Here is a 52342-nt window from a genome sequence, read left to right on the forward strand (position 1 = left end):
CTCCGCGCGTAGGTGCTCGGCATGGGCGAGGCGCGCGTCAGCGCCCTCGACACCGGCCTTCTGCTCGGCACGCTGGCGATCGATCCAGTCGCCGAGATAGGAGTAGATCAGCTTCTCCAGCGTGCGCCGGCCCTCGCCGCCGGGTGCTGTAAGACGATGGTAGTTGACGAGCGCGTGGAACCCGTCCCGCCGGCCATCCCACACGTGCCAGACGAAGGGGCGTTGATGGAATAGCGCGCAATGCTGCTCGAAGAAGCCGTCACGCAGCCAGTCGTCCAGTGTCTTGCCGGCGAAGCCAGCATCGGCCAAGAGGCTCGCAAGCTTGGCTGCTGACCACTCGGCGCCGAAGGCATCGGCGAGCAGAGTGGTCAGCCGCTCATGCGCTGGCGCTTCGCCTTTGGTGGCATTGAGGCATACGATGCCGTCGGAATCGGCATGTTTTTCAAGACCGTCAGATTCAACAGCAGGGCAGCCACTGAAGCTGGAACCAGTTTGGCGCGGCCACTGGTACCCAACAAGTCGTTCTACTGCGACTGATAATGGTGCGTCGGCTCCTTTAGGTTTACCGTCAAATAACCATTGTGTTGGGTCGAAAGAATGAGGTTTAGGAAGCCCATGTGGATATTTCTCGGCAGCTATGCGCTCCCATTTCCGAAGATCAAATGGAATCTTTACGAGTGTTCCATTAGCGACAATGACGTTGTGATCAAGTTCCCTGACAAGATCATGAAATTCTCGACTACTACACAATGCCCACAGGGCCGGTAAAATCTCTTCGGACTGTGGAACGATTGCAGCCAGTGCTTTTTCGTGTCGTTCACCAGTGTATATTGTGGCCTTCAGATCTCTCATCAGGCCAACAGCAATTCCCAATCGGCCCCAAGCCTGTTGGCCGCTTTGATCTTGGTTGTGGATTTGATCGCGCTCAGCCTGCGTCATACCCCGGACACGGTTGGTTCCATAATCCCAAGCAACCACATGTTCGCGACCACCCCAGAGTCTCGTTGACTCGACCGTTCCTTGCTGAAAGGCCCAACCAGACTCTTCCCTTGGGAACTCCCAAAAACATCTCCCATAATGTGGATAGTCTCCAGTTCCCAAACCTAGGTACGATGCGCAATACTTTGACAATCGAGCACCATCAGTCACTTGGTCGATCGAAATTCGATGATCGGGGCTAGCGATCTGGTCGCGCTGGTGAAGGATCGCTGGACGTGCGTTCTGGAGAAACAGCGATTTCTGTTCTGGTGAGCCGCCGTCGCTGGCGTTTGCTCCAAAGAATGCGTGCTCAGCCGTTGGCTTTGCTGATGTGACGATGATCATGGCAGTGAAGGCGCCAGCCGCCTGAGGGCTTTCAAACCCGTGCTCGCCAAGTCGCGCGACAGAATTCAATCTGATTTTGTTGAGGAGGCTTCTGCGAAGGCTCTTATACGTATTCAGGAAAAGCCAATTCTGAGGTGTAACAATTGAAACAGTTCCCTCCGATCCGGAAAGGAAGAGGCAACGCTCGACAAAACACGTTGCAACGTCGGCTTTCGCATTCGGAAAAGTAGACTCGCAATAGCTGCGAAGCAGATCATCCTGCTTGCCCCGGCCAAGATACGGGACGTTTGTGGAGACTAGGGTAAATTGGCGAGCAAGTATCTCCGCGGCCTTCGCCATACCCTGCGCCGCAACCACGATTTCACGCGCTTCGTCCGTGTCGGACGCAGCCAGGATCGACGCGAGAAGCGGCTCCAACTTATCGAAGCCTTCGCGGAAGATATCGGCGCTGGCCCGACGTGGGTCGATCAGGCTGCCAAGCCACGGTGCCTTGGCGAAGAGATCGTAGAGTGCCTCAAGGCCGTTCTTGACCCGCTCTTCCAGCCCGACTGTGAGAAGATTCGTTTCGACGCCGAGCAGGTCTCGTTTCGCCGCCGGGTCGGCTGCCGTCACAGCCTTCTCCGCGAGCCGCAGCCACTCGGCCTTCGTGACGCCGATGGCGAGGCCCGAACAGGCGAGGTTGAGCCTCGGCAGCGGTCGGTAGCCCACCATGCGCCAGGCGGCGAAGGCGAGATTGAAGGCCGCGATCTGCGTGCAGCGCTGGTCGATCTCCAGGCCGAACAGATTGTCGCGCAGCACCGCCTCGACCGCGGCCTCGCGGGTCAGCCCTTCCTGGGCCATGCGGAACGCGACCAGGATCGGCAGGGCGAAGACCAGGAAATGGCCCGAGCCCATGCAGGGGTCGAGCACGGTGATGTCCTTGACCGCCTTGGGCCAGCCGTCAAACGTTCCGGCTGCCGGCCGCCAGGGGCCGTCATCACCGCCATCATTCTTGTCGCGCACGAACCGCAGATAGGTCCATTCGACGTCGCCGACCCTGCAGGCCGCGCGCAGCTCGTCCTCGCTCTTTGCCGAACTGGCGAGATTGGGGTTATCCGCCAGCACCTTGCCGGCCCACCAGGAGCCCAGCGTGTTGTGCAGCAGGAAGAGGACCATGTAGTCCTCGGTGAAGAGCTGGGTGACCGCCGGCAGCTCGTCGGCACCGATCTTGGTCCCCGACTTGTTGACCTCGTCCTTCCGGTCCGCCTGCCAGAACTGGTAGACCCACCCCAGGCTATCGTCGGCGAGGAACACCTCCTGCGGCAGTGCCTTCAACAGGTCCTCGAGTTCCGAGCGCGTCTCCGCCGGCAGGGCTACAGCCAGCACCGGATCGTCCTTGCGGAAGATCTGCGGCAGCATCCGCTCGGCATAGTCGCTCGCCAGCTCCAGCCAGTCCGCGCCCTGTTCGCGCGCGAGCTCGCGGGCTTCGTCGAGGCTGATGGCGACCCCCGACTCCGGCTCGATCAGAAGGTCGGTTTCGGCCAGGAAGCGGGCGAACAGCATGCGGTGCCAGTGCTCGTAGGCGCATTCCTGCATGAGTCGGCCCATCGCCTGCGTCCCGCGCTTCGAATCGCGATGGTCGCCGAGCTGCCGACCATGGGCGCGCAGGCGATTGCGCAGCGCTCGCGCCTCTGGCGTCATCGCGCCCCACGGCTCGTGATGGTGCACGGCAAGCTGCTCCAGCACCTTCCTAGCGCCCGTCTCGGCGACGCGCCGCGCCTGACGGACAGTGCGTTCCAGCTCCCTGCGGAGGTCGCGCGCGAGCGAGGCCATGCTATATCCTCCTTAGTTCACCAGCACCGGGCCGTTCTCGATCGCCTCGATGAGGATCTTCTTCTGGCGCTCGATCCAGGCTTCAACCTCTGCCGCATCGCGCAAGGTGGCGCGTTCCAGGGAGATCGTCTGGACCTTGGGCAGCAGGAGTTTGGCGGCCTGCTCGATGGCCCGTGCAACACGACCGGGGATCGCGTCGATCTCAGCCTGCGCGTTTACCAGAGGCCTCTGGTCGAGATGGTTGGCCAGCGCTTCGTTGGTCGCGACTTCGGGTTTCGTCTGCGGCTTCAAGCCGACGGCAGCCTTGATCGCCTCCTGGTCAGCCGCCGGGACCTGCTTCCACACATCATTCCCATCGAGGGAACGCATCGCATTTTGGAACGCATCCTGGTGCGCAGCGAAGCTGTCCTGCACGGCTTTGCGCAGAAGGTCGCCCAACGCACCGCGGATGCCACTGGCCGGATCGGAGTTGTCGAGCAGAAGCCGCTGGCTCCGCACCGCCTCGATCTGGTCGAGATGCGGCTTGGCCGCCTCGATCGACGCGGCATGCCGCTCCAGCCGTTCGATCAACTGCCATTTGGGCAGCCGCTCGGCGATCAGGCTCTTCGTCGCCGACCATTGCTTGATCTTTTCTTCCCATTCGGGAGCCTTGTTTTTGATCGCGACCAGCTGCTCGTTGCCAATGAGCCGCTGGATATCCTCGATTTCGGTCACGGCCGGTGAAGTGGGAAAGGGGGCATCGCCACCCGCCGACCGCGCTAGCTCTATCAGCTTGGCCAAGAACTCGCCTGCGCGCGCACCCTCTTCACCGCCCTTGCAGGGCACCCCGAGCAACTGGAACAGCTTGCGCAGTACCAGGCGGTCCTGGACCGACAGGGTCGCCTGCTCGACGCGGAACTCGGCCTTGGAGATTTTGTTCTGGTCGAGCTGGCCGAGGGGAACGGCGGCTCCGTTCAGCGTTGCGGTGATGTGCTGCGAGCGGTGTAGGGCGATGAGTGCGGCATCTACGGCGTCGCGCGGCCAGCCAAAGGGCGTGCCACCGAGGACCTTGCGAATGTCCGCGCCTGTCTTACCCGCGCCGATGGTGGTGATGACCTGCTGACAGACTGGGTGCTTCTCGGTGGCGTCGGTGTGGCCTGTTGGTTGGAACGGGTGATCCGCGCCGTCGCGCGCCCGCTTGATGACGGCCGCCCACGCCGCACTGTCCGCCTCCTTGAACCGGGGAAACATGCGCACCAGGGCGTCGTCGGTCGCGGTCTTGATGCGGTCGTCCAGGGTGGAGAGCAGCACTTCGCTGCCCCCGCCTTGGTAGACCTTGGCGTTTGCGACGATCTCGCGAACAAGCCGATCGCGATCGCCGACGGCGCGGGCACGCCGGCTGTCCATGCTCTGTCTGGCTTCCTGTCCCTCGGGCGAGGTCGGATTGCCTTTCGCGTCGAGGGTCTGTTGCGCCGCATCGGCCTCGACAATCAGACGACGAAGGTCGTCGGCCGACTGGCGCGGGATGAAGAGGTAGAGCACGGGGCTGTCGGCTCCGGCAGCCCGGGCCGCATCAAGCACATCCTTCTCGGCTGCGCTCCAGCCATCTCGGATCCAGATCGGGATGCCGCCGCCATCGACTATCGGCGGCGTCGCCTCGCGATGCACTATGAACTGGCGCGGCTCCTTGGCGGCGCCCTGAACGATACGGAGGCCACGGATGATCTTGTCGATCTCCCCGTACAGCAATTGATCGCGCTTGAACTGGATCGCTGCGTCGTCGTTGTTGAGCTTGGTCTGGCGGTTGCGGAACTCGCGGTCCCATTCGCTGCCCTCGCGAGTCTGCAGGCGATACTCCTCGCCAACCGGCATGAGGACACCCTGGTCCGAGAGCTCCTTCAGCATCGCCTCGACGTCGCTGCGCAGTTTGCCGTTGTCGGCCGCTAGATCATCGATGAGGAGGTCGGCAATGTGCTCGCTGGTCGCGCGCACACCGATATCGGCACCGGCCTCGCGCTTCAGCTTGCCGATGAGGAAGACGAGGCCGCAAATCCGCTGCGCGAGCGCACCTTCCGTCCGGCCGACCTGGATGATGCGTTCGTTGATCTCGCGGAGTAGAACGCCCGTGTTGACCATTTCCGGCGCCAGCGCATCGAACAGCTCATCTCCGGGCACGACGGTGCCAAGCGAGCGATCCGACAGCTTGGCGATCGCGTCATGGATGATCCGCAGCTGCGAGCGCAGCTGGCTGTGGGTTCCGGCGGCGTCGATCTGGCGGAAGCAGTCCTCCCAGAAGCGACGACGCACCGGCAAGAGCGGGTAGTCGTCGACAATGACGCCCCGATCTTCAACCGTCTCGCCGATTCGCGTGCCCTGGAGCTGACGCGACACCTCGCCGGCATGCTTATCCAGCAATGAGCGCACGTCGCCGACCGCCGATGGCTTCTTCTGGAGCAGCACCTTCCGCGTGACCGTCTCCACCTCGGCGTCGGATAACGGCACGCGGATCGTGAAGCGATCCATCAACTTCTGGAGCAGAGGCACATCGGTGAGCGCGCTCTGTCCGGCGCCTACGATCATCACATGGCTGTCGAGCTGCTTTGAGACGGCTTCGGCGACCTCGGTCACGAGCACGGAGCGATCGTTGGACTCGCCGATGTACTGCTGTGCCTCGTCGAGGATGAGGAGCGTGCAGGGCAGGCGACCGTCCTTGCCGACCAGGCGGAGCGCATCCTTCGCGGTTCTCAGGAACTGGTCGGTCGTAATGTCAGACGTCTGGGGTGGAAATTGCGCTCTCAGCGCTTGCCGGGCCTCAGCTTCGTTCGTGGCGAAGTCGGGCTCGCAGGCGAGGACAGCACGGGCAATCGGCCCACTGACGTAGAGATTGTTGAGTTCGCGATCGAAGGACCTGCCGGCGGACTCGATCTCGACCTTGATCTTGTCAAAGTGCCCGAGTGAGTGAAGCCAGAGACAGAAGCATGCCTGCGGATATTGCTCTGGCAAGCCAGCGGCGCGCAGCAGGATCCCGAGAATGGTCAGACGGACATTGTCGGTCGTGCCACTTGGGAGTGCGCCGGCTGCCGCGATCAGACCACCAGCGCGCTTTCCGGCGGTGTCGAGTTCCCGCAAGAGGTCGTGCAAATCCTCAGGAATCGATGGAACAAGACTTCGCGCCGTCGACCCGTCCGGGAAGGCGGTGTCCTGCCAGAGATGGCATAGCATCTTCAGCAGATGCGACTTTCCGCTGCCAAAGAAGCCGCTCACCCAGGCTCCGCGCTGGCTGGTCCTCCCGAGATTGTCCAGAAACGAACGAATGATCTTCTGGATGCCGTCCGCGTACTGCCCTTCACACACAAAGGTCGACAACTCGCCGCGGAGCTCGGCAAGCGCGCGTTCGCTTTGACTGTCGGCAATCCTCGCCTGTCCCTGATTGACGAGCGGGTGTGCAGCTGGATCGCGCTGCAGGACCTCTTTGATCTTCATGCCCATCCTCCTTCGCCGTGCAGCGTGATCGGCACAGCGAGGTAATTCCAGCCATCGCGTGCATCGAGTAGGCGGTAATTGTTTCGCTCGTACTGGCCTGGGAAAAAGACCACGAGACGGCCGCGAATGTCGGCTTCAACGGCTTTTAGAATTTGTGAGATGCGGGCAAAGCCGAAAAGAGCGCCAACGCCGAACACTGCGACGACCGAGGTGTCGGTGACGTCCGGGTGGCACAACCGACTGCGCAGCCGTTCGGCAACGTAATTTGGAAACTCCGCTTCCAGCTTGAGATGGAGGTCGTCCGGCGAAGCGAAATACTCATCCCTGTAGTCGTCTGCCGCCATCCAGTCGGCAAACGCTGGCGCGAGGTCTATCTCATGCCACTCATGGCCGGCTTGCCTTGTCGCCGTCTCGAAGGCCAGCTTTCGTGCGCGCAGGGTTCGCTCCAGCTCCTTGTCGTAGACGACCATGACGACCCGCTGAGCACCGGCAACGGTGCGCTGCCAGGGCGTTGCGATGTGACGGCCGTACTTCTCCGCGAGGTCCTCGATGCGTGCCATGGCTAGACCCTCGTAGCGGCTGGATCGAGGCGAGCGACATTCAGCTCGACCACATCACCGGCCATTCTCAGATCGATGAGTCCGATCCGCTTCGCTTCCAGGGCCAGCTGGCGGGCCTGCCCCGGATCGCAGTCCAGCAGTTGAAGCCAGCCCGAGGAGAAAAGGTCGGCGCCACGGTAGCCCGCAGCGTAGGCAAGGTAGAGGGCGAAGGCGACAGCGACGGGGATTGCGCGCACCAGACGACGCTTTTTGAATGTGCGTCCTTCAAGGTGACCAGACTGGGTCCAGCTGCTGGCGGCGTTCCGGCAGACTTTTTCGAGGATGCTTTCGTTCAAGCGATCCTCGACCGAAGCCCGCAGGGCGGCTTTCATAGGCTCGCGCTGCAGCTCCGCGCCGGGGGGCAAGGGGATGACGGCCGTGCACGTGGCGGCAAGTAGGGGATCACGTGCTATCGCCGCCAGAAGTGCTAGCAGTGGTCGACTGTCGGGATCGAGAGACCAGAGCCGTCGGAGCACCCGAAACAGCGGCAGATCCCGGTCCAACCCATACAGCTCACCTAGTCGTTGATTCGAGAGGCGGCGCGTTGCCGCAGTCGCCTTGGACAGGCAATTCCCCTCAATAATCGCTGCGGCGTAGTCGGCCCGTTTTCCGGCCTCTGGCGCTGCGTCGAGCACCGCCTCCAACTCTGCCAACATCATGGTCCGGCTGGTGTGGGTTCCTATGGCGCCGAATCGAAAGCCGGCCTCCTCGGCGCGTGCTCGCGGCCCGTTGGAAGGAAAGAGGCGGAAATGAGATGTCTGAGGTTCGAGCATGTCCGTGCCGGCAAGTTTGCCGGCATAACCTCTCACAATCCAATATACCTGTCAACCGAGACGGCCCTCTCGCCGGCAAGTTTGCCGGCCATCGTGTCGGGCTCGGCGTGATCTCCAAGGTCGGTGGGGCTCAGGTATCCCTTCGATGGGCCCAAGCGTCAGGCGAGGGCAGAGTGGAATACGCAACAGAGCGATCCGTTTCGCAACAAAGAGGCAATTAAGGGAAACGAATTGGCGTTGACATGCAACGATATCGACTGTAAACGCATTCAGGGCGTGGCTCTCCGTGCCCTTCTCAGGAGTCAGTATGGAGCATTTCTCGATAATTCAGGCCCTGTGCCGAGCAGCAATGGCGGACGCCTCGCCCGCGTTGCGGAAGCAGGTGGAGCGGCTGAGGGACGCGCTCGCCAAGGAGGGGGAGACCAAACAAGCAGCGGCCCTGACCAGCCTCCTCACCACCGCCGAACGGACAAAGGAGATGGCACCGAGCCGGCTTGCGCGTTCGAGGGCGCAAATGCCTGGGGAAACGCTCAGTCGTAATACACCACTCCCTGTCGATCGCGAGACGTCTGCGCCGCTGGCCGAGATCCTGTTTCCAGCGGACATTCGCGCCGACCCGCCCTTGTTCAATTCGACGGTCACCGCGGCGATCGAGACGATCATCGAGGAATGGGCGAACTTTGAGGCGCTCTCCGCCATCGACCTTCAACCGCCAAAGACCTGCCTCATCTATGGTGCGCCTGGCGCCGGTAAGACCCGCCTCGCCCTGTGGATCGCCTATAAGCTCGATCTGCCGGTCGTGCTGGTGAGGCTGGACGGTTTGGTATCCTCGTTTCTCGGGACGACCGCGCGCAATATCGGCAATCTCTTCGCGTTCGCGAACCGCCATCGGTGTTTGTTGCTTCTGGACGAGTTCGACGCAATTGCGAAGCTCCGCGACGACCCGCAGGAGGTCGGTGAGATCAAGCGGGTGGTGAATGCCCTGTTGCAGAACCTGGATGCGCGTAAGGACCTCGGCTTCACCATCGGAATCACGAACCATGAGCGCCTGTTAGATCCCGCGGTCTGGCGGCGCTTCGAGGTGCAGCTTGAGATTCCGAAGCCGGACTTCCAGATGCGAATAGCGATCGCCCGGCATTTCATGCCGCCGATCGAAGCTCCCGAAAGCCATCTTCGACTGATCGCTTGGTTTACGGGGGGCTGCACGGGTGCAGAGATCGAGTCCCTGGTGCGTACCTACAAGAAGGCCACCACAGTAAAGGATCAGGATCGACGGGGTTTGTTGGACACGCTTCGGCAGTTCGCGACGCTCAATAGCGCACGCATCGACAGTACCCGGCGGGCGCTCCTGTTCAGCGATGCAGCGAACCTATTTCGCGCCATGAAAGATGATCCCGAACTCGGCTTTTCACTTACCGACATCGGCGAAGTCGCCGGCCGGGATAAATCCACAGTAAGCCGTCAACTCGGGAAGCTTGGAGATCGCCATCCTGAAACCGGCGGCGAGGTGAGCGCCGATGGCTAGCCCAATCCAGATCATTCTGAATCCCGAGAATTATGAGGAGGCTCGGGAAACCTCCGGCGGCGGTCCGAAGAAGGACTTCTTCGCAAACCGTGACCAGGAATTTCGACAACACAAGGCGCGCCTCATCGCGCAGCTCAGAACCATTGCGGACGGCTTGCAAGCTAATCCACAAACTGATCTGGGCTATGTGAAGGTGATCCTGCGCCGCTCGGCATGGGCCAAAAGCCATCGGCCACTGAAGGCGCTCTTCAAGCCGGATCGCACTCCGATCGTAGGCGGAGCGGATCTCGGCGTAATGCTTGTTGAAGCGCGGCCTCCGGTCTTGTTGCAGATCGCCGAGGAGATCGCCAGAGCTGAGGATCACACCACACTTCGTTTTGTCAAGGCCCAGGGAAAGGAAGTCCCGTACCCCTCAGCACGCCGCAGTGAAACCGGCGCCATTGAGCGAATTGAGATTTATGGAGAGAGCGACCGACGAGATTTTTCGCTCGAAGAGGCCGTGGCATGGCTATCAAACCCGATCACTGGCGGCAGCTACCAGGTTGAGCTCTTCGATGTACCTCCCCCGCGGGGCGATTGGGACGCGCTCGACGAAAGTCATCGCCGCCTGTTCCAGTCCTTTGTTACTGGCCTTACGGCGCTCGGCGAAGGACTGATGGTTCAGCGGCTTTCCAGTCGCGCCCGTGCCCAACCACTCCTGTCAGTCCGAGTGGCTCGCTCCACCGCCGCCCCAACATTGCGCCTGGGTCCACCCCCTCAGGCGGAACGCCGCCGTGAAGTCGCGCCTTTCGATCCGTCTCAGGAGCGGCACAGGCGCATCTTGGCCTTCTTGGACAGACATCCCCTTGTGCGCAAGGTATCGCTCCCGGGCGTTGTCGTGCGAACAACCACCTATCAAGGCCGTGTACGCCCCAGTGAGGCGGTGGTACCTGTGCGAGATACGGCTAGAACCCATCCGAAAATTGGTATCATCGACGGCGGACTGGGTGCCGCGCTATCGGATTGGATAATTGACCGATGGGACATTCTTGCCGACGAACACAAGGACCTCGCGCATGGGTCTTTCATTGGCGGTCTCGCCGTCCTGGGTGGGGCACTCAATGGCACCCAATGCTGTCCAGAGGTCGATGGCGCTGAAATCGTCGATCTCGCGGTGTTTCCGAGCGAAAATAGCGGCGCCATCGCGTCGTACTATCCCGAGGGCCTGCCCCAATTTTTCGATGAGGTCGAAACGGCTGTAGGCGACGTGCGATCGCGGCACGGCGTCCGCGTCTTTAACATGAGCCTAAACGTACTGCAGCCAGCGACCCTCGATCGATACGGTCCTCATGCGGCCCGTCTCGACCGCATCGCCGAAGATAACGATGCAATCGTCTTCGTGTCAGCAGGCAACCTCGAATCCCAAAATCTCCGCCCAGAATGGCCAAACGATGCGACACAGGCGCTCGCGGCCATAGCGGCGTCGATCAACGACGGACTGCTCACGCCGGCTGAGAGCGTTCGAAATGTTGCAGTTGCCGCCGTCAACCCGCCAGGACACCCGGTTTCCGTCCCTTTCGCGCCGTGCCGCTTCAGTCGGCGGGGACCAGGCTTGCGAGCCGGTGTGAAGCCAGATCTCGCTCATGTCGGTGGTTCCGGTTCTCCTCACCCTCCTCTTGACCACGCTCTCTTCTCGGTTACACCTGATGGCGCAATCATCAGCGGGTGTGGCACAAGCTATGCGACCCCGCTCGTTGCAAAGACGGCTGCTGCCCTCGACCACGCCATTGAGGGTGATGTCTCAAGAGAGACGCTCATCGGCCTCTTAGTTCATAATGCCCGGGTTCCGGAGCCGCTTCAGGCGAAGGCTTTAGCCCCGGTGGCTCGTCACCTGGTGGGTTTCGGTGTTCCGCCATCGACAGAGCATATTCTGGAGTCTGACGATCACGAGATCACGTTGGTCTTCGCCTCGCGGATCAGGCGTGATCAGCAGATGACCTTTCGGTTCTCCTGGCCTACTTCTCTTCTCGGTCCTGGGGGGAAGTGCCGCGGCGCCGCGCGTTTGACCCTCGTGTCCTCGCCACCGCTTGATCCGCGCTATGGCTCTGAGTTCGTGCGGATCAATCTCGAAGCGGCCCTTCAGCAAGAGCAGCCTGACGGCGGTTGGAAAGGCCGCCTGGATCCGCTCTATCTTCCGGGTCGAAGTGAGAATCCAGTTATCGAAGCCGAACTCATCGAGCACGGCCTGAAATGGAGTCCGGTCAAGGTCTTCGCTAAAACGATGCCGCGCGGAGTCGGTGCGTCATCGAACTGGCGGCTTGCCATCAACTACCTGACGCGTGCTGGTGAGGAGATACCCGATGATGGGGTGCCCTTCACCGCAATCCTGACGATCTCTGACCCGGAGGGAGCGCAGCCGGTTTTCAACGACCTGCGCCAGACACTCATGGCTCTCGGCGTTCAGATTGCCGACATCCGTACGGCCGCGCGCATCACCCCACGCGTGTGATACGGCTGCCGGCTCGAATCTATGTGTCCCGTGCCGCGTCGAGTAGATGGCGATAGCCGTGCTCGGTCATCCAGCGCGCGCGCTTCAGATGCGCCTTCCAACAGCGGCGGACGCGGTCGGGCTCCGCGTCTGGATCGCGATCCAGGACGATGCGGGCGACCTCGCGCCAGTTGGCGCCTTCGGCCTCGGCGTCGAGCAGGCGCAGATAGGTGATGAAGTGATCCTCGTCATAGGGCGTAATTGCGTCCGCCCACGGCACCTCGTCGGCGATCTCGGGATCGAGTCTGGCCATGTGCCCGTCCTCCACGCCTTGCGCATCCATGGCATCCGTTCGGGCTGCCTCCGGGCTTCGGGTGCTAGGCGCTGCTCCGCCCATCATAATACGGAATGGCGCTCGATGCCTGCGGGCATATGTCGATTAATGTCTCCGATCAGGCGCAATTCCTGCGGAACAGCGAAGGCGTCGTCCCCGTCATCTTGCGGAACACGTCCGTGAAATGGCTGTGGCTGGAAAAGCCAAGGGCGAGAGCAATGTCCGTGATCGACGCGCGGTCCGACAGCAGCATCTCCTTCGCCTTCTGAATCCGCCGCTCGGTGATGTAGCGGCAGGGCGGCTTGCCGAACGTCGCCTTGAAGGCCTTGCCGAAATGGTGTGGGCTAAGTCCCGCTTCCGCGGCGAGCGCGGCAAGTCCGATATCTTCGTCCAGATGCGCCTCGATGAAGTCAACGACCCTCCGCCGGCGCGAGGCGCCGAGACCGCCCCGGATCGACGGCGGCGGCTTGCTGTTTTCGCCATAGGTCTCGAACAGGCGCAGGGCGAGCGACGTGCCGACGAGGTCCAGGCAGAGCCCGCCGCAGCGGCTATCGTCGATCAAGCTGCGCCTGAGGCAGGCTATCAGCTCCTCGACCGCCGGGTCGCGGAGCGCCGCTCTACCTCTGATTTCGGGCACCAGCCCGTCGAAGGCGTTGCCGATCGTGCGTTCGATGAAGCTATTCTCCATGGCAATGACGAAGGACTGCTTGTCGGCCGTCCAGCCGACATGGGCGGCCCGATTTGCCGGGCTCAAATGAAAGTGTCCCGCAGCGACCGGATATTTTTCGGTACGGCGGCCTTCAGGCAAACGGCAGATGAGGTCCAGCGGCTCGCTTTCGTGCATGAAGAGGGCGAACTGTGCCGTGACAATCTGTGTCCCGGGATTGATCGGGATATCGCACCGGCTGACGACAATGCCGTTACGGGCAATGCGCCGTGTGACGGACAATACCGGGGACGCAATATCAGATGTGAAATCGACCAGAGTGGTTTCGGCCATGACGCAACCTCCATCGCCTGAAAATTGATATCTCGGCCGATAGCGGGTTGCCGGCCTTCAACAAGTTCCATTCCCGGTAGAGTGTGTGTTTCAAAATCGATGATCCTGTGACAACTTTGTGATGAGGGCGGCGCAACTGTGGCAATCGCGGGGTTCGTTTTCTCTGCCCGAGTTCATTTGTACTTTAATTAAATTCTGTAGTTTGCAGGTCTGGCGTTGCGAATATTGTAACGATTTCCTGAAAGACGCCGCGAAAACACGGAAGCCAACCCGCGCTTCAACTATCGATAGTAATCGATGTCGTCGGCGCCCTCCCGCCAGTGAAATCGACCTGGCACGAGGCGGCTTGTCCCGCGCGTCGCGCGACGGATCGTCAAATGGCCGCGCCGCGCCCGTCATGGCCGGGTGGCCACATGGGAGGAGACAAGCCCCATGTCCAAGGAGAAGACCGTCCCCGGCATAAGTCCGCGCGCCGACTGGCGCGATCCCGAAAGCTACAAGTCCCTCATCGATCTGGACCGGGCCGGCTGGGCCTGGGAGTGGCTCAAGCGCAATCCCGACTTCGCCGCGGCCGCCGGTCGGCTGCCACAGGTGTCGCCGCCACTTCCTCCGGCCGCCGCCGAGCGCCGGCTGAAGGCCGCTCAACCCCGAATCCTCCATATCCAAAATCCGGGGCCGTTCGAACGCTGGGGCGTCTTCTTTCACCACTGGCGTTGCCCTGCCGGCTACGGACGTCTTTTGGCTGCCCGATCTCAATCCATCGGTGCTCGTCGTGGAAGCGCAGCCCATTGCACCCGGCCACACCGACGCCTTCGACATCCGATGCTTTGCCTCAATGGCGACCGTGTTGTGCTGCGGCGGATCCGAGCACGTGCTTTTCAGCGATGGCTTGCGCCATCTCCAACTGATGGTGACGGCAGGCAGTGTTCTCGAGGGCCCGGTGTCCTTCCGCTACCTGCTGTCGGGTCTCCGCCACATGGAGGCGAAGGTTCTGGCGCTGCAACGGCTGTGCGGGCTTTACCGCCTCGGCCGTCTGCCGCGCGGCCTCTTTCCGCCGGAGCGCCGGGCCAGGCGCTGGGCGATGATGCTGCGCGCCTGGGACGGAGAAATAGCGGGCGCGAGCCGGCGGCAGGTGGCGGCGGCGATCTTCGGGGAGACGGCGGTGCACGAACTCTGGGAGTCCGGTTACCGCACTCGCATGCAACGGCTTGTCCGCGAGGCGGAGGAGATGGTCAGCGGGGGCTACCTGGGACTGCTGAGGCGGGAAACAGAGGAAAAGGGAGGCTTCTGACGGGTGAAGGGCCGAAGCCGGCGAGAGAACACCGGCCCGCCCGCAACCCGTGAGGAGACCTCCCATGTTCCAGTTCGTCCGCCTGTCCGCCGTCGTTGGCATTGTGTTTTTCGCCTGTCTGTCCTTCTGGCCCGCGCTCGACGAAGAGCATTCCGGCCCGGCCAATGTGATCGACGCCGATACGATCGAAGTGGGCGGCGAGAAGCATCGCCTCTACGGCGTCGATGCCGTGGAGATCGACCAGCGTTGCCGCCGCCGCGACAGCGCGACATGGCCTTGCGGCAGAGAGGCCGCCGCCGCGCTAACCAAATTTCTCGAAGGCCGAAAGGTCAATTGCGAAGTCTGGCAGGGAACGACGCGCGATGCCCATGGCCGGTTCGTATCTGTCTGCTACGCCGGTGGCGACGACATCGGTGGCTGGGTGGCGAAGAACGGCTGGGCGGTCGCCGATCACGACGCCAATCGTCTCTACAACTACACAAGCGACGAGGGCACGGCCCGGTTTCTGCGTCGCGGCATCTGGGACGGAACCTTCGATCCGCCCGCCGAATGGCGGCGCCGGCAGCAAGCAGGAGACCGGCCATGAACGCGCTCTTCCCGGCGCCCGACATTCCCACCATCCGGCTGCGCGTGCTGTCGCTCGGCGCCGGCGTGCAGTCGACCACGCTTGCCCTGATGGCGGCCCATGGCGAGGTCGGGCCACTGCCCGATTGCGCGATCTTCTCCGACACCTGCTGGGAGCCGCGAGCGGTCTATGAACATCTCGCCTGGCTGAGGTCGCCGAACGTGCTGCCCTTCCCCGTGCATGTCGTCTCGGATGGCGATATCCGCGAGGGGCTGATCCGCGGCGCGCGGGGCGAGCGCTGGGCGTCGATCCCGGCCTTCACCAAATCGAAATCCGGCAAGGTCGGCATGATCCGCCGCCAGTGCACCAAGGAGCTGAAGATCGCGCCGATCCGCCGCAAGGTGCGGGAGCTGGCCGGCATTGCCGGCAAGCGCTCGCCCAAGCACCCGATCGTCGAGCAATGGATCGGGATCAGCTTCGATGAAGTGATCCGGATGAAGCCGTCCTTCGAGGCGTGGCAGGTCAATCGCTTTCCCTTGATCGAAAAGGGCATGACCCGCCGTGACTGTCTACGCTGGCTGGAAAAGCACGGCTACCCCTTGCCGCCAAAAAGCTCCTGCATCGGCTGTCCCTATCACAGCGACGCCCATTGGCGGCCAATGCGCGATAAGGATCCCGATGCCTGGGCCGATGCCGTCGCTATCGATGGGTTGATCCGCTCGGGCTTCCGCGGCTTGTGCGGCGAGGTGTTCTTGCACCGCTCATGCGTGCCCCTCGATGAGGCTGATCTCGACACACTGGAGGATAAGGGCCAGCTCAACATGTTCGGAAACGACTGCTCAGGCATGTGCGGGGTTTAGCGCATTTCCCTTCGGCGTCAGTTAGGCCGCTCCCGACAAGTTCGGGGGCGGCCCTTCCCCGCTGACGGATTTTGAGGCGCGGAACGGATCCGCGCCGCCCGTCGCGGGAGAAAGGACATGGACGACCGCGATTATAGCGCCGACATCGCCAAAGCGCTCGCCACGCCGGGCGGACATCTGCATGTGGGGCAAGCGGGCTGGACCCTGCATTACGTCAATGAATCCGGGGGGCGCAGCAGCCTGTCCTGGTATTGCGCCGAGAAGATCAAGGCGCAGGCCATCGCCGCCGCTCTGCCGGTGATCGATTCCTCCGGCATCGATTTCGGCGACGCCGTGCGGCTCGCCGTCTCCGGCCCGATGATCGCCGTCGGCGGCAAGCCGGACCCGAGTCCCTGGGGCGCATTCTCTTATGCGCCACTGATCGAGGTGGCGCGCGCCTACGCTGCAGCCGGGGCGGAGGTTTACAACCTCGACCTGGAGGGTACGGCGGAACCGGCGGCCTGAAGAGGGAAAGGGAAGCGGGTGTCTTCGTGACGAGCCCGGTTGGGGAAAGAGGGCTTTCTCCGGCTCGTCACGGAGAACCTGACATGGCAAAGGCGAAAGTTGAGAAGATTACGCTGTCCCAAGCGCGGGACATTCCATTCGACAGGCTGGTGCTCAGCACCCGCAATGTTCGGCGGGTGCGGGCCGGCGTATCGATCGAGGAACTGGCCGAGGACATCGCCCGGCGCACGCTGTTGCAGTCCCTGAGCGTGCGAGCGGTGATCGGCGAAGACGGTCAGCCCACCGACAGATACGAGGTTCAGGCCGGCGGGCGGCGGTACCGGGCGCTGGAGCTGCTGGTCAAGCAGAAGCGGCTGGCGAGGAATGCGCCGATCCCCTGCATCGTGCGCGAGGGCGGCATTCTAGAAGAGGATTCGCTGGCCGAAAACTGCCAGCGCGTTTCACTCCACGCGTTGGATCAATTCCGTGCGTTCCAGTCGCTGAAGGAACAGGGATTGGGCGAGGAGGAGATCGCCGCCCGCTTTTTCGTGACGCCGCAGATTGTCAAGCAGCGGCTGAAGCTCGCCAGCGTGTCGCCCGGGCTGCTGGAAGTCTATGCCGATGACGGCATGTCACTGGAGCAATTGATGGCCTTCACGATTTCCGACGACCATGCCCGGCAGGAACAGGTCTGGGAGACCGTGCAGCGCAGCTACAACAAGGAGCTCTATTACATCCGCAAGCTGCTGACGGAAAACACTGTTCGCGCCACCGACAAGCGTGCCCGCTTCGTCGGGCTCGCGGCCTATGAGGAAGCCGGCGGCATCGTGCTCCGCGACCTGTTCTCGCAGAATGACGAAGGCTGGCTCCAGGATGCGGCGCTGCTGGAGAGGCTTGTCACCGAGAAGCTCACCGCCGAGGCCGAGACGATCAAGGCCGAAGGCTGGAAGTGGATCGAGGTCGCTCCGGACTTCCCCTATGGCCACACCGCCGGCCTGCGCCGCGTCATGGGCGAAACGGAGCCGCTGTCCGATGAGGAGCACGCCCGCCGCGAAGCCCTGCGGTCGGAGTTCGAAGAGATCGAACAGCGCTATTTCCAGGAAAGCGACGAGGATCTGCCCGAGGAGATCGACCGGCGTCTCGCCGAGATCGAGGCGGCACTCGATGCCTTCGAGAACCGGCCCGTCATCTACGACGCGCAAGAGGTCGTCCGCGCCGGCGCCTTCGTCAGTATTGATGGTGATGGCAAGCTGAAGGTCGAGCGCGGCTATGTCCGGCCCGAGGACGAGGCGCCGACCGAACCGGGCAGCGATGGTCAGGACACGGATGCCTTCAACCGCGACATGCAAGAGATCGTCCATGTCGGCCGGAACGGCGAGGCGCGGCAGGTCGATCCCGCCGCCGCGCTATCGGGCAATGGGGCGCAAGCTGACGATACCGAAGCCGAGGAAGACGGCCTCAAGCCGCTGTCCGAGCGCCTGGTCATGGAACTGACGGCGCACCGGACGCTCGCCCTGCGCGATGCATTGGCGGGCGATCCGGACATCGCCTTCCTTGCCGCGCTGCATGCCCTCGTTCTCCAGACCTTCTGGCGTTATCCGACGGCGAGCTGCCTGGAGATTCGCGCCGAAAGCCCGACGCCGACCGTTCAGGGGCCGGGGCTGAAGGAAAGCCAATCGGCTAAGGCCATCGGCGAGCGGCACGCCAATTGGGAGAAGCAGCTTCCCGACGAGCTGGAACTGCTCTGGGAGTTCCTCTGCGATTGCGACCACGACAGCCGAATGGCGCTCTTTGCTCATTGCGTCTCGCTCACCGTCAACGCGGTGCATGAGCCGTGGAACCGGACGCAGGGCCGCCGGCGTCATGCCGACCAACTCGCCTGCGCGGTTTCGCTCGACATGACCGCTGCCGGGTGGAAGCCGACGGTGGAGAGCTATCTCAATCGCGTGCCGAAGGCTCGCATCCTTGAGGCGGTCACCGAGGCCAAAGGCGCCGGTATGGCGGAGCTCATCGAAGGGCTGAAGAAGTCCGACATGGCCGAGCAGGCCGAGCGCCTTCTGGCCGATACCGGCTGGCTGCCCGAGCCGCTGCGCACGCCCGGCATCGAGCCCGTGGCGGTCACGGGCGAACCGGGGTCCCCGGAGCCGGATGCCTCGCCATCGGAGCCTCCCGCCGCCGCTGAACTTCCGGCTTTCCTCACCGCTGCCGAATAAGCGGCTGCTCTCTCAAATCCATCCACTTAAGCCCGGTCCCCGTGCGGCGGAATGTCCGCGCGGGGCCGGGCTTCGCGCTTTTCTGGAGATCGAAATGCTGAATTCGACCAACCCTACCTACACCCCATGGGGCAAAGCCGACTATGAAAAGGTCTATGCCGAGGGCATCGTCTTCTACGGCACACCGTCGCATGGCGGCTTCAAGCTCGACCGCGAGCGAAACGCCAAAGTTCATCCTGCTCTGCGCGAGAGGGACGGATTTTACGAGGAGGATTGCGCTTGGGCGAAAGTTGCCTTCACCTTCCCCGACGTCTTCTCCGAGAAAGACCGCGAAGCGGCGATCCGCACGCTGAAGGAATGGTATCCCGACGAATACGAGACTGTCGCAGGCGTTATCCTTGCCCCCGGCGAATCCCACGTCAAAGACGAGCGGCTGTTCCTTGAACGCCACGCCAACGACTGGATCGTCATCAGCGCGATCAGGTCGGACCAGCATCCCGGCATGGTCGAGTGCATCGCCACAATAGGCGGCCGACGCGGGCAATGGGGCAATTCCGATTCTGCTGAGCGGCGCTATCTCGTGCCGGATGTCGAATATCACCGGCGCAGCAAATTCGGCTTCGTCATCGATCCCGATCGCCACGCGCGCTGCGACGGCCCTTCCAGCTTCATCGCGCGGAGGGCGGCGTCATGAAATTCATCGTCACCCTTCAGGCCACGGCCGAAATCGAGGAGCGCTGGGAAATTGAAGCCACGAGTACGGAAGAAGCGCAAGCCATCATCGATGATGGCCTGCTCCATGAGCACCGATTCATCCGTGACAAGGTTCTCGGCGAAGAACGCGACCGCGCGATTCTGTCAATCATCCCGGCGCCCTCGGACGAAGAACCATGCTGCCAATGCCGGAACTGCAATTGGCATGGGTCAGTCGATAAGGCCGACCCCGTTCACGATATGTGGTCGCGTGTGCTGCCGGGCGAAATTATGCCGGCGGGCGATTGTCCCGACTGCGGCGCGCTCGTTCATCTGGTTTCGGGAGCCTGAAACATGGCTATTCCCGATCACATCCGCGCCAATTTCGAGACTCTACTGCGTGCAGCCAGAAACGGCGACCTTGCCTTGATGGAATGCACGGATGCGTCCAATGGCATACCGCGTTATGTGCTCGCCGCCGTGCAGCGTGACGATGGCGGCGAATACCTTTTCACGCCCTTCGGCCATCTGGCGGAGGGGAATCCCTACGAGGCTTACCACCCGCCAGAGTGAGAGCAGACCGGGATGAGGGCGGGCCGGGAGCGGGCAAGAGAGAGCCTGCCCCGGCCTTTTCCTGAAACCTCAATCCCGGAGCAATCTCATGAACCTTATGACGCCAGCGGCGGCGGTGACGGCCGCCGCACCCATCCGTGCGCCCGAAGAAGAGGTCGCCTGCATCCTCAAGGCGGCGGAGCGCATTCTCATCGGTCTCGAACGCGGCTTTCTCATCGACGCCCGCTTCCTGCGGCAGGCGATGGAGGAGGCGTTCGGCGGTTCGGACGCCGAGGGCTTCTGGACCTGGAAGGTCGCATACGAAGCTTGCGAAGCCGCGCAGGTGCTGTTCCTGCGCAAGTATGGCAGAGCGATGCGGGAGAAGGCGTGCTCGCCCGCCGCACAACTCGCCATGCTGTCCCGCATTGCCGGACTTCTTCCCACCCACACCCGCCGCAGCGAGGAATCCGAAGCATTCCAACAATTCAGCACGCCACTGCCACTGGCGTATGTGGCGAGCCTGGCCGCCGGCATCACATCCGCCGACGTCGTGCTGGAGCCGTCGGCCGGCACGGGGTTTCTCGCCGTCTTCGCCGAGATCTCCGGCGCGCGGCTGGCGCTCAACGAGATCGCCGATACGCGGGCGGCGCTTTTGCGGCGGCTGTTCCCGGACAGCCTGGTTACCACGCATGACGCCGCCAGCATCGATGACCGACTGGTAGACGATATCGCGCCGTCGGTCGTTCTCATGAACCCGCCCTTCTCGGCAGCGGTGAATGTGCAGGGCCGGGTGGCGGAGGCCGATTTCCATCACGTGCGCTCGGCGTTGGCGCGGCTGCCCGAGGGCGGTCGCCTGGTCGCCATCACCGGGCACAATTTCCCCGTCGATAAGCTGAACAGCGCGGTGCGCTTCACCTGCGTCGTGGACGGCTCCGTCTATTACAAGCACGGCACCACCTTCGACACGCGCCTCACCGTCATCGACAAGTCGCTTGAAACGGCTTCGCCGCCGGTATTGCCGCGCGCGGAGAACGCCGCCGACTTGCTCGCCCGCCTCATCGAACATCTGCCGCCTCGCTTGGAGGTGAACGGCGTGATCGGGCTCGGGACAGCGGCGAAACCCGCTGTTGCGCGCAAGGTCGCGCCAATCGCGCGCAGGCCGCAGCCCATCATTTCTGCGGTGCCCGATGCTGTCGAGCTCACCTATGAGCCCATCGAATGGAAGCCGGCCGAAGGCGCCGACCTGACCGACGCGCTCTACGAGGGCTACGCCCTGCAATCGATCCATATCCCGGGCGCCAAGCCACATCCGACGAAGCTGGTGCAGTCAGCTGCCATGGCCTCGGTGGCGCCGCCGCACCCTTCCTATCGGCCGCATCTTCCGGTGCATATAATAAAGAGTAGCGTTCTCTCCGACGCTCAGCTTGAGAGCGTCATCTACGCCGGCGATGTGCATTGCGGGCATCTCGTGGGATCGTGGACGGTCGATGAGACCTTCGACAATATCCATGCCGCTCCAGAAGGCGCCGCGAATGCCGTGCGCTTCCGCCGCGGTTGGTTCCTGGGCGACGGCACCGGCTGCGGCAAGGGCCGGCAGGTCGCCGGCATCATCCTCGACAACTGGATCAAGGGCCGCCGCAAGGCGGTGTGGATCTCCAAGTCCGACAAGCTGATCGAGGACGCGCAGCGCGACTGGTCGGCGCTGGGCATGGAGCAGCTGCTCGTCCAGCCCCTGTCGCGCTTCAAGCAGGGCACGCCGGTCCGGCTGTCGGAGGGGGTGCTGTTCGTGACCTACGCCACTCTGCGCAACGAGCCGCGCCTGCGCCAGGTCATCGACTGGCTGGGAGGCGGCTTCGATGGTGTGATCGTTTTCGACGAAGCCCATGCCATGGCCAACGCGGCCGGTAGCAAGGGTGAGCGCGGCGACCAACTTCCCTCCCAGCAGGGCCGCGCCGGCCTGCGCCTGCAGCGCGCCTTGCCGGATGCCCGTATCGTCTATGTCTCCGCCACCGGCGCCACGGACGTGCGCAACCTCGCCTATGCCGAGCGGCTGGGCCTGTGGGGCGGCGAGGATTTCCCTTTCGCCAACCGGGCCGAGTTTATCCAGGCCGTCGAGGCGGGCGGGGTCGCTGCCATGGAAGTTCTGGCCCGCGACCTGAAGGCGCTCGGCCTCTACACCGCACGGTCGCTGTCCTATGAGGGCGTTGAGGTCGAGATCGTCGAGCACAATCTCACCCCGGCGCAGGTGGAAATCTACGACGCCTATGCTGAAGCGTTCCAGGTGATCCACTCCAACCTGAACGCCGCCCTCGAAGCCTCGAACGTCACCGGCGAGCGGAAAACCCTCAACGGCCAGGCGAAGTCCGCCGCGCTGTCGGTGTTCGAGGGCGCCAAGCAGCGCTTCTTCGCCGCGCTGCTTTCGGGGTTGAAGACCGCCACGCTCATCAAGTCCATTGAGGCGGATATGGCGGCGGGACACGCCGCCATCGTGCAACTGGTCTCTACCGGTGAGGCGATCCTCGATCGCCGTCTGTCCGAGATTCCAGCCGAGGAATGGGCGGACCTGAACGTCGATCTGTCGCCGCGCGACGTGATCCTCACCTATCTGCAACACGCCTTTCCGACGCAGCTTTATGAACCGTACACGGACGAAGACGGCAATCTGCGTTCGCGGCCCGCATTCGATCCCGAGGGCAACCCGATCCAGTGCCGCGAGGCCGTTGCGGCGCGTGACCGGATGATCGAGCGCCTCGCCTCGCTCGATCCCGTGCCCGGCGCGCTCGACCAGATCATGCAGCAATTCGGGACAGACAAGGTCGCCGAAGTGACCGGTCGCTCGCGGCGGATCGTGCGCAAGGGCGATCGGCTGTGCGTCGAAAACCGTCCGCCCTCGGCCAATCTCGCCGAGACGCAAGCTTTCATGGATGACGAGAAGCGCATCCTTATCTTCTCGGACGCCGGCGGGACCGGCCGTTCCTACCATGCCGACCGGGGCGCGAAAAATCAGCGCCTGCGCGTCCATTACCTGCTCGAAGCGGGATGGAAGGCCGACACTGCCATCCAGGGACTCGGCCGTTCCAACCGCACCAATCAGGCGCAGCCGCCGCTGTTCCGCCCCATCGCCACGGATGTGAAGGCGGAGAAGCGCTTTCTTTCGACGATTGCCCGCCGCCTCGACACGCTCGGCGCCATCACGCGCGGCCAGCGTCAGACCGGCGGCCAAGGCCTGTTCCGCGCCGAGGACAATCTCGAAGGCGATCAGGCCCGCGCGGCGCTCAGGCAGTTCTATTGCTGGCTGGCGCAGGGCGCCATTCAGGGCTGTTCGTTGACTCAGTTCGAGGAAATGACCGGCCTGACGCTGACCTTCGATGGCGGCAACATGAAGGAGGATTTGCCGCCGATCACGACGTTCCTCAACCGGCTGCTGGCGCTGCCCATCGCCATGCAGAACACGCTGTTCGCGGCGTTCGAGGAGATTTTGAACGCCCGCATCGAGGCGGCGATTGCAGCGGGCGTCCATGATGTCGGGCTAGAGACGATCCGCGCCGAAAGCCTCACCGTCACCGACCGGCGCACGGTCTGGCGGCACGACAGCGGCGCCGAGACGCGACTATTCACGATTGAGCGGCGCGATCGCAACCGCCCCATGGGGGTGGAGGAGGCGATCACCATCGAAGGCGGGCGATTGCTCGTCAATGAGCGTTCCGGCCGCGCCGCCGTCAAGACATCCGCGCCGAGCCTGATGCTCGATGACGGCAGCGTGGAACGCCGCGTCCGGCTGTTGCGCCCCATGCAGCGCGACACGATGAGCGTCGATGACTTCGCCGCCACGCACTGGAAGGAAGCGGAGAGGGAAGAATTTATCGCCGCATGGGAAAGGGAGATCGCCGGAATCCCGGAATTCTCGATGAGCACGTTCCACCTCGTTACCGGCCTGCTGCTGCCGATCTGGCGGCGTCTTCCGGAGAGCAACGCCCGCGTTTACCGGCTGCAAACCGACGATGGCGAACGCATCATCGGCCGGATGCTGACGCCCATCGAGGTGGAAGCGTTCTGCCGCAATATCGGCATGGAGGCGCCGAAGCTCTCCGCCGGGGACGCCTGGGGCCTGATCAGCGAAGGCAAGGTCACGGCCCACCTCGCTGACGGTCTCGTGCTCCGCCGCGTGCGCGTGATGAACGAGCACCGCGTCGAACTCACCGGCTTCACCTCCGGCATGGTCGATGCCCTGAAGGCGCGCGGCCTGTTCGGCGAGATCATCTCCTGGAAGCTGCGGTTGTTCGTGCCCGTGGGCGAATCCGGCAAAGCGATCTTCGAGAGCCTCGCCGACCGTTGGCCGCTCACCGAAATCGTGGATCGGGGGTGACATATGTCCCGCGCCGCCGATCTGGCGCGCCGTCTCGGTGAACAGGCCGAGGCGGTGTGCCGCTATTACCTGCCGAACGGCCGCCGCCAGGGCCGATACTGGATCTGCGGCGATGTCATGGGAACGCCGGGGCGGAGCCTCTATGTCCGCCTTTCCGGCGAACGCAAGGGCAAGTTTTGCGATGCCGCTGATGGAACGCATGGCGATCTTCTCGACCTGATCGCCCTCAATCGCGGCCTCGACTTCCGCGCCGCGCTCGATGAGGCGCGGGGATTCCTCAGCCTGCCGGTTCTGCCGATCCGCCAGGTCGAGCCGTCCGCGCCGTCCGGCTCTTCCGAAGCTGCGCGGCGGCTCTTCGCCGCGTCGAAACCGATCCGAGGCACGCTGGCGGCACGCTACCTCCGAAGCCGCGGCATCATTCTACCTGCGGACGTTGCCGCTCTGCGCTTCCATCCGCGCTGCTTTCATCGCGGGCTTGCGGGGCGCGAGATATGGCCGGCGCTCATCGCCGCCGTCACCGATCTCGATGGCGGCATCACTGGCGTGCATCGAACTTGGCTCGATCCTGGCGGCGGCAAGGCGCCCCTCGATCAGCCCCGTCGCGCTATGGGGCATCTCGCCGGAAACGCGGTCCGGCTCGGCGTTGCCTCCGACGTCTTGACGGCGGCCGAAGGCATCGAAACGGCGCTGGCGCTCAAGACCGTGATGCCCTCCATGCCAGTGGCGGCCGCACTCTCCGCCGCCCACCTCGCTGCCCTGGTGTTCCCGCCCACGCTGCGCCGTCTCTATGTCGCGCGCGACAATGACGGGGCCGGGCGCCTTGCGGTGGAACGATTGCGCAACCGCTCCAGAGCCCACGATATCGACATCCGCGCGCTCGCCCCGAGGACGGAGGATTTCAACGCCGATCTCCTCACCCTCGGCCCGGACCGGCTCAGGGCATGGCTCGCCGAGCAGCTCGTCCCGGACGATGTTCAGCGTTTCCTGATCGCGGATGAGCAGAGGCGATGCGTGTGAAGTTCGTCAGCGCCGGACGGGGAAGGGCGAACATCGGGACCGCCTCCCGGTTCGGCAAGGGCCGCGCCACGGCCTTTCCAAGAGAGGGATCTGCCAGCGCCGGTCGGCTTTGCAACGGCCTGACGGCCGTCCTCCACTCCGTTGCGGCCCTGCGGGTGCAAAGCCGCCCCTTGGCGCTGGCCGGCGATCCCCGGAAAGGCCGCAACGGGCGCGGCCTCGGAACCGGGAGACAGACCCATGCTGCACGATCTCTTCACCGACGACACCTTCGAACCCCATCACGCGGCATCGCCAACCGCCCATGTCCTCGACGAAATGGCGCTTCACGGTACCCGTCCTGGCCCGGACGATCCGGAGCGCCTGTCCGTGCCCGAAGCCGACCGTGCCGAGCAGGAGATCGAGACCGCCGCAGCCGCCCTCATTGCCCTCATGGCCGATACGGCGCTCGATGACGATCTCGATGACGTCCTCTGGGGCTTCGCCAATCTCTTCCACCGCCGCATCGGCTGGCTCGACCGCTTGCTCGATGACAACGAGATGACGCAGCGGCGCTTGGCAAGCGAGCAGGACGGCTCGGAGGTCAAATCGGTCGAACTCGAGCGCCTGATTGCCCGCGGCGAGGCATTGCTCGAACGCCGCGCCGCCTTCGAGAACCTCCGCGACCTTGCCGCCACTCAATTCGAATCCGCGACCGGTTCCGCCTGGCGGCCCCGCACTGGCTCGATGACGAACCGGCGGACGATGACGGCAACCATGATCGACAGCCGCGACTTCATCGCCGCCAAGCGCCGGGCCGAGATCGAGCCGCTGCTGCCCACCGGTCCGCGCATCGCGTTCACCGGCGGCGTCGACTGCAACGATCACGCCCGCATCTGGGAGGCCCTCGACAAGGCCCGCGCCAAGCATCCCGATATGGTGCTCATCCATGGCGGATCACCGAAAGGCGCCGAAAAGATCGCCGCCTGCTGGGCCGACAATCGCGGCGTGGCGCAGATCGTCTTCAAGCCCGATTGGACCCGCCATCGGAACGCAGCCCCCTTCAAGCGCAACGACCAAATGCTCGAAGCGCTCCCCATCGGCGTCATCGCCTTCCCCGGCTCGGGAATCTCGCAGAACCTCGCCGACAAGGCGCGGAAGATGGGGATCGCGGTGTGGCGGTTCGACAAGGGCGAGGGTGGCGCGTGACGCGCCGCCCCATTTCTCATGCAAGTCTTTGTCCCTTGAATGCCCGCGCCGACAGGTCTGCTCCTGCGGGCCGAATCCAGCTCAGTCGCTCCGCATTCCTTCCTCCGGAGACCAGGTTCTATGTCCGACTATTCGCCGTGGTGGTGGGCTGCTCAGCAATGCCAGACCATCCCGATATAGAGCGTAGGCGTATTCAGATTCGGGCGAGACATCGCTCCCTTCGCCTCGATCCATGGCGAAACCAGAGGGCTCGATACGTGGGAGTTCGAGGACTGCGGGCATGTTCTCTCGCCCGCTGCGGATGATGGCGCTTAGAGAGTTCAGAAACCGTTCAGCAGACTTTTCCTCCATGACGAACCATCCCGCAAAGCCATCGCCGCTTCGTCGCAGCATGCGCCTCCGCGGGAAACGCGGCCACCATCTCGGATGAAACCAGAGGTCTTCCAGCCAGTGGGGATAGTCGTGGAATGGCCAGAGGGGTTCCGCGCTGGCGAGAAAAGTTCGACCCGCGTAGGGAATTGTCAGGAAGCTCAGCGGTAGAGCGACATCGGGGCGCTCCCCTCCAGCGCGAACCCAATCGATCCAAGCCACAATGCTCGGCGCATCCATAAGAGAAAAATTGGCGCGATGCGTCGCGAGCGCGAGCGAGGTCGGCGCCGACTCCGGGCTCAAACCCGAGGTCGATTCCGTGGGAGGCGACTGCTTGCCACGCGGCTTGGAAATGCGCGTCTCGGCAGCATGTAGAAAGGCGCCCGCTGATCCTGGTCTTGAGCCGAACGCAATCGAGTAGCCGTGAATGACCTTACCGTGGGGTGATTCTGCCGCCAGATGGGGCTTCACCTGCTTGCTGTACTTGCGCTTTGCCTGTCCGGTGATAGTCGCGGCCGAGACGTTGGCGGCGAACGATCCACGCGCTTCCGCCAGCACCACGCCGTGGTCGGCAACCGCACCGTCCCCGTAAATGAAGTCGGCATGCGGGGCGAGCGTGCTCGAAAGGCAAGCAGCATTGTCGCGCCATGTATAGCCGAGCGCATTCATGAGCAAATCGGTGACGCCGGCGCCGATGCGCCCGGCGAAGGCGGTACGTTCCGCATCGGCCAGCGAGTTGATGTGTTGCGTGAGCGCGAATGCGGCGCCGTCTTCAATCAGCCATTCCACTTCAGTCAGGGCGCTGTCTCCCCACCGCGACAGCATTTCCGGCGGTGCATCCCGCAGCGTTGCCGTTCTTGCGATCGATGCCGCAAGAGCCGTCGGGCCGAAGGTCAGGGTCTTGCACATGTCGGGGGCATTGAAGCCCACGGAAATCGGGCTTGGGTTATTCCGATGGCGCGTGTGTCCGGTGATGCCGACCGATTTTTCGGATCGCCAGACCGCAGCGGAGGTCAAGACATCGCTCATGAGATGCTTCCGGCCGACAGCTTGCCCCGTCCGCTCCGCGTCTGTCGCAGCACCTTCATGATGCATCGTCTGCCGAAGGTAGGATCGATGCGAGTTCGCCCTCGATATCGATGCCATATTGATAGGCAAGCGCGGCGACATGAGTGCCAAATGTCGCCCGCAGTTCACCAAGAGCGACGAAAAATGGCGGGCTGCCTTCTTCGTCGCCGAAACGCCCTCGGCCATACCAGGGCGGCAGGTTGCGGAAATCCGGATGCGGCTCCTCGAGGAACTTTCGACAGGCGGCTCGCATAGCCCGGACGGACCCGGCGGCACGAGCGGTCTCAGGCAGTGCCTGCAATGTCTGTGTCAGCAGTTCGCGCATCTGCAGCACCGAAGCGGTCACTTGTGAGACGACTTCGAGATGGTATGGGACGAAGAGAACGCGCCGGTCTTCCAGCGCGGTCAGCAACCCCCGGATAATCTCTCGTTCGTCAGCGGGAGGCGTCCACTGAACGCCAAAAAATGGCAGCGAGAACCCGGTTAATCGATGGGCCAGCGATTTCGCCGCTATCTTTCCCTTCTTCGTGATGTCACCCGATTTGCTCACGCCCAAATCCCCAATTGTTCGACGGATCTACAATAACCCAAGATGGAATCTACCATCGTTTGTGAAATTTGCGGCACATCAAACCAGCCGAGGGCATCAGAGAAACCTTTGTCGCGGCAACCGTAATAGGGTGAGAAGGGTGCCGGAAGATGTGGCGCCCGCGCGGGGACAAGCCCCGCGCGCCGGGCTCTCGTGAACCGAACCGCCTTCGGCGTTTCGGCCTTCGGCTTCGATCCCTGGCGCGAACGCCCGCTCCGCGGGCGGGTGGCGGTCCAACGACAGGCCAAGACGCGGCCCGCCGGACGCGATGGTGACGAGGCCTGGAGGGGAGAATGCGGCGTTGGCCATGGCTCCCGAGTGCAGGTTGGAATGCCATCCTTCCTGTATCTCCGGCTGCGATGGGCGTGCGTATGAGGCCGAAATGTGCGCGGCACGCAGGCGGTCGGATGGGTCTCGCTGCCTGCGGCTACGGTGGCGCAGCCGCGCCAGTTTCATCGGCGCAGCGATGCCGTCAACGGCGCGGAGCGGGGAGCTTTGGACATGCCCGGAACGCGGTCGAAGTCTGAAGAGTTGGCGGTTTTCGTGTCGTTGTAACCCCGGCCAAGCCGTTGTCCGATGCGGTGAACTCGGTGGCGGGAAAGGCCATGGCGCTCCTTCGCCAACTGTTCATCGAGGCAGTCACCATCCCTGCATGTCTCTCATCGCGTAAATCCCGCGCCGGTCCGTTCAACCCGCCGTCCGGGCAAATTTCCCCTGCCGCGAAAAGTGCTCCGCTGACGCTGCGCCCCTTCGGGTGACGGCGAAGCCGTCAACTTTTCCCGGCATTCCTCGCGTCCGCTTCGCTCCAAATTTTCCCTCCCGGCGGGTCCTCCACTTCGTTCCGGCCCTCCGCTTACGCTGCGGGTGAACCGGCCCGCCTATGCGGTCTTTCCGCTGGAGCCATCGCAGGGATGGTCCCTGCGACGAACAGCGAAAGGATCATCACCATGGCCATCACCCTCGGCACGTTCACCAAGCAGAACGACGGCAGCTTCACCGGGACCCTCAAGACCCTCAACGTCACCGCCAACCTCGTCATCGTCCCCGTGGACAAGATGTCCGAAAACGCCCCCGACTATCGCGTCTATGCCGGTAACGGCCAGCGCTACGAGGTCGGCGCCGGTTGGAGCCAGGTCGCCAAGTCGAGCGGTGAGACCTACCTGAACCTCAAGATCGCCGCGCCGGAATTCGGCCCCAACTGGGTGCGCGCCCGCCTCGTCAAGCTGGAGACGCCGATGGAGGACAGCACCTCGCACCTCGCCCTGTGGGAGCCGCGCGAGCGCTGATCCCGCCCACTCCCGAAGGCCCCGCCGGAGCACATCCGGCGGGGCCTATCTTCGTGCATTCCGCCGCGCCCGACCGCCGCAATCCAAGCGGTGTCGGCGCTGGTCGCGCCGACGGGCTTTCCGTCTCGATCTTCCCATTCTGCCATCCGGCGTAACGAGCCTGTAAAGGATCGCGGGCACCCTCCAAAATACTCCGTTCCGCTGGCGCTCCACTCCGCATTTTGGCTCCTCCCGCGCCCGCTTCGCGGCGGCTTCGCCGTCCTTGACAGGCTCTATCCGGATGACCGGGGACCCCGTTCTCGACGGGAGAACGGCTCAATCAAGGAGGTTCCCATGTCCATCCAGATCAATTTCACCCACGACATCCGCGTTGAGTATCGCGGCCATTTCTACGCTGAGGACGAGCTGCGCGAGAGCATCTGGCTCGTCAATATGGAGCTGCGCAACGGCCTGCCGCAGCGCGAGCGCATCGAGGCCAAGCGGCAGATCGCGGAAATGGAAGCAGCGCTCAAGGCGCTTGTGACGGCCGAGAGAGCGGGGCGTTGAGCCCCGCTTTTCGCGGCGTTTTCGAGCCGGACGCCGCTTTCCTGTTCCTCATTGCCGAAGGGGGATCGTTTTCGGCACCCCCCGTTTTCCGATCCTGAGCAAGCGCGCTCCCCGCCGACATCCTTCGCCCATTCGCGTCGAACTTCGCCGAAAGGAGGCAAAGGATGATCGATCACACATCGAGAGCGGCCGAAGCCCGCAAAGGCTCGCCGTTCCTCTCCACGCGGGAGGCCGCATTCTATCTCGGCCTCTCCTTCCGCACCCTTGAAAAGATGCGCCTGACAGGCAACGGCCCGCGCTTCCGCAAGCATGGCCGCTTTGTCCGCTACCACATCGCCGACCTCGATTCCTGGTCGGAAGGACGGCGGCATTCCTCCACATCTGATGAGGGAGAACGCGGATGAAAAGGCCCGCTTTTCTTCCTCTCGCCGCCACGCTTGCGGGCATCGCGCTCGTAGGCTTCTCCGCCATCGCGCATCCCCAGCCACACGTTGTCTGGAACGCTTCCGCCAGCGCGCCGATCGGTCTTTATCGCGTCATCGCCGGCGCGCCAGAACGCGGCGACTTCGTCCTCGTCCGCCTCCCGAAGTCCATTGAAAAGCTGGCCGCTATTCGCGGCTATCTGCCCGCCGGCGTGCCGCTCATCAAGCGCATTGCCGCCGTCGCCGGCGATGATGTTTGCGCCTTCGACGGGGCCATCATCGTCAATGGCGAAATCGTTGCCCGCCAGCGCAAGGTGGATCGGGCAGGACGTTCCCTGCCGCGCTGGAATGAATGCCGGGAACTTGTCCAGGGCGAATTCTTCCTCCTGACGAAAGCCCCGGACTCCTTCGACAGCCGCTATTTCGGGCCGGAGACGAGCGCCCGCGTGATCGGGAGGCTCGCCGCGCTATGGATCGACTGAGCCCCCTTATCTTCGCGGCGGCTGTTATCGTCACGCCCGCCGAGGCCGCCGCTGTCGACCAGTTTCAGGGGCACATTGTCGAAGCGTCGCAGCGTTTCGGCATTCCCGTCAGATGGATCGAGGTGGTCATCATGGCCGAGAGCAGCGGCGACCCGAAGGCCGTCTCACCCAAGGGCGCCATGGGCCTGATGCAGCTCATGCCGGACACATGGGCGGAGTTGCGCGATCAGCATGATCTCGGCGCCGATCCCTTCGATCCGCGCACGAATATCCTCGCCGGAACCGCCTATCTCAAGGCCATGCAGCACCGGTTCGGCTATCCGGCGCTCTTCGCCGCCTACAACGCCGGACCGGGCCGCTACGCGGACCATCTGCGGACCGGAAAACCGCTTCCCGCCGAGACCCGCGACTATGTCGCGCGCATCGTAGAGATGCTCGCGGACGCGGGCGGATTCGCTCTGCACGCAACGACTACCCCGCCGACCGGCACGCGGAGTCCCGATCAAATCGCCTCCGGTCATCGGCTCTTTTTCTCGCTCTCGCCGACGAAAAACGAGGCCGCAAATGACGAAAATTCCGTCCCGAATGGTGAGCTTTTCGTACCGCTTTCGACGCGAAAGTCGGATGAAAAATGAGGCGAGAAATACAGCGCCAGAGTCCGCTTCCCCATGCGCTCCTCGCTCCTTCCTTCGCCCGGCGGCGCGGCTTCGCCGCCGTCGGGCTTTCTCGCCACCAGTCGATGTGATCGCAGATGATCGCGGATGGTCGTAAAGAGGCTGAGGGGAGCCGCGTAAGGCAAGATGAAGCTCCGGCACCATCTGCGGTGTCGCGCATCGTAAGCCTTTGTCTGCACATCGATGTTCCCGTGGGCGGATGGTGCTATGCACCTCCGGGGTGGTGCCATGGGGGTCGCAACTCCCCGGTTTTCCTGGGGTCGTTTGGCACCAATTTCCAGAGGCCAGTTTCGCTACCATTTTATGGGGATTGATGAGGAGCGGACCGTGTTCGACGACGACGATTTCAAACCCAAGCTCGGCAAGATCCGCTCGCGCGGCTCGAAGGGCGGCCGCAAATTCCTGCATCAGGTTTTGGCTGCATCAAACCTCGCGCGCGGCGGAGCGGGCGGCACACGCAAGTCCCGCTTCACCGGCAGCCGCATCGGGCGCGGCGCAGGCGTCGGGCGCGTGCTGGCGAACCGAGACCGTTACGCAGCCTTCCGCCAGCGCCGCGTCATCATCAAATCCCGCATCGCCAAGCTGGCCGGCAAGGGGATGGCCAAGGGAATGGAAAGCGCGCGAGCGCATCTGCGCTATATCCAGCGCGACGGCGTGACCCGCGAGGGCGAGCCGGGTGAGCTTTACGGCGCCGAGCAGGACCGGGCGGACGGAAAAGCCTTCCTGGAGCGTTCCGAGGGCGACCGCCATCAGTTCCGCTTCATCGTCTCGGCCGAGGACGGCGCGGAATACGACGACCTCAAGCCGCTCACCCGCCGCCTGATGAACCGCATGGAGGAAGATCTCGGTACCAAGCTCGATTGGGTGGCGGTCGATCATTACAACACCGGCCATCCGCACACGCATATCCTGGTGCGTGGCCGCGACGAGCGCGGCAAGGACCTCATCATCGCCCGCGATTACATCACCACCGGCATGCGCGAGCGCGCCGCGGAGATCGTCAGCCTGGATTTCGGGCCGCGCTCGGATTTCGAGATCGAGAACCGGCTGCGCCGCGAGATCGAGCAGGAGCGCCTGACCAGCATCGATCGCCGCCTCATCCGTGACATGGACGATGCTGGTCTCGTCGCCGCGACTGACCGCGACGCCTTCCAGCAGAGCCTGCGCGTGGGCCGGCTGCAGAAGCTGAAGCGGCTCGGCTTGGCCGAGGAACTTCGCCCCGGCCAGTGGCGGCTGGAAGTGGGGCTGGAGGATACGCTCCGCCGCATGGGCGAGCGCGGCGACATCATCAAGACCATGCACCGCGAAACGGCCGGGCAAAACATCGCCCGCAGCCCCGGCGATTACGTCATCCTCGACCTAGGAGACCCGACCGCGAGCCCCGTCATCGGGCGCGTGGTGGCGCGCGGGCTATCCGACGAACTCAAAGATCGCCATTATCTGATCGTCGACGGGGTAGATGGGCGGACCCATTACGTCGACATCGGCAGGGGCGAGGCGACCGAGCCGACACCGGACGGCAATATCGTCCGTGTGACGCCGAAGAACATCGAGCCTCGGCGCGTGGATCGAACCGTCGCTGAGGTCGCCGCTGCCAACGACGGGCGCTACACCATCGACCTGCACCTCAAGCACGATCCCCGCGCCACAGAGGATTACGCCGAGACCCATGTGCGGCGGCTCGAAGCCATCCGCCGCGCCACCGGTGGCGTTGCCCGTGAGCCCGACGGGACCTGGATCGTCGAGCCCGACCATCTCGACCGGGTGGTGGAATACGAGCGGAGCATGGCTCGCGCAGCGCCGGTCATCGTCGAGAAGCTTTCCCATCTCACGCTCGACCGGCAGGTGGGCACCGACGGCGCCACCTGGCTCGACCGCGAGCTCGTCTCGGATCATCCGGAGCCCACCCGCGACTCCGGTTTCGGCCGGGAGGTGCGCGAGGCCCAGGCCCGCCGCCGGCAATGGCTGATCGCCGAGGGCCTCGCTCACGAGGAACAGAATCGGATCGTCTATCGTGCCAACATGCTTGCCGTTTTGCGCCGGCGCGAGCTCACTCGCGTGGCCGGTCAGCTCTCCGAGGAGTTGGGCCTTGCCTATGTCGAAGCCCGCCCCGGCGAGCCGGTGGAGGGGACGCTCCGCCGTTCCGTCCAACTCGCCAGCGGCAAATATGCGCTCGTCGAGAACAGCCGCGAATTCACCCTCGTCCCATGGCGCCCCATCCTCGAACGCCATGTCGGCAAGCAGGTCTCCGGCATCATGCGCGACGACGGCATCTCCTGGACAATTGGAAGGCAGAGGGGTGGGCCGAACATAACGTAGTCATTCGTGGGGAAAGACCCGTCGGCAGGGGGCTTCAATTGACAATCGCGGTGTTGATCAAACGACGGCGCGACCTTCCGCTAAGCGCTGCAAAGCATGCGTTTCGCCAGAAATGTCCAGAGCAACCCCGCCAGAATCAACCGATAGATCACGAAATGAGTAAAGCTGGCGCGCTAGAGCCAAGCCATCAGCCCGGCAATCGCAGCAAGTGCACTTGCAAACGCAAGCATCCCGGCAAGCACTGCGTCGCCCTGAAGCGCGACGTCCCCGGGCCGAGCGAGGTCATAACCTCCAAGAAGGCCCGCCGCGGTGGTGGTGCGGATAGAGAGCGGTAACGAAAAGTGTGCCGTGTCAACGGCGTCGCTTGTCCACCGTTGGGGGACAGTGGACGAGCGGCTAGTGTTCCCGGACAGACGCAGGAAGCTCACGATCGGCCCAATGCGGGATCGACCGATCTTGCTTTGGACGACGCGGAGGAGGAAGTATCCCCACCGCATGCTCAGCTTTGGCCAGCTTTTCGAATTGGTCGGGGGGTATCGCCGACCGCAATCCCTCGACGGCGGTCTTCAGAGCTTGGGCCTTTTCACCTCGTTCGATCGCTTGATCGGCCGCCAGTGTCGCAATCAACGGTACCGGCTGCGTACCGCCACCTGGCGGATGATCATTTGCTGTGGGTGGCCGCGTATCATCTTCCGGTCGTGGGCTAGCCGAGCGAGGGCGGAAAACGGGAGGCTCGAGGAAGTCGATTAACGCTTTTTTCGCAGACGGACCGTGTTCGACTTGCGCGAAGACCTGCCGATCGTGAAGCGCCGCGTCAGCATCGGCAATCGATCGTACGATCGGCCGCTCCCTATCAAGTGAATGAGAGTTGAGAGCTTTCGATAGCGAAGGGGAGACCGTCGACACCAAAACTGTTGTCGACAAGAGCGCTAGGGTTTTGAGATTGTTCCTCATGCAAACTTCCTTCCATACCGCAGGCTACGGTCATGAAATTAGGAGGCTCGTGTATCTGGGGTTCATCCCTACGGTGCCGAAAAGTTTCCAAAGGAAGAAATTTTGTAAACGAACGTTGCTCGGAAGACCATTACGAGGAACGCGTCAAATCCGGGATGGTCGGCTGCAGCGCATTGAGGCAATCATCCAGTGGCAGCATCGTGTGGCGTCGGAAGGCGACAATCACCGCTTCCTCTTCCACCGACAGGACCGTCGAACGTGGTTCTGCCGGTCCCGTCCGGCGGTCGCTGACCGTATCACGGTTCTTCCACTTGGCGGCCATCTTCTGGTTAATCCCGTAGCGCTTGGCCAGCGTTTTCAGGCTCGCTTGACTATTCTGTATTGCTCGACGAACCGCCTCTGTCGTCGTGGCGCTGCCGTGAAGAAACTGTCCCATAGTGCATCCTTCCATTCCTGGGAAAACAATGCACCATCAAAGCCCGGGATCAAACACCAAGACCTGCCGCAAGAAGTTTTCAGGCGAGCCAAAATTCGATTGAAACTTCTGGCTGGTTTCGCGCTTGAAAGATACCGCAATCTCGTCAGGAGCAAACTTTGGTGGTAAAATGCCAAGCGCGTTCTACCAATAAAATCCATATCGACGGAATTTGGGCGGCAAGAACGAGGGTAGCCGTGGTTTATAAGACATGCCCGCAATTGTCGGATACTGCGGTGTTGCCAAGGCGGTGAGTTCACGCAGCCTGGCGATCCGACTTTCTGTGCTTGGATGCGTTCGCAAGAGAGACGGCTCGGGAATGCGCCGGCCGGGAAGAAAAATTTCTTCCCAGAACCTTCCGACACGACGTTCGAGTTTGCTCAGCGCTCTCATGAGACCCTCCGGGTCGCCAGTCAGCTCTGCCGCCGCGCGATCTGCGTCATACTCGCGGGTGCGCGACAGGCCGAGCTGCACGAGCGCCATCAAGGTGGGCGCGAAGATGAGAAGCGCCACGATATGCCACGGAACATAGACCGCGCCCGCGAAAATAAGAGGTAGGTTGAGGAGCAGCAGGAATTGTCCAAGCCAACTCGCGATGGAAACCAACCGTGACATCATATCTGCCAATCCCATGATCCACAGGTCGCGGTTCGCGATGTGGCCAACTTCGTGAGCCAGGACGCCGACGAGTTCGCGACCGTCGAGGAGTTGAAGCAGTCCATCGGTGACGCAGATTGTACTGTCTTCCGGACTGCCCATCGCGAAGGCGTTCGGCAACGGGCTCGATACGCGATAGAGCTTCGGCGCGCGCGGCAAATCGGCACGTCGCGCAAGTTCCGCTATTCCTGCGACAAGGCCGGGCGCATCACGTCCCGTTATGCGCTCCGCCTGATATGCGGACAGCAAGAAGTCTTGCGGCAGATTGGGGGCAAAAATCAGACCCGCAACCATTCCGAAGGCAAGCAGCAGCCCGACCTCCGCGCCGACGACCGCTGTCATGGACACCCAGGCGATCATCGCCATAAGGCCAAGCAAGAGCGCGGATTGGACGAGATTGATAAATCGATGCCTCGTCGAGACAGCAGGCATTTCCGGCTCCTATCGCGGTTCGCCAAGTGTGATCCTGAGGCTCTTGTGTTGATCGCCGCGCCGGAGGTGCAATTCAACCTGATCCCCGGGGCGATGCGCTTCGAGCGCCGCGATCAGGTCAGCCGCTTCATCAACTCTAGTCGCTCCAAGGCCGATTATCCGGTCGCCGGCTACAATGAACCCATCGCCGCTAATGCGGGCGGGGACCAGTCCCGCGCGGGCAGCGGGGCCGTCAGGATCGACTCCGAGGACCATGACGCCGGAGGTGCCCTTCTGCGCGAGCATTGAATCGACCCTAGGATCGAATAAAACGCCGAGACGTGGCGGTGCATAGCTGCCGCGAGCGATGAGCTGTGGCACCACCCGATTGACCGTATCGACGGGCACCGCAAAGCCGATTCCCGCGCTGCCGCCGGATGGACTGAAAATCGCCGTGTTGACGCCGATCAGACGCCCCGCGCTGTCAATCAGAGGGCCACCGGAATTTCCGGGGTTAATTGCTGCGTCCGTCTGGATCAGGCCACGTATCGGGAGACTGCCTTCTCCCGGCAATTCGCGGCCGAGAGCCGAGACAATTCCGGTCGTCATCGTCCAGTCCAAGCCAAACGGATTGCCGATGGCGAACACGCTCTGACCGACACGCAACTCGTTGCTGGTGCCGATGGGGATTGGCGGTGGCCGGTCAGAACCTACGCCGATATGCAGGACTGCCAGATCGTGCTCGGGGGCACGCCCCACCAGGCGCGCGGAGAAGGCACGGCCATCAGCCAGCCTGACGACTGCCCGGCTCGCGCCGGCGATAACATGATTGTTCGTCACCACATGACCGAGTTCGTCCCAGACGAATCCTGAACCGTTCCCGCGCGGAACGTCATAGGCATTCCGGGTCCAGGGATCGACTACACGCTCGGCCGTCGTGATGAAGACGACACTGTCTCGAGCGGCGTTGAATACCGTGATGGTGCTTTGTTCAAACGCCGCCAGGTCGCCGCGCGGAGCCACGGCGCGCGGTTCGGCAAACCGACCGAGCACAACGCCCTGAATGATAGGAAAGCTCTGCCACACAATTATGATAAGGAGCGCGGCAGAGGTTGCTGAAACAAGTCGAATGAAAAAGGTTCGGTTCATTGACCGCCATCTGCATTTTCAGTAGGGGGCTGTTCGCGTCGGTCCTGATCGCGCACGAGCCAATGGACAACCCCGAGCGCAAGCGCCGCGCCCGCGAGTGCGGCAATCTTGGATGATTCCGTCTCGCCGAGGTCCAGGATGATGAATTTGCGCGCGATGGCGAGGAGCGCGATCAGCACGATCGTGCGGACCTGGAGGATCCCGAAGCTGCGTTCGGTCGCAACAAGAAGGGAGCGCTTGAACTCGAGCGCGATCACCACGGTGAAGATCATGCCGAACACCACCTGAAAGGTGGCGTAATCGAGAGTGTCGAATGCCCCCAGAACCAGGCGGTTCACGACTTCGCGCATCAGCGCCCAGACCGACGCCACGACGATCGCCGCAATGATGACGCTGAGGACGAAGATGACAACTTGCTCGAACTTCTCGTAGAGCGTCATCGCCGACCATTGTTCACGGGTCAGCCCGGATCGTTGCAAGTCTTTCATGATTGCCTCTCGAAGGCCGCCCCGGAGAGACAAGCTCCCCGGGGCTTCTCCAGACGGTGCGATATCGCACGGAGCGGAGGGGACGCCGCAAACCGGCGACACCCAATGTGGCAAATCAGCCGTTCTTGACCTCGATGCGCTTGACCTTCGCCTGCGCCTCGGGAGTTTGGGGCAGCTTGATCGTCAGAACCCCGTTCTTGAAGGATGCCTGCGCCTTTTCGCCATCCACACCGGGAGGGAGCGGAATTGTCCGGTAGATCGCGCCGTAGCTGCGCTCGGACAGGTAATACCCCTTTTTCTCCTCCTGGCGCTCGATCTTCTTCTCCCCCTTCACAGTCAACATGTCATCGTTGACCGTCACCTCGATGTCCTTCATCTCCATGCCCGGCAGCTCGATCGATACTTCGATCGCCTTGTCGGTCTCGACCACGTCGGATTTCGCTTCGCCGCTGCCAAAGGGCCATTCGAAATGACCGACACGGTTCCAGAAGTTCTCGAACACATGGTTCATTTCGCGCTGGAGTGTCGCGATCGGGTTGTCTTCGCTGCTCTTGGCATCTGGCGCGCCGTCCTTGCGCGCCCAGGGAATGAGGTCTTTGATCTGCATGATATGGTCTCCTTCGGTTTTCAGGCGCCCTTGACGGCGATCTTTTTCGGCTGCGCTTCAGGGGCTCGGGGGAGCGTCAAGGTGAGGACACCTCCACGCATCTCGGCTTCGATCCTGTTGGGGTCGAAGTCCTCGGAAAGCGTGAAGGCACGCTCGAAATCGCCCTCGCCATATTCGGCATAGGCAAGTTCGAGGTTTTCCGGCCGCACCGGGTCAACTTTGCCGCGGATCGTCAACACACGATTTTCGAGCGTGATCTCGACCGCATCGGCGGCGACCCCAGGCATTTCAAGCATCATGGAGACACCCTGATCGGTCTCGACGATATCGGTCAACGGGCGGTAGATGCGTCCGCCGCCGGTGGTCTCGGGCGAGTCGGTCGGCGTCTTTTCGGCGGCTTGCGTGATGTCGGTGCTCATCGTTCCAGCTCCTCTCAGGCTGCCTTGATCTCGATTTTCTTCGGCTTTTCTTCCTCGGGCCGGGAGATGACGATCCGCAATACGCCGTTCGTCATCCTCGCCTCGACCTTGTCATCCGAGGCCGCGAACGGCAGGCGGATAGTGCGGGAAAACCTGCCGAAACCGCGTTCGTTGCGGTGCCAGCGCGCACCGTCGGGAACCTCGGGCGCCTTGCGTTCGCCCGAAAGCGTCAGGACGTTGTCCTTAACCGAAATCTCAATGTCGCCCGGTTCGATGCCGGGAAGTTCAGCGGCGATGGCAACGGCCTCAGGGCCTTGCCAGATATTCACCGCCGGGAACGCCGCGCGGGACGGCGGCCAGAAACCGCGGTCGAGATCGCGCATCATGGAGCGCATCAGCGCGAAGGGATCGCTGCGGCGCAGATATGTCGGATAGAGCATTGCTGGCCTCCTGCTGCTGATCGATGCCCCCGAACCGGCGGCATGGTCCGAGCGGGCAACGGTGCCGGCCAGATGTCGGTTCGGAGACCGCCCATCAAGATAGGCGGTTCCCATTTATTATGCAAGCATATATAATGGATGCATTGCGTTTTGGATGGAGTGCGGTCTCTCCTGTGTCCCATGCAATCGGAGGAAGGATACCCATGATCTCTTCGGACATCGCGCTGATCGGGACGACGATCCACCGGGTCGCGCAGCTCATCCAGCAGCGGATCGACCAAGAAATTCGCGGCAGCGGCCTGACCCGCCTGTCCTGGATGGCGGCGGCGCATGTCGAGGATGAGCCTGGGCTGACCATCGGCGATCTGGCCGACCGGCTGGAGGTCGGCCCGGCCACAGCCGGCCAGCTCGTCGATCGCATGGTCAGGGGCGGCTGGGTCGAGCGGTCGCCCTCGCTCGACGACAGGCGGGCGCAGATCGTCACGGCAACGTCGAAGGCCCGGGCGATGCTGAAGGAACTCGCGCCGCGGCAATCGGCGCTCGAAGATGAAATCCTGCAGGATCTGTCGGCGGACGAAAGGCGCGTCCTGCTGGCGCTGCTCGAGCGGATCAGGGCGCGGATCGGGCGCTAATGAAAGGGACAAGGGGCATGGAAAAGAAGACCGAATACAACATCTGGTACTGGGTGGTGGCTTTCATAGCCGTGCTTTTCATCCAGAACCTGATCGCCGGCTGGCAATCCGTCGCGCCGATCAGCTACAGCCAGTTCGAGAAGTATCTCGCTGACGGGAAAATTTCCTCTGTCGCGGTCGGGTCAGACACTATCACAGGTGCCTTCGCCGAACCGGTCGACGGCAAGAAGCAGTTCGTGACGACCGTAGTGAATCCCGCAATCCTGGAACGGATAGACCGGTCAGGTATCGAGATCACTGGCGTTCCGCAAAACACTTTTCTCGGCACGCTGATTTCCTGGGTGGCGCCAGCGCTTGTCTTCTTCGGAATCTGGATGCTGCTGTTCCGTAAGTTCGCCGACAAACAGGGTTTCGGCGGGTTCATGCAGGTCGGCCGCAGCAAGGCCAAGGTTTACATGGAAAAAGAAACCGGCGTCAGCTTCGCCGACGTGGCCGGTGTGGACGAGGCCAAGGCCGAGCTGGAGGAGGTCGTGGAGTTCCTCAGGAACCCCGCCGAATACGGAAAGCTGGGCGCACATATCCCCAAAGGCATATTGCTCGTCGGGCCGCCGGGCACCGGCAAGACGCTTCTGGCGCGCGCGGTGGCAGGCGAGGCCGGCGTGACCTTCTTTTCGATCTCGGGATCAGAGTTCGTCGAGATGTTCGTGGGCGTCGGTGCCGCACGGGTGCGCGACCTCTTCGAGCAGGCCCGGAAATCGGCCCCGGCGATCATCTTCATCGACGAACTCGACGCTCTTGGGAGGGCGCGCTCCTCCGGCCAGATCGCCGGTGGCCATGATGAGCGTGAGCAGACGCTGAACCAGCTTCTGACCGAGCTCGACGGCTTCGACCCTTCGGTGGGCATCGTGCTCCTGGCCGCCACCAACCGACCCGAGATTCTCGACCCCGCGCTGCTGCGTGCGGGACGCTTCGACCGTCAGGTGCTGGTGGACCGGCCCGACAAGACGGGGCGTGTGCAGATCTTGAACGTGCACATGAAGAAAGTGACGCTCGCCCCAGACGTCGATGCCGAGAAGGTCGCAGCTCTTACTCCCGGCTTTTCCGGCGCGGATCTTGCCAATCTCGTCAACGAGGCAGCATTGCTCGCCACGCGCCGCAAGGCTGATGCGGTGACGATGGACGACTTCAACAATGCCGTCGAGCGCATCATCGCAGGGTTGGAAAAGAAGAACCGGGTGCTCAATCCGCGCGAACGCGAGGTCGTGGCGCACCACGAGATGGGGCACGCGCTGGTCGCGATGGCTCTGCCGGGGGTGGATCCGGTGCACAAGGTCTCGATCATACCGCGCGGCATCGGCGCGCTCGGCTACACCATCCAGCGGCCGACCGAGGACCGCTTCCTGATGACCCGCGAGGAGCTGGAGAACAAGATCGCCGTGCTGCTGGGCGGGCGCGCGGCCGAGAAGATCGTCTACGACCACCTCTCGACCGGGGCGGCGGACGATCTGGTCAAGGCCACCGATATCGCCCGCGCCATGGTCGCGCGGTACGGGATGGACGAAGACCTCGGGCATGTCAGCTACGACACCGATCGGCCCGGCTTTCTCGGCACCGGTGACCAGTCGTCGTGGCTGAACCGCCGCTACAGCGACGCCACTGCCGAGCGGATGGACGCGAAGGTGCGCGACATCGTGGATGGCGTTTTCAAGCGCACCCTCACCCTTCTTGAAACCAATCGGGATCTTCTTGAGCAATCGGCGCAGGATCTCCTGCAACGAGAGACACTGGACGAGTCCGATCTGGTGGCAATTGGGTCCAAGGTGAAAAGAACGGAAGCCGTCGCTGCGTGACGCTGTCAGTGGCGCAGATGATCGGCGGACAACCCTGACTGGATAGAGAAACGGAGAAGACGAATGGCAAACGGAGCTTGCGATATTTGCGGTCGCCCGGCGACGGCGCGCGTGCGCGCCTCGGTGAACGGCAAAGTTCAGAACATGGAGCTGTGCGATCAGCACTACCGCGAAATGGTGCGCCGGTCGGGCCGCAGCGCATCGCCGCTGGAGTCCCTGTTCGGACGACATTCCCTTTTTGACGAATTCTTCGGCGATAGCGGGTTCGGCAGCCTGTTCAGCGACAGCCCGCTGCGGGGTGGCGCACTGGGCGCCACGGGCGCGGGTGAGGACGACGTCGTGGATGCCACCTTCGGGGAGGAAGCGCCGCGCCGCGGATCGCGGCGCGGCGGCGGACGCACCATCGCCGATCGGCTGAGCGAACAGGGCAACAAACTGTTGCAGGATGCCGCACAGAAGGCTGGAGAATTCGGGCGCAGCGAGGTCGATACCGAACATCTGCTTCTGGCACTGACCTCGTCCGACGTCGTCAAAACGATCCTGGAACAGTTCAAGGTCGATGTGGACGACCTGCGGCGCCAGGTCGAGAAGGAAGCGAAGCGTGGAGAGGCCAGGACGGAGGGCGAAATCGGCGTCAGTCCTCGCCTGAAGGACGCGTTGAACCGGGCCTTCATCGCCTCGAACGAACTCGGCCATTCCTATGTCGGTCCCGAGCACCTGCTGATCGGCCTTGCCGAGGAAGGTGAAGGCCTGGCCGCGTCGATCCTGCGCAAATACGGATTGACGCCGCAGGCGCTGCGCCAGCAGGTGACCAAGGTCGTGGGCAAGGGTGCCGAGGAGGGCCGCGTGGAGGCGCCTTCCAGCACGCCCGATCTCGACCAGTTCAGCCGTGACCTGACGAAGCTCGCCCGCGAGGGCAAGCTCGATCCCGTCATCGGCCGCGCCCGCGAGATCGAGACGACGATCGAAGTTCTGGCCCGGCGGAAAAAGAACAATCCGGTGCTGATCGGCGAGCCGGGTGTGGGCAAGACCGCCATCGTCGAAGGACTCGCACAACGCATCGTCGCGGGGGAAGTGCCCGAAGCGCTGCGCGACAAGCGCCTTGTCGAGCTCAACATCAACTCGATGGTTGCCGGGTCCAAGTACCGCGGTGAGTTCGAGGAGCGGGTGCAGAAGATCCTCAAGGAGATCACCGAGGAGAAGGACAGCCTGATCCTGTTCATAGACGAGATCCACACCATCGTCGGCGCCGGCCAGGGCGGCGGCGAGGGCGGTCTCGACATCGCCAACACCTTCAAGCCGGCGCTAGCGCGGGGCGAGTTGAACCTGATCGGCGCGACGACGCTCAACGAATACCAGAAATACATCGAGAAGGACGCAGCGCTCGAACGCCGCTTCCAGCCGGTCTATGTCGAGGAACCCACGGTCGCTCAGGTCATCATGATCCTGCGCGGCCTGCGCGACACGCTGGAGGCGCACCACAAGGTGACGATCACCGACGAGGCCATCGTCGCGGCGGCCGAGCTTTCGGACCGCTACATCACTGGCCGCTTCATGCCTGACAAGGCGATCGACCTGATCGATCAGGCCGCCGCACGGGTGAAGATCAGCGCCACAGCGCGCCCCGTGGACGTCCAGGAGCTAGAGGCCGAGGTCGCGCAGATCAAGCGCGAGCAGGACTATGCCGCAGCCCGCAAGCAATTCGACCGGGCAGCGGAATTGAAGAGGGAACTCGAACAGAAGCAGAAGGAGCTGGACGAGCTTCTGGAGATTTGGAAGCGCGACCAGGCTTCGGCGACCGCCGAGGTGCGCGCCGATCATGTCGCGCAGATCGTCTCCAAGATCACCGGCGTTCCGGTCACCGAGCTGACCACCGAGGAGAAGGACAAGCTCCTCAAGCTCGAGGAGAAGCTGCACGAGCGCGTCATCGGCCAGGAAGAGGCCATCCGCGCCGTGGCCGATGCGGTGCGCCTGGCGCGCGCGGGCCTGCGCGAAGGACGCGGCCCGACGGCGACATTCCTGTTCCTCGGGCCGACCGGGGTTGGCAAGACGGAACTGGCCAAGACGCTCGCCGAGGTGATCTTCGGCGACCAGGATGCGATGATCCGCATCGACATGTCGGAGTATGGCGAGCGCCACTCGGTTGCCCGGCTGGTTGGCGCGCCTCCGGGCTACGTCGGATACGACGAAGGCGGGCAACTGACGGAGAAGGTGCGGCGTCGGCCCTACTCGGTCGTGCTCCTCGACGAAATCGAGAAGGCGCATCCGGATGTATACAACATCCTACTTCAGGTGTTCGACGATGGCCGCCTGACAGATGGCAAGGGCCGCGTGGTGGACTTCACCAACACCATCATCATCGCCACCTCGAACCTCGGTTCGGACATCATCCAGCGCAACCTCAAGAAGCGCGGCACCAAGGAGTTCGACGAGGCAAAGCAGAAGTCCGAACTGATGGACGTGCTGCGCGGTCATTTCCGGCCAGAGTTCATCAACCGGATCGACGAGATCATCGTTTTCCATTCGCTGAACCAGACCGAGATCCGCCAGATCGTCGAGTTGCAGCTGAACCGGGTGAAGCGGACTGCACTGGGGCAGGGGGTCGAACTCGAATTCGACGTGAGCGTCGTGGATCACTTCGGCGCGGTCGGCTTCCGTCCCGAATTCGGCGCCCGCGAGCTGCGCCGGCTGATCCGGTCGGAGTTGGAGACCGAGTTGGCCCGCGAAATGCTCTCCGGGCGGATCGAGGATGGTGACAAGGTCCGCGTCGCTTGGTCAGCGAACGAACAGAAGGTCGTGTTCGAAAAGATCGCAAAGGACACCGGTGACAATAGCCCGGACGATCAGGCCGAGGCCGGGATCGACGAGTCCAGCGAAGCTGCCGAAAACAAGGCGGACGCTCCGACACCCGATGTCCCGGTCGACACCAAGGATAGGGAGCAGTCCAAGGACGATAAGTCTACCGGGTGACGTCGTGGAGGACTGGCCGGCGCGATGACGGTCGCGCCGGCTCATCTCGTCAAAAAGCGACAAGCAAGGTCACACGGCATGGAAGTCATCAGAGCATTTCGCAATCTTGACCGGCACGGCCAACAGCGCGCGCCTGAGGTCATCGAGGAAGAGGTGCGGCAACTTGAACCGCATCTTGTACGCTTCCGCGAGAATCTCGTCCGGCTCGAAGTCGTCGCCTCCCAGACGAGGGGCAAGACGCGCATCAAAGTCAGCTTGCGCTTGCAACTGCCATCGGGCGTGATCGCGGCGCAGGAAGAGGGGTTCGAGATCGAGCCGGTCCTGCGCAAGGCCTTTGCCGACTTGCGCCGCCAAGTCGATCGGCATGTGGCGCGCCTCAAGCACGAGCCGGAGTACAAGCGTCCCGCCCGCCGGCGCCGGATCGGCGCCCCCCTGCCGCCCGCGCGGGATGCGGCGGAGGCGGAGCGGCGCCAACTCTTCTTCGACCTGATCGAGGATCATCTCGATACGGTCTACGACACCGTCAGGCGTGAGTTGACCTATCTCGAATGCAGCGGATCGGTACCACAGGGCTATCTTGCCGTTCGCGATATCGTCGATGCGACGATCCTCAATGGGCTCGATCGCTTCGAGCGGCGGCCGACCGAATTCTCCGTCCGGGACTGGCTGACGCAACTGGCCTTCGAGACCATCGAGGCCGAGGCGCAGGCCGCGCGCCGCGCGGTGCCCGAGGATGCCGCCCCGATCGACGTGGCGCCCGAGGTGCTGGCCGGGGAGCCTACTGAGTCGGATGAGGAGATGTTCGAGTTCTACCAGCCCGACGACGTGCTGCTGCTCGAGGAGCTCATCGCCGACGACGACGGCACGGATCCTGAGACCGAAGCGAATCGGCATGAGATCGGCATGGCGCTGCACCGGGCAATCGCCGATCTTTCGCCGGCCGAACGCCGCGTTCTCTATCGGCTCCACCTAGACGACGCCACGGTTGCGGAGACGGCGGACCTCTTGGGCCTTTCCGAGGCAGAGGTCAAAGAAATCGCAGAGAAGGCGGGCGAGACACTGCGCGCGAAGCTAGTCGAAGCCGGGCTGATCTCCGAGGCGACGGAGCTCGCGCGCGTCGAACGGGAAATCGCCCATGCAACGCGCCTGCCCCAGCCGATCGACGACCGCCGCCGCCTGGCCGCCGCGCTGGCCGGCGAGGGTGCCAGCTCCGGCACCTGACTCGATACCTGACAAGGAGATAGACCGATGACGACAACCTCTGAAACATCTTCGATCACGATGCAGACCGTGATGTGCACCCTGTCCCGGAACTGGTGGGCCTTCGTGCTGCGCGGCGTGCTCGCGCTGGTTATCGCAGTGCTCGCCTTTATCATGCCGGCGGAGTCGCTGCTTGCCCTGACCCTGGTGTTTGGCGCCTTCTCTTTCGCCGACGGGTTGTTCGGGATGGTCGCGGCGATACGCAATATCCGCAAGGGCGAACGCTGGGGCTGGCTGCTGTTCAGCGGCATTCTGGGCTGCGCCACTGGTGTCGTGGTCGTGGTCTCGCCCTTCGTCGCGACGCTCGTTCTTGCGATCTTCCTGTGGGTCAGCATTGCCTTCTGGTCCGTATTCTCAGGCGTCATGGAGGTCGTATCGGCCATCCGCCTGCGCAAGGAAATCAAGGGCGAAATCTGGCTCATCCTGAGCGGCCTAATCTCGGTCGCCCTGGGTGTCGTCGTGACCTGGATGCTGCTGACGCGCCCGCTCGAAACCTTCCTTGCCCTTGGCTGGCTTCTCGGTTTCTACGCCACTTTCTTCGGAACAATGATGATCCTGCTCGGCTTGCGGCTACGCCGCGAAAATCAGACGGACCGCGCCAAGGCTCGTGACGCCGACCAGCCCGCTGGCACATGACGCACTCGAGGAAGACCCGGCGGCCCGTTGATGACGAGGACGATTTCACCCGGTGGGACGAGGCGATCTTCGATCGTTGTCTCAAGGCTGGCTTCAACCCGTTCGGCAGCGGTCCGACACCGGTCTTCCTGCGGCAGGCGAGCCAAAAACATAGCTTCCAGACGCCCGATATTCGGCTGAAGAACGGTTTCGACGAGGACGATCGCCAATGAACTACAGACTGCGCGACGTTGCCTATCTGGTTGTCGCCGCCGCCTTGGGAATCGGCGTCTATTTCATGTTCCGCGCCATGTATTTCGTGGAAGAGCCTCTGCCGTTCGCCCAAGAGATGACGCTGGTCTTTCTGGGCGCCGTCGTCACGATCGCGCTGACGGCGGCTCTCCTCAATCGTCAGACAGAGCTCGAGCTTCAAAAAGAAGGAAGAGTGATAATCCTTCAGCAGCAGTTCGGCGTATACATGTCCTGCATAGAAAAGGTGGCGGAAATTGTCGAAAACGTAGGTCATGATGCCGCACTGATCGATGACCTGAAGATTCTCAATCACAAGCTGGCCATAGTGGCCAGCAAAGAGGTTGTGACTCGTTTTGAGGTCGTTCTCGAAGCATTGTTGTCCGGTTTCGCGGACGGCGCGCTGTCAGAGAGTGACGGCAAGAAGGTGATGCAATCCGTCGCCGATCTAACGATGGCGATGCGGTCTGATGTCCTTCACAACATGCCTCCAACGTCAATGGATACAGCGTGCGCCATTCGCCGAAATTCGAGCCGAATGGAACAACTTGACGATCTCAATTTTGAAGCGGAGGTCGCTACGATTAAGAAGGAGGAAGATCATGATGCGCGGCCATAACCGCCCGCCCTTTCCGCCGAAGATACCCGGGACCAACATGAGGTCGTGGGACGTTCCGACCGCGATCATTTACCGGCCGGCACGTTCCGCGATGACATCGGCGCCGCGGCCTAACTACTGGATACTGGAATTCGAGCCGTCGCGCCCGCCCCACATCGAGCCGCTGATGGGATATACCTCCAGCGACGATCCCTATCGTCCGATCCGGCTGAAGTTTCCCGACCGCGAAAGCGCTGTGGCATTCGCGGAGCGGCAGGACTGGCGCTACCTCGTGCGCGAGGACACGACTCACCGACGTGCGCCGCACCACTGGCGGGGAGAGGAATGGCATCGGCTCTACAAGGGAGCCGATGCGCCGGAAGCCTATCGTATACCGTCCCGCGTGGATCACGGTCGCACGGATCACCGCCTCCGGCGCGCGGTCGAGGAGAAAGGCACGGTGGACCTGTCGTCGCAAGAACAGGCCGAATTCGATCCGGTGCTCGAAGCCTCGCTCGAATCCTTCCCGGCCTCCGATCCCCCGGCCTGGACGGGCGTGACGATAGCCGGGAAAGAACAATGAACGGAATGTCTAGCGCGAGCGAGGATCTGCCGCTTGTTTCCCTATCTTGACAGCGTCGCGCGCCGCTACCCGCCCGTCATCGTATGGACGGTCATCGGCATGAGCGTCCTCGCGTTCCTCTATCAGACCAGCCTGCCGCCGCACGCGCTGGATCGGTTCCTTTTCGAGTTCGCGCTGGTGCCCTCGCGCTTCTTCGGGCAACTGAGCCTCGTCGCCCCGTCGGACTGGACTCCTTTCCTGACCAACATCTTCCTGCACGGGGGCTGGCTGCACCTCATATTGAACATGTGGACGCTCTGGATCTTCGGCCCCGCCGTCGAAGATCGGCTCGGACCGGGTCGATTCACGCTGTTCTATCTGTTCTGTGGTGTGGCAGCCGGACTGGCTCACGCGCTGGCGAACCCCGACTCAGTCGTTCCCGCGCTTGGCGCATCGGGGGCGATCGCGGGCGTGATCGGTTGCTACGCACGCATGTTTCCGGCGGCTCGGCTGGTGGTGATCGTGCCGATTCTGTTCATTCCCCTCTTCTTCGAAGTGCGCGCGGTCATTTTCGCGATGATCTGGTTTTTCATGCAGGTCATTCCCGGCTTTCTGTCGCTCGGCAGCGATCAGGCCACGGGCGGGATCGCCTGGTGGGCGCATATCGGCGGGTTTCTCGCCGGTTGGCTTGTAACGCCACTCCTGCGAAGGCGCGCCGATGCCTATCGCCACTATTATCGCGACGAGGGCATCTATGGCTTTCTGCCGGATGGCCGACGGGAAGGAGGACAAGGTCCATGGACATAATGCAGCTGTTCTGGCTGTTCTTCATCATTTCGGCGCTGCAGCCGGTTCTGCAGCGCAGATATCTTGAGGCGATGCGCACTCGCAAGATCGCCAACATCGAGAAGAAGCGCGGCAGTCGCGTCATTCTGCTGATTCATCGGCAGGAGACCATGAACCTGCTGGGTTTCCCCCTGATGCGCTACATCGACGTCAATGACTCGGAGGAAGTGCTGCGCGCGATCCAGATGACCGACGACGAAGTGCCGCTCGACATCGTGCTGCACACACCGGGCGGCCTTGTGCTGGCGGCAACACAGATTGCCCGCGCCATTCAGGGACACAAGGGCAAGGTCACAGTGTTCGTGCCACATTACGCGATGTCCGGTGGCACGCTGATCGCACTCGCTGCCGACGAGATCGTGATGTGCGAACACTCCGTGCTGGGACCCGTCGATCCGCAACTTGGCCAGTTGCCTGCTGCCTCGCTCATCAAGGTCGTCGAGGAGAAACCCATCGCCGAGATCGACGACCAGACCCTGATCATGGCCGATGTCGGTCGCAAGGCCATTGCGCAGATCGAGGCATTCGCGAAACGTCTGCTGTCCGACAAGATGGACGAGAACCGCGCAGCGTCCGTGGCGGCGAAGCTGGCGACGGGCACCTGGACCCACGACTATCCCATCTCTGCCGATGAGGCCCGCGACATGGGCCTGCCCGTTGGAACGGACATGTCCAAGGAAATACTGGAGCTGATGACGCTCTATCCGCAGCCGGTTCGTCGCCAGGGCGGTGGCGTGGAATACCTGCCCGAGCCGCGGCAGCGAGAAGCGCGCCGCGCCATGTCCACGCGCTGAATGCTTGCATCAGCCGGCCGCCAAGACCGGCTCGTCAACGAAAGGATACAGGATGCCCACGGTCGCTTGCCCGCAGTGCAATTCCACCAACAGGGTGCCGCAAGAGCGCCTGACCGACAATCCCAATTGCGGACGCTGCGGCGCGCCTCTCTTTCAAGGCAGGCCCGTCACGCTTACAGCGGCTAATTTTGACCGTCATGCGAATGCCGAACTGCCCTTGCTCGTCGATTTCTGGGCCGAGTGGTGCGGGCCATGCAAGATGATGGCGCCCCAATTCGAGGCGGCGGCGCAGTCGCTCGAACCAAATTTCCGCCTCGGCAAGCTCGATACGGAAGCCGAACAGAAGATCGCCGGCCGCCACGGGATCCGCGGCATTCCCACCATGATCCTGTTCAGTAGCGGGAAGGAAATTGCGAGAACGAGCGGAGCAATGCCTGCCGCGCAGATAGCGCAGTGGGCGCGCTCGCACGTCTAGAGTTTACAGGTATTGGCCTTACCTGCGCCATGCCATCAGGAGAAGAACATGCATGGCGTGACCGGATTTGTCGAAAGTGCGGCCTTGTTGGTCTTTGCCGCGTTCGTGCTCGTGACGATATGTTCACGGATCGGCGTGCCCAGTATCGTCGGTTACATTCTTGCCGGCATAGTCATCGGACCTGCCGGCCTCGGCCTGATTGCGGAGAGCGCTGCCCTGAGCAGCATTGGCGAGATCGGAGTGGTACTCCTGCTGTTCGCTCTTGGCCTGGAATTCTCGTTCGAGAAGATCGTAACGCTCAGGAAGCATGTCTTCGGTCTTGGAGCCGTGCAGGTTGCAGTCACGACGATAACGGTGTCGTTGGTAGCGAGTCTGATCTTCGATCTCGCGCCCCTCCCCGCAATCCTCATCGGCGGGGCCGTTGCCATGTCATCCACGGCCATGTGCCTCAAGGTGCTCGCAAGCGCGAACGCTCTGGGATCGGCCCAAGGGCGTCTGGCCATTGCAGTGCTTCTGTTTCAAGACTTGGCAGCTGTCGCATTCCTGCTTCTGCACGATTCGATGAGTGGAGCCGCCGAGGGACATGGCGTGATAACGGTCGTCGCCAGTGCAATGGCATTGGTTGCAGCTCTGTTCATTGCCCGTGGCCCGTTGCAGGTGCTTGCCCGTTGGGTAGCGTCGCGTGGCGATCCGGAACTTGCCCAGCTCCTCGCGCTCACCATTGCGCTCGGGTCTGCGATTGTCGCGGCCTCCGCCGGTCTTTCTCCGGCACTCGCTGCATTCGCGGCCGGCATGATTATCGGCGAGGGTGACGCGCGCCATGCTGTCGAGAACGAGATTCGGCCCTTCCGCGATTTGTTTGTCGGGATTTTCTTTGTCGGCATCGGAACGCAATTGCCACTTTGGATCATTCCATCTGTATGGCCTGTGGTGCTGATCTGGCTCGCGATCATATTCGCGGGCAAGACGCTGATCGTTTTGGTCGTCGCCCGACTGTTCGGCGAGTCGCTTCAGAGCTCATGGCGCACTGGGATCATCCTGGCCCACGGAGGAGAATTCAGCCTGATGCTGCTGTCGGTTTCCTCGACCTCAAGCATTGTTGCAGAGGAATTCGCTGGTCCTCTACTCCTCGCGATTGGCATGAGCATGCTGGCCGGGAGTGTCATGGTCAGATGGGCGGGGCTAAAGGTTTAGCGGGACCAAAACAACTAGACCCGGCTGAATGAGCGAACCGGTTGAATCTTGATGCAACGTTCTTACCTAAGCATTTTTCGATCACTCACCAGTCATAATCGGCAGCAGCGAGGTAGTGGAGACATAGACGAGAAAGATGGCGTCGATGCCGTGAGCAATAGTGTCCCAAAGCTCATTGACGAGCCGCGGCGCATGCTTCTTTATGGGAATGCTTTTAGCGTGGAGAAGGCTATTTCTACTGGATTTAAGTCGGAGTTGTAGTCCTGGAAAAGGTGCATTTGGAGGCCGGCCCGTTCGATGGCCCGGCGCACGGCGGTGCGCTTATGGCTGGACAGGTTGAGGGGGCGTCCACATGGGGTAATCGCGGGAGCGGTCGCCCTGAACACCGATCATATTCTTGGAGGGTGGCTGTTCCCCGATAG

Annotated in this window: 46 protein-coding genes and 2 pseudogenes (1 of these 48 running past the window's edge); 32 read left to right on the plus strand and 16 right to left on the minus strand. The window is 62.9% G+C overall.

Annotated features, from left to right (window positions below):
• The 4 genes in view from BKM74_RS15610 to BKM74_RS15625 are tightly spaced (at most 12 nt apart) and all read right to left on the minus strand, a layout consistent with a single transcriptional unit that may run on beyond the window.
• Nucleotides 1-3135: the 5' portion of an Eco57I restriction-modification methylase domain-containing protein gene (locus BKM74_RS15610; RefSeq protein ID WP_086466634.1), read on the minus strand. 405 nt of this gene lie to the left of the window's left edge; the window shows 3135 of its 3540 coding nt (coding positions 1-3135); it begins with the start codon at nucleotides 3133-3135; the stop codon falls past the left edge of the window.
• A 12-nt stretch (nucleotides 3136-3147) separates the two neighbouring features.
• A complete protein-coding gene (gene brxC / locus BKM74_RS15615; protein ID WP_086466635.1) occupies nucleotides 3148-6597 on the minus strand; it encodes a BREX system P-loop protein BrxC in 3450 nt (1149 codons plus the stop codon).
• Nucleotides 6594-7157, minus strand: a complete 564-nt coding sequence (locus BKM74_RS15620) for a BREX protein BrxB domain-containing protein (RefSeq protein ID WP_086466636.1) — start codon at nucleotides 7155-7157, stop codon at nucleotides 6594-6596. Before BKM74_RS15620 ends, brxC begins: the two co-directional genes overlap by 4 nt.
• A 2-nt stretch (nucleotides 7158-7159) precedes the next feature.
• Entirely contained in the window at nucleotides 7160-7969 is an 810-nt protein-coding gene (locus BKM74_RS15625; protein WP_086466637.1) for a hypothetical protein, read from the minus strand.
• A gap of 307 nt (nucleotides 7970-8276) precedes the next feature.
• On the opposite strand from BKM74_RS15625, the gene BKM74_RS15630 reads away from it, so the two are divergent.
• Together BKM74_RS15630 and BKM74_RS15635 are read left to right on the plus strand one after the other, a co-directional pair.
• Complete coding sequence (locus tag BKM74_RS15630) at nucleotides 8277-9494, plus strand: AAA family ATPase (protein ID WP_086466638.1); 1218 nt, start codon at nucleotides 8277-8279, stop codon at nucleotides 9492-9494.
• Nucleotides 9487-11982: a S8 family peptidase gene (locus tag BKM74_RS15635; RefSeq protein WP_086466639.1), complete on the plus strand. Its 2496-nt coding sequence runs from the start codon at nucleotides 9487-9489 to the stop codon at nucleotides 11980-11982. Before BKM74_RS15630 ends, BKM74_RS15635 begins: the two co-directional genes overlap by 8 nt.
• Nucleotides 11983-12001: 19 nt before the next feature.
• On the opposite strand, the gene BKM74_RS15640 is transcribed toward BKM74_RS15635, so the two are convergent.
• Nucleotides 12002-12274, minus strand: a complete 273-nt coding sequence (locus BKM74_RS15640; protein WP_086466682.1) for a DNA -binding domain-containing protein — start codon at nucleotides 12272-12274, stop codon at nucleotides 12002-12004.
• 139 nt (nucleotides 12275-12413) lie between these two features.
• Nucleotides 12414-13295, minus strand: a complete 882-nt coding sequence (locus BKM74_RS15645; RefSeq protein ID WP_086466640.1) for a helix-turn-helix domain-containing protein — start codon at nucleotides 13293-13295, stop codon at nucleotides 12414-12416.
• Nucleotides 13296-13727: 432 nt separating this feature from the next.
• On the opposite strand from BKM74_RS15645, the pseudogene BKM74_RS19185 reads away from it, so the two are divergent.
• The 12 genes and pseudogenes from BKM74_RS19185 to BKM74_RS15700 all read left to right on the plus strand — a co-directional run.
• Nucleotides 13728-13985, plus strand: a pseudogene (locus tag BKM74_RS19185) (transcriptional regulator domain-containing protein); the annotation flags it as partial.
• Nucleotides 13986-14067: 82 nt separating this feature from the next.
• On the plus strand, nucleotides 14068-14586 hold the full coding sequence (locus BKM74_RS15650) for a DUF2285 domain-containing protein (protein ID WP_140056105.1): 519 nt from the start codon (nucleotides 14068-14070) through the stop codon (nucleotides 14584-14586).
• A 64-nt stretch (nucleotides 14587-14650) separates the two neighbouring features.
• Nucleotides 14651-15172 (plus strand): thermonuclease family protein, encoded by a 522-nt coding sequence (locus BKM74_RS15655; protein ID WP_086466642.1) that lies wholly within the window; start codon nucleotides 14651-14653, stop codon nucleotides 15170-15172.
• Nucleotides 15169-16011, plus strand: coding sequence for a hypothetical protein (locus tag BKM74_RS15660; RefSeq protein ID WP_086466643.1), 843 nt, complete (start codon nucleotides 15169-15171; stop codon nucleotides 16009-16011). Before BKM74_RS15655 ends, BKM74_RS15660 begins: the two co-directional genes overlap by 4 nt.
• A gap of 117 nt (nucleotides 16012-16128) precedes the next feature.
• Nucleotides 16129-16515, plus strand: a complete 387-nt coding sequence (locus tag BKM74_RS15665) for a hypothetical protein (protein WP_086466644.1) — start codon at nucleotides 16129-16131, stop codon at nucleotides 16513-16515.
• A gap of 83 nt (nucleotides 16516-16598) precedes the next feature.
• Nucleotides 16599-18707 (plus strand): ParB/RepB/Spo0J family partition protein, encoded by a 2109-nt coding sequence (locus BKM74_RS15670; RefSeq protein WP_086466645.1) that lies wholly within the window; start codon nucleotides 16599-16601, stop codon nucleotides 18705-18707.
• Between the two features lie 94 nt (nucleotides 18708-18801).
• Nucleotides 18802-19401, plus strand: a complete 600-nt coding sequence (locus tag BKM74_RS15675; protein ID WP_086466646.1) for a DUF7007 domain-containing protein — start codon at nucleotides 18802-18804, stop codon at nucleotides 19399-19401.
• A complete protein-coding gene (locus BKM74_RS15680; RefSeq protein ID WP_086466647.1) occupies nucleotides 19398-19751 on the plus strand; it encodes a hypothetical protein in 354 nt (117 codons plus the stop codon). Before BKM74_RS15675 ends, BKM74_RS15680 begins: the two co-directional genes overlap by 4 nt.
• 3 nt (nucleotides 19752-19754) lie before the next feature.
• On the plus strand, nucleotides 19755-19973 hold the full coding sequence (locus BKM74_RS15685; RefSeq protein ID WP_021225989.1) for a DUF6117 family protein: 219 nt from the start codon (nucleotides 19755-19757) through the stop codon (nucleotides 19971-19973).
• Nucleotides 19974-20061: 88 nt separating this feature from the next.
• Nucleotides 20062-24318 carry a strawberry notch family protein gene (locus BKM74_RS15690; protein WP_217895507.1) on the plus strand — a complete coding sequence of 1419 codons (4257 nt, stop codon included), beginning with the start codon at nucleotides 20062-20064 and terminating at the stop codon, nucleotides 24316-24318.
• Between the two features lie 3 nt (nucleotides 24319-24321).
• Complete coding sequence (locus tag BKM74_RS15695) at nucleotides 24322-25335, plus strand: DUF7146 domain-containing protein (RefSeq protein WP_086466648.1); 1014 nt, start codon at nucleotides 24322-24324, stop codon at nucleotides 25333-25335.
• Between the two features lie 237 nt (nucleotides 25336-25572).
• Entirely contained in the window at nucleotides 25573-26520 is a 948-nt protein-coding gene (locus BKM74_RS15700; RefSeq protein ID WP_086466649.1) for a DUF2493 domain-containing protein, read from the plus strand.
• 81 nt (nucleotides 26521-26601) lie between these two features.
• Here the strand turns inward: BKM74_RS15700 and BKM74_RS15705 are convergent, their stop codons facing one another.
• Together BKM74_RS15705 and BKM74_RS15710 are read right to left on the minus strand one after the other, a co-directional pair.
• Nucleotides 26602-27918 carry a hypothetical protein gene (locus tag BKM74_RS15705; RefSeq protein WP_086466650.1) on the minus strand — a complete coding sequence of 439 codons (1317 nt, stop codon included), beginning with the start codon at nucleotides 27916-27918 and terminating at the stop codon, nucleotides 26602-26604.
• A 55-nt stretch (nucleotides 27919-27973) separates the two neighbouring features.
• Nucleotides 27974-28507: a DUF6650 family protein gene (locus tag BKM74_RS15710; RefSeq protein ID WP_140056106.1), complete on the minus strand. Its 534-nt coding sequence runs from the start codon at nucleotides 28505-28507 to the stop codon at nucleotides 27974-27976.
• Nucleotides 28508-29493: 986 nt separating this feature from the next.
• Here BKM74_RS15710 and BKM74_RS15715 point away from each other — a divergent pair.
• The 6 genes from BKM74_RS15715 (at nucleotide 29494) to rlxS (ending at nucleotide 34275) form a co-directional block, all read left to right on the plus strand.
• Nucleotides 29494-29832, plus strand: coding sequence for a DUF736 domain-containing protein (locus BKM74_RS15715; protein WP_086466684.1), 339 nt, complete (start codon nucleotides 29494-29496; stop codon nucleotides 29830-29832).
• Nucleotides 29833-30165: 333 nt separating this feature from the next.
• Nucleotides 30166-30378 (plus strand): hypothetical protein, encoded by a 213-nt coding sequence (locus BKM74_RS15720; protein ID WP_086466652.1) that lies wholly within the window; start codon nucleotides 30166-30168, stop codon nucleotides 30376-30378.
• A gap of 164 nt (nucleotides 30379-30542) precedes the next feature.
• Nucleotides 30543-30782, plus strand: a complete 240-nt coding sequence (locus tag BKM74_RS15725) for a helix-turn-helix transcriptional regulator (RefSeq protein ID WP_086466653.1) — start codon at nucleotides 30543-30545, stop codon at nucleotides 30780-30782.
• Nucleotides 30779-31282 carry a S26 family signal peptidase gene (locus tag BKM74_RS15730; RefSeq protein WP_086466654.1) on the plus strand — a complete coding sequence of 168 codons (504 nt, stop codon included), beginning with the start codon at nucleotides 30779-30781 and terminating at the stop codon, nucleotides 31280-31282. The genes BKM74_RS15725 and BKM74_RS15730 overlap by 4 nt, the downstream gene beginning before the upstream one ends.
• Entirely contained in the window at nucleotides 31270-31917 is a 648-nt protein-coding gene (locus BKM74_RS15735; protein ID WP_086466655.1) for a lytic transglycosylase domain-containing protein, read from the plus strand. Before BKM74_RS15730 ends, BKM74_RS15735 begins: the two co-directional genes overlap by 13 nt.
• Nucleotides 31918-32283: 366 nt before the next feature.
• Nucleotides 32284-34275 (plus strand): relaxase/mobilization nuclease RlxS, encoded by a 1992-nt coding sequence (gene rlxS / locus BKM74_RS15740; RefSeq protein WP_217895508.1) that lies wholly within the window; start codon nucleotides 32284-32286, stop codon nucleotides 34273-34275.
• Between the two features lie 396 nt (nucleotides 34276-34671).
• Here the strand turns inward: rlxS and BKM74_RS18590 are convergent, their stop codons facing one another.
• The 8 genes and pseudogenes from BKM74_RS18590 to BKM74_RS15785 all read right to left on the minus strand — a co-directional run bounded on the left by BKM74_RS18590 (nucleotide 34672) and on the right by BKM74_RS15785 (nucleotide 39989).
• Nucleotides 34672-35229: a hypothetical protein gene (locus tag BKM74_RS18590; protein WP_140056107.1), complete on the minus strand. Its 558-nt coding sequence runs from the start codon at nucleotides 35227-35229 to the stop codon at nucleotides 34672-34674.
• A gap of 133 nt (nucleotides 35230-35362) precedes the next feature.
• A pseudogene (locus BKM74_RS15755) lies at nucleotides 35363-35665 on the minus strand (IS481 family transposase); the annotation flags it as partial.
• 183 nt (nucleotides 35666-35848) lie between these two features.
• Entirely contained in the window at nucleotides 35849-36793 is a 945-nt protein-coding gene (locus tag BKM74_RS15760; protein ID WP_086466659.1) for a zinc metalloprotease HtpX, read from the minus strand.
• A gap of 9 nt (nucleotides 36794-36802) precedes the next feature.
• Nucleotides 36803-37921 carry a S1C family serine protease gene (locus BKM74_RS15765; RefSeq protein WP_086466660.1) on the minus strand — a complete coding sequence of 373 codons (1119 nt, stop codon included), beginning with the start codon at nucleotides 37919-37921 and terminating at the stop codon, nucleotides 36803-36805.
• On the minus strand, nucleotides 37918-38409 hold the full coding sequence (locus BKM74_RS15770) for a phosphate-starvation-inducible PsiE family protein (RefSeq protein WP_086466661.1): 492 nt from the start codon (nucleotides 38407-38409) through the stop codon (nucleotides 37918-37920). The genes BKM74_RS15765 and BKM74_RS15770 overlap by 4 nt, the downstream gene beginning before the upstream one ends.
• 115 nt (nucleotides 38410-38524) lie before the next feature.
• Nucleotides 38525-39016, minus strand: a complete 492-nt coding sequence (locus BKM74_RS15775; RefSeq protein WP_086466662.1) for an Hsp20/alpha crystallin family protein — start codon at nucleotides 39014-39016, stop codon at nucleotides 38525-38527.
• 20 nt (nucleotides 39017-39036) lie between these two features.
• Nucleotides 39037-39435: an Hsp20/alpha crystallin family protein gene (locus BKM74_RS15780; RefSeq protein WP_028713488.1), complete on the minus strand. Its 399-nt coding sequence runs from the start codon at nucleotides 39433-39435 to the stop codon at nucleotides 39037-39039.
• A gap of 14 nt (nucleotides 39436-39449) precedes the next feature.
• A complete protein-coding gene (locus BKM74_RS15785; protein WP_245825964.1) occupies nucleotides 39450-39989 on the minus strand; it encodes an Hsp20/alpha crystallin family protein in 540 nt (179 codons plus the stop codon).
• Nucleotides 39990-40078: 89 nt separating this feature from the next.
• Between BKM74_RS15785 and BKM74_RS15790 the strand changes: the two genes are divergently transcribed.
• From BKM74_RS15790 to BKM74_RS15845, 12 genes are all read left to right on the plus strand, one after another.
• A complete protein-coding gene (locus BKM74_RS15790) occupies nucleotides 40079-40507 on the plus strand; it encodes a MarR family winged helix-turn-helix transcriptional regulator (protein WP_086466664.1) in 429 nt (142 codons plus the stop codon).
• 17 nt (nucleotides 40508-40524) lie between these two features.
• Complete coding sequence (ftsH, locus tag BKM74_RS15795; protein ID WP_086466665.1) at nucleotides 40525-42357, plus strand: ATP-dependent zinc metalloprotease FtsH; 1833 nt, start codon at nucleotides 40525-40527, stop codon at nucleotides 42355-42357.
• Between the two features lie 63 nt (nucleotides 42358-42420).
• On the plus strand, nucleotides 42421-45327 hold the full coding sequence (locus BKM74_RS15800; protein WP_086466666.1) for an ATP-dependent Clp protease ATP-binding subunit: 2907 nt from the start codon (nucleotides 42421-42423) through the stop codon (nucleotides 45325-45327).
• Between the two features lie 24 nt (nucleotides 45328-45351).
• Nucleotides 45352-46548: a sigma-70 family RNA polymerase sigma factor gene (locus tag BKM74_RS15805; RefSeq protein ID WP_217895509.1), complete on the plus strand. Its 1197-nt coding sequence runs from the start codon at nucleotides 45352-45354 to the stop codon at nucleotides 46546-46548.
• Between the two features lie 27 nt (nucleotides 46549-46575).
• A complete protein-coding gene (locus BKM74_RS15810; protein WP_140056108.1) occupies nucleotides 46576-47223 on the plus strand; it encodes an HdeD family acid-resistance protein in 648 nt (215 codons plus the stop codon).
• The gene (locus tag BKM74_RS15815; protein ID WP_086466669.1) at nucleotides 47220-47435 is read left to right on the plus strand and encodes a hypothetical protein; all 216 of its coding nucleotides are present in this window, start codon (nucleotides 47220-47222) and stop codon (nucleotides 47433-47435) included. The genes BKM74_RS15810 and BKM74_RS15815 overlap by 4 nt, the downstream gene beginning before the upstream one ends.
• The gene (locus BKM74_RS15820; RefSeq protein WP_086466670.1) at nucleotides 47432-48070 is read left to right on the plus strand and encodes a hypothetical protein; all 639 of its coding nucleotides are present in this window, start codon (nucleotides 47432-47434) and stop codon (nucleotides 48068-48070) included. The genes BKM74_RS15815 and BKM74_RS15820 overlap by 4 nt, the downstream gene beginning before the upstream one ends.
• On the plus strand, nucleotides 48054-48632 hold the full coding sequence (locus BKM74_RS15825; RefSeq protein WP_086466671.1) for an NADH dehydrogenase ubiquinone Fe-S protein 4: 579 nt from the start codon (nucleotides 48054-48056) through the stop codon (nucleotides 48630-48632). Before BKM74_RS15820 ends, BKM74_RS15825 begins: the two co-directional genes overlap by 17 nt.
• A gap of 33 nt (nucleotides 48633-48665) precedes the next feature.
• Nucleotides 48666-49418: a rhomboid family intramembrane serine protease gene (locus BKM74_RS15830; RefSeq protein WP_086466672.1), complete on the plus strand. Its 753-nt coding sequence runs from the start codon at nucleotides 48666-48668 to the stop codon at nucleotides 49416-49418.
• On the plus strand, nucleotides 49409-50251 hold the full coding sequence (locus BKM74_RS15835; RefSeq protein WP_086466673.1) for an SDH family Clp fold serine proteinase: 843 nt from the start codon (nucleotides 49409-49411) through the stop codon (nucleotides 50249-50251). The genes BKM74_RS15830 and BKM74_RS15835 overlap by 10 nt, the downstream gene beginning before the upstream one ends.
• A 52-nt stretch (nucleotides 50252-50303) precedes the next feature.
• Entirely contained in the window at nucleotides 50304-50726 is a 423-nt protein-coding gene (gene trxC, locus BKM74_RS15840; RefSeq protein WP_041375351.1) for a thioredoxin TrxC, read from the plus strand.
• A 48-nt stretch (nucleotides 50727-50774) separates the two neighbouring features.
• The gene (locus BKM74_RS15845; protein WP_086466674.1) at nucleotides 50775-51920 is read left to right on the plus strand and encodes a cation:proton antiporter domain-containing protein; all 1146 of its coding nucleotides are present in this window, start codon (nucleotides 50775-50777) and stop codon (nucleotides 51918-51920) included.
• Nucleotides 51921-52342: the final 422 nt, after the last annotated feature.

The sequence above is a fragment of the Oceanibaculum nanhaiense genome (genome assembly GCF_002148795.1).
In the GTDB taxonomy this organism is placed as follows: domain Bacteria; phylum Pseudomonadota; class Alphaproteobacteria; order Oceanibaculales; family Oceanibaculaceae; genus Oceanibaculum; species Oceanibaculum nanhaiense.

Coding starts and splice junctions, on each gene's coding strand:
- BKM74_RS15800 (WP_086466666.1), top strand. CDS start 42,421: ATGGCAAACGGAGCTTGCGATATTTGCGGTCGCCCGGCGACGGCGCGC.
- BKM74_RS15725 (WP_086466653.1), top strand. CDS start 30,543: ATGATCGATCACACATCGAGAGCGGCCGAAGCCCGCAAAGGCTCGCCG.
- BKM74_RS15805 (WP_217895509.1), top strand. CDS start 45,352: ATGACGGTCGCGCCGGCTCATCTCGTCAAAAAGCGACAAGCAAGGTCA.
- BKM74_RS15700 (WP_086466649.1), top strand. CDS start 25,573: ATGCTGCACGATCTCTTCACCGACGACACCTTCGAACCCCATCACGCG.
- BKM74_RS15625 (WP_086466637.1), bottom strand. CDS start 7,969: ATGCTCGAACCTCAGACATCTCATTTCCGCCTCTTTCCTTCCAACGGG.
- BKM74_RS15775 (WP_086466662.1), bottom strand. CDS start 39,016: ATGCAGATCAAAGACCTCATTCCCTGGGCGCGCAAGGACGGCGCGCCA.
- BKM74_RS15695 (WP_086466648.1), top strand. CDS start 24,322: ATGTCCCGCGCCGCCGATCTGGCGCGCCGTCTCGGTGAACAGGCCGAG.
- BKM74_RS15845 (WP_086466674.1), top strand. CDS start 50,775: ATGCATGGCGTGACCGGATTTGTCGAAAGTGCGGCCTTGTTGGTCTTT.
- BKM74_RS15660 (WP_086466643.1), top strand. CDS start 15,169: ATGAACGCGCTCTTCCCGGCGCCCGACATTCCCACCATCCGGCTGCGC.
- BKM74_RS15815 (WP_086466669.1), top strand. CDS start 47,220: ATGACGCACTCGAGGAAGACCCGGCGGCCCGTTGATGACGAGGACGAT.
- BKM74_RS15675 (WP_086466646.1), top strand. CDS start 18,802: ATGCTGAATTCGACCAACCCTACCTACACCCCATGGGGCAAAGCCGAC.
- BKM74_RS15790 (WP_086466664.1), top strand. CDS start 40,079: ATGATCTCTTCGGACATCGCGCTGATCGGGACGACGATCCACCGGGTC.
- BKM74_RS15765 (WP_086466660.1), bottom strand. CDS start 37,921: ATGAACCGAACCTTTTTCATTCGACTTGTTTCAGCAACCTCTGCCGCG.
- BKM74_RS15645 (WP_086466640.1), bottom strand. CDS start 13,295: ATGGCCGAAACCACTCTGGTCGATTTCACATCTGATATTGCGTCCCCG.
- BKM74_RS15705 (WP_086466650.1), bottom strand. CDS start 27,918: ATGAGCGATGTCTTGACCTCCGCTGCGGTCTGGCGATCCGAAAAATCG.
- BKM74_RS15690 (WP_217895507.1), top strand. CDS start 20,062: ATGAACCTTATGACGCCAGCGGCGGCGGTGACGGCCGCCGCACCCATC.
- BKM74_RS15635 (WP_086466639.1), top strand. CDS start 9,487: ATGGCTAGCCCAATCCAGATCATTCTGAATCCCGAGAATTATGAGGAG.
- BKM74_RS15715 (WP_086466684.1), top strand. CDS start 29,494: ATGGCCATCACCCTCGGCACGTTCACCAAGCAGAACGACGGCAGCTTC.
- BKM74_RS15810 (WP_140056108.1), top strand. CDS start 46,576: ATGACGACAACCTCTGAAACATCTTCGATCACGATGCAGACCGTGATG.
- BKM74_RS15780 (WP_028713488.1), bottom strand. CDS start 39,435: ATGAGCACCGACATCACGCAAGCCGCCGAAAAGACGCCGACCGACTCG.
- BKM74_RS15735 (WP_086466655.1), top strand. CDS start 31,270: ATGGATCGACTGAGCCCCCTTATCTTCGCGGCGGCTGTTATCGTCACG.
- BKM74_RS15720 (WP_086466652.1), top strand. CDS start 30,166: ATGTCCATCCAGATCAATTTCACCCACGACATCCGCGTTGAGTATCGC.
- BKM74_RS15770 (WP_086466661.1), bottom strand. CDS start 38,409: ATGAAAGACTTGCAACGATCCGGGCTGACCCGTGAACAATGGTCGGCG.
- BKM74_RS15685 (WP_021225989.1), top strand. CDS start 19,755: ATGGCTATTCCCGATCACATCCGCGCCAATTTCGAGACTCTACTGCGT.
- BKM74_RS18590 (WP_140056107.1), bottom strand. CDS start 35,229: ATGAGGAACAATCTCAAAACCCTAGCGCTCTTGTCGACAACAGTTTTG.
- brxC (WP_086466635.1), bottom strand. CDS start 6,597: ATGAAGATCAAAGAGGTCCTGCAGCGCGATCCAGCTGCACACCCGCTC.
- BKM74_RS15825 (WP_086466671.1), top strand. CDS start 48,054: ATGATGCGCGGCCATAACCGCCCGCCCTTTCCGCCGAAGATACCCGGG.
- BKM74_RS15785 (WP_245825964.1), bottom strand. CDS start 39,989: ATGGGAACCGCCTATCTTGATGGGCGGTCTCCGAACCGACATCTGGCC.
- BKM74_RS15680 (WP_086466647.1), top strand. CDS start 19,398: ATGAAATTCATCGTCACCCTTCAGGCCACGGCCGAAATCGAGGAGCGC.
- BKM74_RS15835 (WP_086466673.1), top strand. CDS start 49,409: ATGGACATAATGCAGCTGTTCTGGCTGTTCTTCATCATTTCGGCGCTG.
- BKM74_RS15630 (WP_086466638.1), top strand. CDS start 8,277: ATGGAGCATTTCTCGATAATTCAGGCCCTGTGCCGAGCAGCAATGGCG.
- BKM74_RS15820 (WP_086466670.1), top strand. CDS start 47,432: ATGAACTACAGACTGCGCGACGTTGCCTATCTGGTTGTCGCCGCCGCC.
- BKM74_RS15655 (WP_086466642.1), top strand. CDS start 14,651: ATGTTCCAGTTCGTCCGCCTGTCCGCCGTCGTTGGCATTGTGTTTTTC.
- BKM74_RS15730 (WP_086466654.1), top strand. CDS start 30,779: ATGAAAAGGCCCGCTTTTCTTCCTCTCGCCGCCACGCTTGCGGGCATC.
- ftsH (WP_086466665.1), top strand. CDS start 40,525: ATGGAAAAGAAGACCGAATACAACATCTGGTACTGGGTGGTGGCTTTC.
- BKM74_RS15665 (WP_086466644.1), top strand. CDS start 16,129: ATGGACGACCGCGATTATAGCGCCGACATCGCCAAAGCGCTCGCCACG.
- BKM74_RS15670 (WP_086466645.1), top strand. CDS start 16,599: ATGGCAAAGGCGAAAGTTGAGAAGATTACGCTGTCCCAAGCGCGGGAC.
- BKM74_RS15760 (WP_086466659.1), bottom strand. CDS start 36,793: ATGCCTGCTGTCTCGACGAGGCATCGATTTATCAATCTCGTCCAATCC.
- trxC (WP_041375351.1), top strand. CDS start 50,304: ATGCCCACGGTCGCTTGCCCGCAGTGCAATTCCACCAACAGGGTGCCG.
- BKM74_RS15640 (WP_086466682.1), bottom strand. CDS start 12,274: ATGGCCAGACTCGATCCCGAGATCGCCGACGAGGTGCCGTGGGCGGAC.
- BKM74_RS15620 (WP_086466636.1), bottom strand. CDS start 7,157: ATGGCACGCATCGAGGACCTCGCGGAGAAGTACGGCCGTCACATCGCA.